This is a genomic window from Rhizobium sp. IBUN, from assembly GCF_000510625.1.
GTDB classification, from domain to species: Bacteria; Pseudomonadota; Alphaproteobacteria; order Rhizobiales; family Rhizobiaceae; genus Rhizobium; species Rhizobium altiplani.
On the sequence record NZ_AZNV01000017.1, the window covers coordinates 1 to 56,285 of the forward strand.

At 60.8% G+C, this 56,285-nt stretch carries 52 protein-coding genes and 1 pseudogene (1 of these 53 running past the window's edge); 26 read left to right on the forward strand and 27 right to left on the reverse strand.

Annotated features, from left to right (window positions below):
- Positions 1–109: 109 nt before the first annotated feature.
- Positions 110–688, reverse strand: coding sequence for a ubiquinol-cytochrome c reductase iron-sulfur subunit (gene petA / locus RHIBUN_RS0116645; protein ID WP_018857617.1), 579 nt, complete (start codon positions 686–688; stop codon positions 110–112).
- A gap of 323 nt (positions 689–1,011) precedes the next feature.
- Positions 1,012–2,931: an ABC transporter ATP-binding protein gene (locus RHIBUN_RS0116650; RefSeq protein WP_025660386.1), complete on the reverse strand. Its 1,920-nt coding sequence runs from the start codon at positions 2,929–2,931 to the stop codon at positions 1,012–1,014.
- 182 nt (positions 2,932–3,113) lie between these two features.
- On the opposite strand from RHIBUN_RS0116650, the gene RHIBUN_RS0116655 reads away from it, so the two are divergent.
- Positions 3,114–3,323, forward strand: coding sequence for a ribbon-helix-helix protein, CopG family (locus tag RHIBUN_RS0116655; protein ID WP_018857615.1), 210 nt, complete (start codon positions 3,114–3,116; stop codon positions 3,321–3,323).
- A gap of 58 nt (positions 3,324–3,381) precedes the next feature.
- On the opposite strand, the gene RHIBUN_RS0116660 is transcribed toward RHIBUN_RS0116655, so the two are convergent.
- The gene (locus RHIBUN_RS0116660; RefSeq protein ID WP_025660388.1) at positions 3,382–5,238 is read right to left on the reverse strand and encodes an ABC transporter ATP-binding protein; all 1,857 of its coding nucleotides are present in this window, start codon (positions 5,236–5,238) and stop codon (positions 3,382–3,384) included.
- Between the two features lie 388 nt (positions 5,239–5,626).
- Between RHIBUN_RS0116660 and RHIBUN_RS0116665 the strand changes: the two genes are divergently transcribed.
- Together RHIBUN_RS0116665 and RHIBUN_RS0116670 are read left to right on the forward strand one after the other, a co-directional pair.
- Positions 5,627–6,088 carry a tRNA (cytidine(34)-2'-O)-methyltransferase gene (locus tag RHIBUN_RS0116665; RefSeq protein WP_018857613.1) on the forward strand — a complete coding sequence of 154 codons (462 nt, stop codon included), beginning with the start codon at positions 5,627–5,629 and terminating at the stop codon, positions 6,086–6,088.
- 195 nt (positions 6,089–6,283) lie between these two features.
- On the forward strand, positions 6,284–7,930 hold the full coding sequence (locus tag RHIBUN_RS0116670; RefSeq protein WP_025660389.1) for a Na/Pi cotransporter family protein: 1,647 nt from the start codon (positions 6,284–6,286) through the stop codon (positions 7,928–7,930).
- A gap of 5 nt (positions 7,931–7,935) precedes the next feature.
- Here RHIBUN_RS0116670 and RHIBUN_RS0116675 read toward each other — a convergent pair whose 3' ends face one another.
- Positions 7,936–8,196: a hypothetical protein gene (locus tag RHIBUN_RS0116675; protein WP_025660390.1), complete on the reverse strand. Its 261-nt coding sequence runs from the start codon at positions 8,194–8,196 to the stop codon at positions 7,936–7,938.
- Between the two features lie 166 nt (positions 8,197–8,362).
- Here RHIBUN_RS0116675 and hemF point away from each other — a divergent pair, with 166 nt between their 5' ends.
- From hemF to RHIBUN_RS0116690, 3 genes are all read left to right on the forward strand, one after another.
- Positions 8,363–9,277 (forward strand): oxygen-dependent coproporphyrinogen oxidase, encoded by a 915-nt coding sequence (gene hemF / locus RHIBUN_RS0116680; RefSeq protein WP_025660391.1) that lies wholly within the window; start codon positions 8,363–8,365, stop codon positions 9,275–9,277.
- 90 nt (positions 9,278–9,367) lie between these two features.
- The gene (locus tag RHIBUN_RS0116685) at positions 9,368–9,628 is read left to right on the forward strand and encodes a hypothetical protein (RefSeq protein ID WP_025660392.1); all 261 of its coding nucleotides are present in this window, start codon (positions 9,368–9,370) and stop codon (positions 9,626–9,628) included.
- Between the two features lie 111 nt (positions 9,629–9,739).
- Positions 9,740–9,925 carry a DUF1059 domain-containing protein gene (locus RHIBUN_RS0116690; protein WP_018857608.1) on the forward strand — a complete coding sequence of 62 codons (186 nt, stop codon included), beginning with the start codon at positions 9,740–9,742 and terminating at the stop codon, positions 9,923–9,925.
- 1 nt (position 9,926) lies between these two features.
- On the opposite strand, the gene RHIBUN_RS0116695 is transcribed toward RHIBUN_RS0116690, so the two are convergent.
- The 3 genes from RHIBUN_RS0116695 to RHIBUN_RS0116705 are packed head-to-tail and all read right to left on the reverse strand — an operon-like array spanning position 9,927 to position 12,444.
- Entirely contained in the window at positions 9,927–11,177 is a 1,251-nt protein-coding gene (locus RHIBUN_RS0116695; RefSeq protein WP_025660393.1) for a CCA tRNA nucleotidyltransferase, read from the reverse strand.
- Positions 11,174–11,824 (reverse strand): CoA pyrophosphatase, encoded by a 651-nt coding sequence (locus RHIBUN_RS0116700; RefSeq protein WP_018857606.1) that lies wholly within the window; start codon positions 11,822–11,824, stop codon positions 11,174–11,176. Before RHIBUN_RS0116700 ends, RHIBUN_RS0116695 begins: the two co-directional genes overlap by 4 nt.
- On the reverse strand, positions 11,821–12,444 hold the full coding sequence (locus RHIBUN_RS0116705; protein ID WP_025660394.1) for a DUF1285 domain-containing protein: 624 nt from the start codon (positions 12,442–12,444) through the stop codon (positions 11,821–11,823). The genes RHIBUN_RS0116700 and RHIBUN_RS0116705 overlap by 4 nt, the downstream gene beginning before the upstream one ends.
- A 158-nt stretch (positions 12,445–12,602) precedes the next feature.
- Between RHIBUN_RS0116705 and RHIBUN_RS0116710 the strand changes: the two genes are divergently transcribed.
- From RHIBUN_RS0116710 to RHIBUN_RS0116730, 5 genes are read left to right on the forward strand one after another with little or no spacing between them, the layout of a single operon-like run.
- Positions 12,603–13,613 (forward strand): MoxR family ATPase, encoded by a 1,011-nt coding sequence (locus RHIBUN_RS0116710; RefSeq protein WP_025660395.1) that lies wholly within the window; start codon positions 12,603–12,605, stop codon positions 13,611–13,613.
- A 12-nt stretch (positions 13,614–13,625) separates the two neighbouring features.
- Positions 13,626–14,546 (forward strand): DUF58 domain-containing protein, encoded by a 921-nt coding sequence (locus tag RHIBUN_RS0116715; protein ID WP_018857603.1) that lies wholly within the window; start codon positions 13,626–13,628, stop codon positions 14,544–14,546.
- Positions 14,543–17,356 (forward strand): DUF4159 domain-containing protein, encoded by a 2,814-nt coding sequence (locus RHIBUN_RS0116720; RefSeq protein ID WP_025660396.1) that lies wholly within the window; start codon positions 14,543–14,545, stop codon positions 17,354–17,356. The genes RHIBUN_RS0116715 and RHIBUN_RS0116720 overlap by 4 nt, the downstream gene beginning before the upstream one ends.
- Position 17,357: 1 nt before the next feature.
- The gene (locus RHIBUN_RS0116725) at positions 17,358–19,427 is read left to right on the forward strand and encodes a membrane protein (protein WP_018857601.1); all 2,070 of its coding nucleotides are present in this window, start codon (positions 17,358–17,360) and stop codon (positions 19,425–19,427) included.
- Between the two features lie 4 nt (positions 19,428–19,431).
- On the forward strand, positions 19,432–19,848 hold the full coding sequence (locus RHIBUN_RS0116730; RefSeq protein ID WP_025660397.1) for a GNAT family N-acetyltransferase: 417 nt from the start codon (positions 19,432–19,434) through the stop codon (positions 19,846–19,848).
- Here RHIBUN_RS0116730 and RHIBUN_RS0116735 read toward each other — a convergent pair.
- Both RHIBUN_RS0116735 and RHIBUN_RS0116740 read right to left on the reverse strand, forming a co-directional pair.
- Positions 19,845–21,155, reverse strand: coding sequence for an MFS transporter (locus RHIBUN_RS0116735; RefSeq protein ID WP_025660398.1), 1,311 nt, complete (start codon positions 21,153–21,155; stop codon positions 19,845–19,847). The two genes, RHIBUN_RS0116730 and RHIBUN_RS0116735, sit on opposite strands and share 4 nt — an antisense overlap.
- Before the next feature lie 72 nt (positions 21,156–21,227).
- A complete protein-coding gene (locus RHIBUN_RS0116740) occupies positions 21,228–21,728 on the reverse strand; it encodes an N-acetyltransferase (protein WP_025660399.1) in 501 nt (166 codons plus the stop codon).
- A 270-nt stretch (positions 21,729–21,998) separates the two neighbouring features.
- Here RHIBUN_RS0116740 and RHIBUN_RS0116745 point away from each other — a divergent pair, with 270 nt between their 5' ends.
- Positions 21,999–22,985, forward strand: a complete 987-nt coding sequence (locus RHIBUN_RS0116745) for a glutathione S-transferase family protein (RefSeq protein WP_025660400.1) — start codon at positions 21,999–22,001, stop codon at positions 22,983–22,985.
- 9 nt (positions 22,986–22,994) lie between these two features.
- On the opposite strand, the gene RHIBUN_RS0116750 is transcribed toward RHIBUN_RS0116745, so the two are convergent.
- Complete coding sequence (locus tag RHIBUN_RS0116750; RefSeq protein WP_051420064.1) at positions 22,995–23,432, reverse strand: NUDIX domain-containing protein; 438 nt, start codon at positions 23,430–23,432, stop codon at positions 22,995–22,997.
- A gap of 83 nt (positions 23,433–23,515) precedes the next feature.
- On the opposite strand from RHIBUN_RS0116750, the gene RHIBUN_RS0116755 reads away from it, so the two are divergent.
- The 4 genes from RHIBUN_RS0116755 to RHIBUN_RS0116770 all read left to right on the forward strand — a co-directional run bounded on the left by RHIBUN_RS0116755 (position 23,516) and on the right by RHIBUN_RS0116770 (position 26,685).
- On the forward strand, positions 23,516–24,454 hold the full coding sequence (locus RHIBUN_RS0116755; RefSeq protein ID WP_100248171.1) for a metallophosphoesterase: 939 nt from the start codon (positions 23,516–23,518) through the stop codon (positions 24,452–24,454).
- A gap of 150 nt (positions 24,455–24,604) precedes the next feature.
- Positions 24,605–25,165: a hypothetical protein gene (locus RHIBUN_RS0116760; RefSeq protein WP_025660403.1), complete on the forward strand. Its 561-nt coding sequence runs from the start codon at positions 24,605–24,607 to the stop codon at positions 25,163–25,165.
- Between the two features lie 169 nt (positions 25,166–25,334).
- Positions 25,335–25,841, forward strand: coding sequence for an RNA polymerase sigma factor (locus RHIBUN_RS0116765; RefSeq protein WP_025660404.1), 507 nt, complete (start codon positions 25,335–25,337; stop codon positions 25,839–25,841).
- A 1-nt stretch (position 25,842) separates the two neighbouring features.
- Complete coding sequence (locus RHIBUN_RS0116770; RefSeq protein ID WP_018857592.1) at positions 25,843–26,685, forward strand: anti-sigma factor; 843 nt, start codon at positions 25,843–25,845, stop codon at positions 26,683–26,685.
- Positions 26,686–26,690: 5 nt separating this feature from the next.
- Here RHIBUN_RS0116770 and RHIBUN_RS33535 read toward each other — a convergent pair.
- Positions 26,691–27,667 (reverse strand): annotated as a pseudogene (locus tag RHIBUN_RS33535) (zinc-binding dehydrogenase).
- Between the two features lie 72 nt (positions 27,668–27,739).
- Between RHIBUN_RS33535 and RHIBUN_RS0116780 the strand changes: the two are divergent.
- A complete protein-coding gene (locus RHIBUN_RS0116780) occupies positions 27,740–28,129 on the forward strand; it encodes a helix-turn-helix domain-containing protein (protein WP_025660405.1) in 390 nt (129 codons plus the stop codon).
- A 44-nt stretch (positions 28,130–28,173) separates the two neighbouring features.
- Here the strand turns inward: RHIBUN_RS0116780 and leuA are convergent, their stop codons facing one another.
- The 3 genes from leuA to RHIBUN_RS0116795 all read right to left on the reverse strand — a co-directional run bounded on the left by leuA (position 28,174) and on the right by RHIBUN_RS0116795 (position 32,222).
- On the reverse strand, positions 28,174–29,889 hold the full coding sequence (leuA, locus tag RHIBUN_RS0116785) for a 2-isopropylmalate synthase (protein ID WP_025660406.1): 1,716 nt from the start codon (positions 29,887–29,889) through the stop codon (positions 28,174–28,176).
- Between the two features lie 331 nt (positions 29,890–30,220).
- On the reverse strand, positions 30,221–31,405 hold the full coding sequence (locus RHIBUN_RS0116790) for a benzoate/H(+) symporter BenE family transporter (protein WP_025660407.1): 1,185 nt from the start codon (positions 31,403–31,405) through the stop codon (positions 30,221–30,223).
- 229 nt (positions 31,406–31,634) lie between these two features.
- Complete coding sequence (locus tag RHIBUN_RS0116795; RefSeq protein WP_018857588.1) at positions 31,635–32,222, reverse strand: ATP-dependent Clp protease proteolytic subunit; 588 nt, start codon at positions 32,220–32,222, stop codon at positions 31,635–31,637.
- Between the two features lie 214 nt (positions 32,223–32,436).
- Between RHIBUN_RS0116795 and RHIBUN_RS0116800 the strand changes: the two genes are divergently transcribed.
- Both RHIBUN_RS0116800 and RHIBUN_RS0116805 read left to right on the forward strand, forming a co-directional pair.
- Positions 32,437–33,240 (forward strand): DUF2076 domain-containing protein, encoded by an 804-nt coding sequence (locus tag RHIBUN_RS0116800; protein WP_025660408.1) that lies wholly within the window; start codon positions 32,437–32,439, stop codon positions 33,238–33,240.
- Between the two features lie 126 nt (positions 33,241–33,366).
- The gene (locus RHIBUN_RS0116805) at positions 33,367–34,161 is read left to right on the forward strand and encodes a glycosyltransferase family 25 protein (RefSeq protein ID WP_025660409.1); all 795 of its coding nucleotides are present in this window, start codon (positions 33,367–33,369) and stop codon (positions 34,159–34,161) included.
- Between the two features lie 45 nt (positions 34,162–34,206).
- Here RHIBUN_RS0116805 and queF read toward each other — a convergent pair whose 3' ends face one another.
- From queF to RHIBUN_RS0116845, 8 genes are all read right to left on the reverse strand, one after another.
- Positions 34,207–34,671, reverse strand: a complete 465-nt coding sequence (gene queF, locus RHIBUN_RS0116810; RefSeq protein WP_025660410.1) for a preQ(1) synthase — start codon at positions 34,669–34,671, stop codon at positions 34,207–34,209.
- A complete protein-coding gene (gene emfA, locus RHIBUN_RS0116815; RefSeq protein ID WP_025660411.1) occupies positions 34,672–35,586 on the reverse strand; it encodes a CDF family cation efflux transporter EmfA in 915 nt (304 codons plus the stop codon).
- Between the two features lie 252 nt (positions 35,587–35,838).
- A complete protein-coding gene (locus tag RHIBUN_RS0116820) occupies positions 35,839–36,492 on the reverse strand; it encodes a hypothetical protein (RefSeq protein ID WP_025660412.1) in 654 nt (217 codons plus the stop codon).
- Positions 36,493–36,503: 11 nt separating this feature from the next.
- Entirely contained in the window at positions 36,504–38,663 is a 2,160-nt protein-coding gene (locus RHIBUN_RS0116825; protein ID WP_025660413.1) for a xanthine dehydrogenase family protein molybdopterin-binding subunit, read from the reverse strand.
- 3 nt (positions 38,664–38,666) lie between these two features.
- Complete coding sequence (locus tag RHIBUN_RS0116830) at positions 38,667–39,125, reverse strand: (2Fe-2S)-binding protein (protein WP_025660414.1); 459 nt, start codon at positions 39,123–39,125, stop codon at positions 38,667–38,669.
- Between the two features lie 254 nt (positions 39,126–39,379).
- Positions 39,380–40,087, reverse strand: a complete 708-nt coding sequence (locus tag RHIBUN_RS0116835; RefSeq protein WP_018857580.1) for a DUF2161 family putative PD-(D/E)XK-type phosphodiesterase — start codon at positions 40,085–40,087, stop codon at positions 39,380–39,382.
- A gap of 17 nt (positions 40,088–40,104) precedes the next feature.
- On the reverse strand, positions 40,105–42,294 hold the full coding sequence (locus RHIBUN_RS0116840) for an anthranilate synthase (protein ID WP_025660415.1): 2,190 nt from the start codon (positions 42,292–42,294) through the stop codon (positions 40,105–40,107).
- Positions 42,295–42,542: 248 nt separating this feature from the next.
- Positions 42,543–44,846: a TonB-dependent hemoglobin/transferrin/lactoferrin family receptor gene (locus RHIBUN_RS0116845; protein ID WP_018857578.1), complete on the reverse strand. Its 2,304-nt coding sequence runs from the start codon at positions 44,844–44,846 to the stop codon at positions 42,543–42,545.
- Positions 44,847–45,110: 264 nt separating this feature from the next.
- Here RHIBUN_RS0116845 and RHIBUN_RS0116850 point away from each other — a divergent pair, with 264 nt between their 5' ends.
- A complete protein-coding gene (locus tag RHIBUN_RS0116850; protein ID WP_018857577.1) occupies positions 45,111–45,962 on the forward strand; it encodes an extensin family protein in 852 nt (283 codons plus the stop codon).
- Positions 45,963–46,015: 53 nt separating this feature from the next.
- Here the strand turns inward: RHIBUN_RS0116850 and RHIBUN_RS0116855 are convergent, their stop codons facing one another.
- Together RHIBUN_RS0116855 and RHIBUN_RS0116860 are read right to left on the reverse strand one after the other, a co-directional pair.
- The gene (locus RHIBUN_RS0116855; RefSeq protein WP_025660416.1) at positions 46,016–46,270 is read right to left on the reverse strand and encodes a hypothetical protein; all 255 of its coding nucleotides are present in this window, start codon (positions 46,268–46,270) and stop codon (positions 46,016–46,018) included.
- 56 nt (positions 46,271–46,326) lie between these two features.
- Positions 46,327–48,006 carry a formate--tetrahydrofolate ligase gene (locus RHIBUN_RS0116860; protein WP_025660417.1) on the reverse strand — a complete coding sequence of 560 codons (1,680 nt, stop codon included), beginning with the start codon at positions 48,004–48,006 and terminating at the stop codon, positions 46,327–46,329.
- 155 nt (positions 48,007–48,161) lie between these two features.
- Here RHIBUN_RS0116860 and RHIBUN_RS0116865 point away from each other — a divergent pair, with 155 nt between their 5' ends.
- Positions 48,162–48,686 (forward strand): TIGR00645 family protein, encoded by a 525-nt coding sequence (locus tag RHIBUN_RS0116865; protein ID WP_018857574.1) that lies wholly within the window; start codon positions 48,162–48,164, stop codon positions 48,684–48,686.
- A 241-nt stretch (positions 48,687–48,927) separates the two neighbouring features.
- The gene (locus RHIBUN_RS0116870) at positions 48,928–49,653 is read left to right on the forward strand and encodes a LuxR family transcriptional regulator (RefSeq protein WP_025660418.1); all 726 of its coding nucleotides are present in this window, start codon (positions 48,928–48,930) and stop codon (positions 49,651–49,653) included.
- Between the two features lie 8 nt (positions 49,654–49,661).
- On the opposite strand, the gene RHIBUN_RS0116875 is transcribed toward RHIBUN_RS0116870, so the two are convergent.
- The 3 genes from RHIBUN_RS0116875 to RHIBUN_RS0116885 all read right to left on the reverse strand — a co-directional run bounded on the left by RHIBUN_RS0116875 (position 49,662) and on the right by RHIBUN_RS0116885 (position 52,629).
- A complete protein-coding gene (locus RHIBUN_RS0116875) occupies positions 49,662–50,783 on the reverse strand; it encodes a DUF2333 family protein (RefSeq protein ID WP_025660419.1) in 1,122 nt (373 codons plus the stop codon).
- A gap of 75 nt (positions 50,784–50,858) precedes the next feature.
- Positions 50,859–51,953 (reverse strand): hypothetical protein, encoded by a 1,095-nt coding sequence (locus tag RHIBUN_RS0116880; protein ID WP_025660420.1) that lies wholly within the window; start codon positions 51,951–51,953, stop codon positions 50,859–50,861.
- 73 nt (positions 51,954–52,026) lie between these two features.
- Entirely contained in the window at positions 52,027–52,629 is a 603-nt protein-coding gene (locus RHIBUN_RS0116885) for a thymidine kinase (protein WP_025660421.1), read from the reverse strand.
- 237 nt (positions 52,630–52,866) lie between these two features.
- On the opposite strand from RHIBUN_RS0116885, the gene RHIBUN_RS0116890 reads away from it, so the two are divergent.
- The 4 genes from RHIBUN_RS0116890 to RHIBUN_RS0116905 form a co-directional block, all read left to right on the forward strand.
- The gene (locus tag RHIBUN_RS0116890; protein ID WP_025660422.1) at positions 52,867–53,823 is read left to right on the forward strand and encodes a choline ABC transporter substrate-binding protein; all 957 of its coding nucleotides are present in this window, start codon (positions 52,867–52,869) and stop codon (positions 53,821–53,823) included.
- 81 nt (positions 53,824–53,904) lie between these two features.
- Positions 53,905–54,750: a choline ABC transporter permease subunit gene (gene choW / locus RHIBUN_RS0116895; RefSeq protein ID WP_018857568.1), complete on the forward strand. Its 846-nt coding sequence runs from the start codon at positions 53,905–53,907 to the stop codon at positions 54,748–54,750.
- The gene (gene choV / locus RHIBUN_RS0116900) at positions 54,747–55,799 is read left to right on the forward strand and encodes a choline ABC transporter ATP-binding protein (RefSeq protein WP_018857567.1); all 1,053 of its coding nucleotides are present in this window, start codon (positions 54,747–54,749) and stop codon (positions 55,797–55,799) included. Before choW ends, choV begins: the two co-directional genes overlap by 4 nt.
- Before the next feature lie 32 nt (positions 55,800–55,831).
- On the forward strand, positions 55,832–56,285 hold the 5' portion of the coding sequence (locus tag RHIBUN_RS0116905) for a pyridoxamine 5'-phosphate oxidase family protein (RefSeq protein WP_025660423.1). Its footprint extends 302 nt past the window's final position; the window shows 454 of its 756 coding nt (coding positions 1–454); it begins with the start codon at positions 55,832–55,834; the stop codon falls past the right edge of the window.

Sequence of the window (56,285 nt, forward strand, 5' to 3'; positions counted from 1 at the left end):
GACGAAACTGTCATAGACCATGCGCGGCAAAGGCAGGCGCGCATCGATCCACTTCTCAAGGCCGGTTGATGGCTCGTAGCTGGAATGGCCACTCATAAATCAGTCCCCCTCAACCGATCTTGATTACTTTATCGGAAACGAACGAATAGGTCGGGATCGCCAGGTTCTGCGGCGCCGGNCCTTTGCGGATGCGGCCGGCCGTGTCGTAGACCGAGCCATGGCAGGGACAGAACCAACCATTGTATTCGCCGGCCTGGCCGAGCGGGATGCAGCCGAGATGGGTGCACGAGCCGATCATGACGATCCAGTTTTCCTTGTCCTTGCCGGCCGAACGGTCGACGCCGGTCGCCTGCGCGTCGGACGGCAGGTTGGCGTTGCGCGCCACCGGGTCCTTCAGGTCGGAAAGCGGCACCTCATCGGCAGCCTTCACTTCCTCGGGCGTACGGTTGCGGATGAAGATCGGCTTGCCGCGCCACTTGGCCGTCAGCGACATTCCCGGCTCGAGGCTGGAAACGTCAACCTCGATCGAGGCCAGCGCCAACGTCGAAGCATCCGGACGCATCTGGTCGATAAACGGCCATGCAACCGCAACGGCCCCAACCGCCCCCGCCATGCCTGTGGTGAGATAAAGGAAATCACGGCGAGTCGGCTCGCCCGTGATCTCGCCTGTCGTTTCGTGTTCGCTCACGGCTTATAACCATCCTCTACGCAAATTTTGCGGAACTCCGCCCCTGCTCCTCGCGGCGGCGAATCTGTCGCGACACAATTCGACCATAGATTCCCCACCAATCCGGCGCGTTCTAAGCTTGATCGCAAATTATGTCCAGCCTTGGCAAGGCCATGTGGGCACAATGTCGCGGGAATTTTCAGATGATTTTCGAAGACAATCACATGCTTGCCACAGCTGCGCATTGCACCAACTCGAGCCTTCGGGACCAGCGTCGACGGCGTTCCCGCCGACCGGCCACTACGGCTGAAACCATTCCAGTGGACCGAAGGCAACACTGCATCTCAGACGACTTTGGCCTCGTCGCCGAGTTTACGGTGTGCCTTTGAACCGGGCGGTGGCGGCTCGACATCGGTTGCGATGAACCCACCGGATTGCCGTGCCCAGAGTTCGGCATAGAGACCACCCTGTTTCAGCAGAGCTTCGTGCGTCCCCTCTTCGATAATCCCACCCTCGTCGACGACGATCAATCGGTCGAGGGCGGCGATGGTCGAGAGCCGATGCGCGATGGCAAGCACCGTCTTGCCTTGCATGAGGCCGATCAGATTGGATTGGATCGCCTCTTCCACCTCGGAATCCAGCGCCGATGTTGCTTCGTCGAGAACGAGGATCGGCGCATCCTTCAGCATGACGCGCGCAATCGCGATACGCTGGCGCTGACCGCCGGAAAGCTTCACGCCACGCTCCCCGACGTGCGCGTCGAAACCCCTGCGGCCATTCTGGTCCTGCAGGCGTTCGATGAAGCCAAGCGCTTCCGCGCGCCGAGCCGCTTCGACCAACCGCGCCTCGCCCGCATCAGGGCGCCCAAACAAGATATTGTCCCGGACGGAACGATGCAGGAGCGACGTATCCTGGCTGACAACGCCTATCTGCATGCGCAGGGTTTCCTGCGTGACGGACGCAATGTCCTGGCCGTCGATCAAGATCCGTCCACCTTCGAGGTCGTAGAGCCGCAGCAGGAGGTTGACCAGTGTCGACTTGCCGGCGCCCGAGCGCCCGACGATGCCGACCTTCTCCCCCGGCTCGATCGTGAGCGAGAAGTTGTCGATAACGCCATCTGGTCTGCCGTAGTGGAAAGAGACGTTCTCGAAGCGGATGCCGGGCTGTCGAATAGTAAGGTCGCGGGCACCGGGGCGATCGACCAGTCCAAGCGGCTGCGAGATCAGCTCGGCAGCATTCTGGATCGTGCCGAGGTTGCGCATGATGCCGTTGAACTGGGTCATCAGCCGGCCGAGAAGGAAGTTGAGGCGCAGCACAAGCGCCAGCGAGAAGGCGACCGCGCCGGAACTGATGAGCCCCGCCAGCCAAAGATGAACGCTCAGTCCGGCCATCGTAACGATCATGATGCCCGAAAGCAGTGCCATCGAGGCGCGTACCCCGGTGATGAAGCGCGTGAACCGCAGGACAGTGTGCTGATAGAAGTCGAAGCCTTGCCGCATGTAGCGGTCGCTCTCTTCGTCACGCGCAAACAGCTTCAGTGTCTGGATGTTGCTGTAGGCGTCCACCATGCGCCCGTTGATCATCGACGCCGCTTCCGCCGTTTCCCGGGAATGCAATCGGATGCGGGGCACGAAATAACGCGCGAGAACGCCGAACACGCCGAGCCAGCAGAGCACGACCACGGCAAGCGAGAGATCCAGCCGCGCGACGAGCACCAGCGTTGTCGCCGCATAGATGCCGACGAACCAGACGCTCTCCATCAGCGACGTCACCAGATCGCCCGTGGCCTGGCCCGCCGACCAGACCTTGGTGACGACGCGGCCGGAGAAATCGCTTTGAAAGAACGAGAGCGATTGCCTCGAAACATGCAGGTAGGATTGCCAGCGCGCGAGGTTATAGAAGCCGGGCGTGATCACCTGCTGATCGACGAGCGCAATCAACAGCGCGACGACAAAGCGGACGATGCCGATAAGGACGAGCATACCGAAGAGTTCGGCGCCGTGCGCGGCAAGAAGGCCGCTCCAGCCTGCGGCCGGCGTGATCGTCGCGAGGATATCGACAAGCCGGCCGACGAACCAGAAGAGCGCCGCCTCGATTGCCGCCGACATCCCGCCGAGCACGAGCATCGCGACGAAGGGCGTCTTCGCCTGCCCGATATAGAACCAGATGAATCCAAGCGTGGAACGCGGGGGCTGAATGTTTTCCCGCGGCGCAAAGGGATTAATCCAATTTTCAAAGACACGAAGGAGTCGTTTTATCAGCATAAATGCGATATAGGCTTATTAGCCAGGGCGGGAAAGCAACGGCCCCAGGGCGCAACCTTATATTTTCGTAACAATCGGTAACAACAACGGCATCGTTGTTGAATGAGACTGACCTCGTCACAATCTCGAGGTACAATGGATTTTTACGGGAGACGGCCGCAATGCAAGCAAGGAAGACAGTATTGTCGAGTATTCCGCTGCCCCTTGCGGAACGACTTGATGCAATCGTTGAACAGTTGGAAATGTCCTACGACGAGGCAATCGCCGAGGCGATCTCTACGTGGGTCGATCGCGAGGAAGAGCGACGTCTGTTCGCATTGCGTACGCTTGTGTCGACCAATAGCATGCTTGTCGAAGGAAACCGGGTGAAAGACTGGGCAGACAGCCTCTGACACCACATCCATGGACACGAAAAGAGAAGCCCCCCGCATCCGCAGGGAGGGCTTCTTTCTATTCGGCCGCCTCTTCCGCCTCTTCCGAGTGATCGGCCAAGAAGCCGCCGGACTGACGGTTCCACAGGTCAGCGTAAATACCGCCCTGCTGGACCAGCTCTGCGTGTGCGCCGGCCTCGATGATCCTGCCCTTGTCGAGCACGATCAGACGGTCCATCTCGGTCAGGGTCGACAGGCGATGCGCGATCGCAATCACCGTCTTGCCTTCCATCAGCGCAAATAGGTTTTCCTGAATTGCCGCCTCGACCTCGGAGTCGAGCGCCGATGTCGCCTCGTCGAGCACCAGGATCGGCGCGTCCTTCAGGAAGACGCGGGCGATCGCGACGCGCTGACGCTGGCCGCCGGAGAGCTTCACGCCGCGTTCGCCTACCTGCGCGTCGAGCCCTGTGCGGCCCTGCATGTCGACAAGCCCTTCGATGAAGTCCCAGGCATTCGCACGCCTGGCGGCTTCGATCACCTGGGCGTCGGTCGCGTCCGGGCGGCCATAGGCGATGTTGTCGCGGATCGACCGGTGCAGCAGGGACGTATCCTGCGTCACGACGCCGATCAGTTCACGCAGGCTTTCCTGGGACACGCCCGAGATGTCCTGCCCATCGATCGTGATGCGGCCGGCCTCCAGATCGTAGAAGCGCAGCAACAGGTTCATCAGCGTCGTCTTGCCGGCACCGGAGCGACCGACCAGGCCGACCTTCTCACCCGCCTTGATGTCTAGGGAGAGATTGTCGATGACACCTTTGCCCTTGCCATAGTGGAAGCGGATGCGCTCGTAGTGGATTGCACCCTTCCTCGCTGACAACTGCGGCGCGTTCGGCTTGTCGACGATGTCATGCTTCTTCGTCATCATCTCCATGCCGTCATAGACCGTGCCGATGTTCTCGAACAGCGCCGAGACTTCCCACATGATCCACTGCGACATGCCGTTGACACGCATGGCAAGACCGATCGCAATAGCAATGGCACCGACCGAGATCTGTCCGTTCAGCCAGAACCAGATGGACAGGCCGGACACCACGAACAACGCCACGCAGTTGTTCATATAGACGGATATATGAAACAACGTGACGCGACGCATCTGCGCGTGGACAGTTTCGAGGAACTCCTCCATGCCGCTACGCGCATAGGTCTCTTCGCGGCCGGCATGCGAGAACAGCTTCACCGTCGCGATGTTCGTGTAGCTGTCGACCACCCGCCCCGTCATCATAGAGCGCGCATCCGCCTGCTGTGCCGCGATCTTGCGAAGCCGCGGCACGAAGTAGGACACGATTCCGATATAGACAGCGAGCCAAACGAGGATCGGTATCATCAGCCGCCAGTCGGCAGCAGCGATCACAATGATCATCGACAGGAAGTAGGTGACGACATAGACGAAGACATCGAGGATCTTCATCGTCGTTTCGCGAACCGCAAGCGACGTCTGCATCACCTTCGTCGCAACGCGTCCGGCGAATTCGTTGGCGAAAAAGGTCATGCTGTGACGCAGGAGGAAACGGTGCATCTGCCAGCGTGCGATCATCGGATAGTTGCCGAGTAGCACCTGATGCATGATGAGTGAATCCAGCCCCGCCGCCAGCGGCAGGCCGATGAGGATCAACGATCCCATCCATGCCAACCTCGGCCATTCCGACTCCAGAAATGTCGCCTTGTCGGCTTTAGTCAGCCAGTCCACGATATCACCGAGGAACTGGAAGAGCGCCACCTCGCCGACGGCGATCAGCGCCGTCAGCACTGCCATGATGGCGAGCCACGGTGCTGCCGGCTTCGTGTAGTGCCAGCAAAATGCAAAAAGACCCTTCGGAGGAGCAACCGGCTCCTCGGTCGGGAAAGGATTAAGTCGCTGCTCGAACCAGCCAAACATGAAAATGCTCCGAAACCTGATCGGTCCAGCCTCCCCGGCTCGCGCAAAACGGCGCTTGAGAGCTCATATGGGAACCGGACGTTCACGGGACGAGGCCATAACGGCCGCGCAAAGGTTAGAAATGGGAACTCAGGAGAGAAATGGCACTACGCGTGCCAGGTCGCCACTCGCGGGGTCACGCATCGAGAGCGCATACGCGGCAATATTTCCATCTTGGCGCTCCCTTCTGGCGATTAAAAGATGTGCACCCTTAACGCGAATCAAGCAGAATTTCCAGCCCCGACCGGCCGGAAATTGAACAATTATCGGCCAAAACGCGCCCTATTGCGCTGAAATCACAGTTGCAATAGGCGTCCTTCGACGAAAACCGAAGAATACGGCCTAAACCATGGCGATCCTCAGACTAGCGCTCTATCAGCCTGACATACCCGGCAATACGGGAACCATCCTGCGTCTCGCCGCCTGTCTTGGCTTCGCTGTCGACATTATCGAGCCTGCTGGTTTCGACATATCCGACCGCAACCTCAAACGGGCAGGCATGGACTATATCGCCGCAGCCGCCCTCACCCGCCATGTCAATTGGGATCGCTTCGAGGACTGGCGAAAGGCTACCGGTCGGCGTTTGGTGCTGGCGTCCACCAAGTCGTCCGACCGCTATACCGACTTCGCATTCCGTGACGACGACATCCTTCTTTTCGGCCGCGAGAGCGCCGGCGTCCCTGATCATGTCCACGCGGCAGCCGACGCCCGGATCCTCGTTCCCATGGTGGAAGGCCAACGCTCGATAAACGTCGCCGTCTCGGCTGCGATGATCGTCGGAGAAGCCATGCGGCAGACCGTCTGGCGCTGATTTCCGACCTTCGCGACCTCGACGACGATACCGCTTCAAAATATGTCGCGAACGACGTTGTGAATTTCCCCAAGCAGCGTATAGTTTTTAGCCGAGCAATAAAAATTGCGCGCGTAACGCCATATTTTCAAACACTTGAGAACCTATATTCGAATAGGAACACCCTTCCCGCATAAGAGGCAAAGAAACGGCAGCATGGAATCGACGATCGTCATGATCAACCTGTTCGGCGCGGTAGCGCTGCTGCTGTTCGGCCTGGCCCAGGTGAAAGACGGCGTGTCGCGTGCGTTTGGGGCGCGGTTGCGCACCGGCCTTGCCACCGGCACGCGCAGCGGCCTGTGCTCGTTCGTCTCGGGCTTCTTTGCGACGGTTGCGCTGCAGAGTTCGACGGCAACCGCGCTGATGGTCGCCTCCTTCGTCGAGCGCGAGCTGGTGAAGCCGCGCATGGCGCAGATCGTCCTGCTCGGCGCCAATGTCGGAACCGCGGTGACCGCCTGGATCGTCGCCACCGGCATCGCGTGGCTGTCACCACTGGTGATCCTTGCCGGCATGGTGCTGCATCGCAGCGGCTCGTCGTCGCGCCAGGGTGGCGGCACCGCACTGATCGGCATCGGCCTGATGCTGTTGTCGCTGCATCTTTTGAGCAGCGCCACCGAACCGATGCGGCAGTCGCCGGCGCTCGGCGCCTTCATTGCCCTGCTCGACAATGCCTGGCCGGTCGCACTCGCCTTTTCCGCAGTCATCGCCTTCATCTCGTCGTCGAGCCTTGCCGCCGTCGTCCTCATTCTCTCGCTGGCCTCGACGGGCATCCTGTCAGCAGGGCTGATCATCGTTCTGGTGCTCGGCGCCAATCTCGGCGGCGCCATTCCGCCGGTGATCGCCTCGCTTGCCGGTCCGGCAGCCGCCAGGCGCGTCACGCTCGGCAATCTGATCGTACGCGCCATCGGCTGCCTGATCGCATTGCCGCTCGCAGGCTACGGCGCCGACCTGCTTGGAACGCTGCCGCTGACGCCGGCAAAACTGCCGGTCGACGCCCATCTCGGCTTCAACCTGATGCTGGCTGCGCTCGCCTGGCCGTTCTCCCGCCCCCTGTCACGGCTGATGCTCAGGCTGGTGCCGGAAGAGGCCCAGGCGGAGGGCGGACCACGCTATCTCGACCAGCAGGAGCTGGCGACACCGGTCGTGGCGCTGGCCAGTGCGACAAGGGAGGTGCTCGGCGTCGGTGACCTGATCGAACGCATGCTGATGCGCGCCTCGGATGCCTTCGAGGCCAACAACCTGACGAAACTCAAGGAAATCCCGTCGCTGGAAAAGCGGGTCGACAGCCTGCAGCAGGAGGTGAAGATCTATCTCTCCAAGCTCGGCCATGCCGGGCTCAGCGAAGAGGACGGGCGTCGCTCGATCGTGATCATCGACTACGCCATCAATCTCGAACACATCGGCGACATCATCGAGAAGGGGCTGATGCCGCAGGTGACGAAGAAGGTTTCGCTCGGCTTGAAATTCTCGCAGGAAGGCTATGAGGAGCTGCGCAAGCTCTTCCACCTGACGATCGACAATCTGCGCATTGCCCAGACGATCCTCGTCACCGGCGACTTCAATCTCGCCAGGCAGTTGATGGAGGTGAAGGTCGAGGTTCGCCGGATGGAGAAGCAATCGTCGGAGCGGCATCTGGAGCGCCTGCGCGACGGTCGTGCCGACAGCCTGCAGACAAGCTCGCTGCACCTCGACATGCTGCGCGACCTAAAGCGCATCAACGCCCACATCGTCTCCGTCGCCCACCCCATCCTCGACGAAAGCGGCCTGCTCATCGAAAGCAGGTTGAAGGGTGCGGCCGAGTAGACCGATCAATCGGCGGACGGCAGCCGGCGCATGGTGAATTCGATCTGGTCGCCTTCCAACTGGCGCCAACTCTCGACTTCCGTCCAGTACGCGGCCTTGGGATACTCGTCGAACCATTCGCGCGCCTTGGCGCGCGCGTCGAGCAGATTGAGGCAATAGGTTTGTCGCACGAAACGATCGTTCTTCCGGGGTGTGCCTTCCGCCCGGTGGGAAGCAATCCGTCGCTTGAGACCGTCGAACGACGGAGGTCCAGGGATTTTCGTCATGAGCCTACCTCTGTGACAAAAAGGTAGTATCGAAAGCCGCCTTTTGCGAGTCGAATCTGAGGAGCCCTCAGGCATCGCCTCTGCTGGCAGGACCCTGCCCTACCTGCTATCAGAGCAGCAAAGACGAAAGCGCGAGTCGATAGCGACCCGCTCGGAGAGAGATGAAATGGAACGACCCGAACTTCCGATCGGCCTGCCGGACGATATCGAAGAGAAGAAGTCAGTCGCCCGCGCCTGGTTTGAAAGTCTTCGCGATACTATCTGCGCCTCATTCGAAGCGCTCGAAGACGAACTCTCGGGCCCACTCTCCGATAGAGAACCCGGCCTCTTCGTGGCGAAGGAATGGACGCGCGAAAATGGCGCCGGTGGCGGCGGCCGCATGTCGATGATGCATGGCCGCGTTTTCGAGAAGGTTGGCGTGCATACATCCACCGTCTATGGCGAATTCGCGCCTGATCTGCGCGCCCAGATGCCCGGCGCCAAGGAAGATCCGCGTTTCTGGGCCTCTGGCATCTCGCTGATCGCCCATCCGGTCAACCCCAACGTACCGGCCGTTCACATGAACACGCGCATGGTCGTAACCTCGAGCCGCTGGTTCGGCGGCGGCGCCGACCTGACGCCAGTGCTCGACCGCCGCCGTACGCAGGAAGATGAGGACAGCCAGCTGTTTCACAAGGCGATGGAAATCGCCTGCCGCAGCCACTCGGGCGTCGCCGATTACTCCGCCTACAAGAAATGGTGCGAGGAGTATTTCTTCCTCAAGCACCGCAACGAAGCGCGCGGCATCGGCGGCATCTTCTATGACTGGCTGCATTCCGGCGAGGAAGCCGGCGGATGGGACGCCGATTTCGCCTTCACCCGCGACGTCGGACGGGCTTTCGCCATGGTTTATCCACGCATTGTTCGCACCAACTTCAATAAGCCGTGGACAGACGCGGATCGTGACGAACAATTGATTCGCCGTGGGCGCTATGTTGAGTTCAATTTACTCTATGATCGAGGTACAATCTTTGGCCTCAAGACAGGAGGAAACGTCGAGTCCATTCTCTCATCGTTGCCCCCTCTTGTCCGTTGGCCGTGATCAGACAAAAAAGACGTCTGAAGGGCTTAAATTCGGAGACTGGACCACTAACTCTGTGCATGTACGCGTAACAATCGGAGGAGGATTGTCATGACGGTACAAAGTAGCTCTGCGGCATCGGCGGGTGCGCCAGAGCAACCCCCATCTATGGATGCACCCGAATTTTTGAGCCGGATTGCAGAACGGCTGCGGGCGAAAAGCGGCTCCGACCTTCCCCTTTCCTGCTTTGTGGAACAAGTGAAGCTCCAGCTGGCAGGCGGCAAGACACCGGAAGAACTGGACCGTCTGGCAAAGCGTCCGGACAACAAGGCGGCGACAGATTGCTTTAGATCCTGGGCGATGCCCGAATAACGAGAAAATGACGAACCGGCCGGTCCTTCGCGCCGGCCGGAACCTTCTTACCCCTCGAGCATTCAGCCATTGCAGCATCGCGCAATCGCGTGAAACCGAAGGAGGAAAAGAATGAGACTCTTCGAATGCGGAACGCTCGTTCCTGGATGCGACTGGCATACCCGCGCGAATGACGATGCCGAAATCGTCCGTCGCGTTGTCGAACATATGCGCAACGCCCACGGCGAGACCGTGATCCGCGAAAACATGGTAGAAAACATCAAGGCCCGCATCCGCAACGAGGCGACAGCGGCCTAAACTACCCCACCAGATCCTTCAGCCGGGCGAGCAACGCCGCCCGGTCCGGTATGAAGTTTTCCTCGATCCAGGCGTCTTCCAAGACCGACAGCGTCTCGCCGACCTGCTTCCCGGTCGGGACACCGGCAGCCATGACGTCGCCGCCATTGATCGGGAATTGCGGTTTCTTCCAGTTTTCCGCCAGTTCGAGCAGCTTGCCGAGCCTTGCCGAGCGAGCCATCTCCTGTGTGTCACCTTCCGCCTTGCCGCGTGCTGTTGCCAGCGCAAGTTTCAAGCGGGTATTGATGCCGTCGGCGCCGTGCCGATAAAGCAGTCGTGAAAGGGCGGCCGAGGACAATTCATCATTGATAACAGGCGCCTTGGCCCATGCCTTGAACCAGGCGGCCTCGGCATTGGCCAGCTTGAGGCGCGCCGCCATCTTCTCCAGCCGATCGGCATCGGGCGGAATGATGGCAGCAAGACGCAGAAGCGGATCTGGCTTCCAGGCAAGCGTTTTCTCCGTACCGATCAATGTCGGAATGGTGTCGATCCCCCATTTCTCAGTCTCTGGCAGGATTTCGCTGAGCACGCCGACCTGTCGCATCCACAGAAGTGCCCGTCCGGGATCTTCGGCGCTGAGTAGCTTGCGCAGTTCCGACCAGACCCTTTCGGCTGAAAGCGTCTTCAGCTTGGCGCGAGCCGATGCGCAGGCTCTCAACCCATCAGCATCCGGGCGACCGGAGCCATAGTAGGCGAAGAACCGGAAAAATCGCAGGACACGCAGATAGTCCTCGGCAACACGCGTCGCCGCGTCCCCAATGAAGCGGATATTGCGCTTCTCGATATCGGCGAGACCACCGACCAGGTCGATCACATCGCCTTTGGCGTCGACATAGAGCGCGTTGATCGTGAGGTCGCGGCGTTCCGCGTCTGTCCGCCAATCGGAGCTGAAGGCTACCTTTGCACGCCGCCCATCGGTTTCCACGTCTGCCCTCAGCGTCGTGACTTCGAACGGCTTGCCATCGATGACGAGGGTCACAGTGCCGTGCGCCACGCCGGTCGGCACAGCCTTGATCCCAGCGGCAACCGCCCGCTCGATGACCTGCTCCGGCGTAAGGGTCGTGGCGACATCAATGTCACTGACCGGAAGCCCCATGAGGCTGTTGCGGACCGCCCCACCGACGACGCGCCCTTCTCCATCAGAGTTGAGCAACGCAAAAACACGCGTCAGAGCCGGATCCTTGAACCATGCCTCGTTGCCAAGGTTGGTCATGCATAGAGCCTTTCATAGAGGGTGCGAACGATGCCGGCGGTAATGCCCCAGATCATCCGGCTTTCATAGGGCATCCGGTAGAATTGTCGTTCGAGACCGTCAAGCACGCGCCTGTCGCGGCTGTGGTTGGCCGGGTTCATGAGAAAGGACAGTGGTACTTCGAACACGTCATCCACCTCGGTGGGGTTGAGTTTCAATTCGAAGCCGCGCCGAACAACGGCGAGCACTGGCGTTATACGGAAGCCGGTCGACGCCAGATAGTTCGGAAGCCGCGCCACGGTCTCGACAAAGGAGCCGTCGATGCCGATCTCCTCTTCGGTTTCCCGGATTGCGGCCTTTTCGGCGGAGCCGTCGATGGCGTCAATCTTTCCACCCGGGAACGCGATCTGTCCGGAATGCTTGCGCAGCGTCGCCGTGCGCTGCGTGAAAATCACATGCGCATCGTCACCATCGTCGATAACAGGCACCAGCACCGCGGCATCGCGAAGTTTGAAGGTCTCCACCTGCGTGACGATATCGGGGTTGAGAATGTGATCGCCGTGATCACGCCAGGAGAGATCCACCGGACCACCGCTCTGGTGAAGAGCGCGACGGCGGAATTCAGCCGCTGAATAGAGCGAACGGTTTTCGGTCAAAACATTGTTCATCGGGAGAGTGCATCCAGTTCTTCCGCCGGCATGACAGGAAAGGTCACACCGCCGGAGCGCAGACAGAACATCGTCTTACCGTCGACTTCAAGGCGTTCGCCGAGCTCGACGAGTTCGTACATGATCGGTCGCGAAACCAGCGCCTCCAGCCGCCCGCGAACATGAAGATAGGGCTTCAGCTCGCTGTTTTCGCCATGAACTACAAAACGCAGCGGATGCTCCGGCCCAGCCTCGACCACGTCACCGACATTGGTCCGGAAAGTTAGCAGCGGCTCGCCATCCCTTTCTCCGGCATTCATTTCAACGGCGACGAACGGCGCATCGACAACCCGGATACCAACCCGTTCGACGGGGGTTACAAGGTAGGTCTTCTCATCTTCGTCCTTGCGCAGGACCGTGGAGAACAACCTGACGAGCGGCGCCCGGCCGATCGGCGTTCCCATGTAGAACCATGTTCCGTCCGTTCGGATTTCCATGTCGATATCGCCGCAGAACGGCGGATTCCACTTGTCGACGGGCGGAAGGCCTCGGGCTTTGGCCCCTGCATCGCCGGCGGCGCGCGAAATCATCGCAGCAAGACCGGCCGCGTCTGTTGTCGCCTTGATCTCTTCGGCTGCCATTCTTCTGTCCCGGTTTGTCTTTAACTCAAGAAGGTCACGAGATAGTCATTCGGAACGAACTTGTCAGCCCGCAACATCTCCATAACTCTATCTGGTATGACGCTTGCGTGTAAGTCTGCCGATTCGCGACGAATGAGATCACCCGCTGGAGATGCCTTATGGGTATGATGAAGACCGAAGCCCCCCTCGATGAAAAGGCGATCATCGCCGCGGCCGAGAAGGCCCTTGCAGATATTGCCGCCGTGCGGGGTGAAGTCTCGAAGGTGATCTTCGGCCAGGAAAGCGTCGTCGAGAACACTCTCCTCGCGGTTCTTTCGGGCGGCCATGCCCTGCTGGTCGGTGTGCCGGGCCTTGCCAAGACCAAACTCGTTACTACCCTCGGCGAAGTGCTTGGCCTCGCCTCCAACCGCATTCAGTTCACACCGGATCTGATGCCTTCCGATATCTTGGGCTCCGAAGTGATGGACCAAGATGACAGCGGCCGCCGTTCCTTCCGTTTCGTCAAGGGTCCGGTGTTCGCCCAACTCCTCATGGCCGACGAAATCAACCGCGCGTCGCCGCGCACGCAATCGGCCCTGCTGCAGTCCATGCAGGAATACCACATCACCGTTGCCGGCCACCGCTACGATCTGCCCGCGCCCTTCCACGTCCTGGCCACCCAGAACCCGCTGGAGCAGGAAGGCACCTATCCCTTGCCCGAGGCGCAGCTCGACCGCTTCCTTCTCCAGGTAGACGTCCACTATCCGGAGCTCGCCGCCGAGCGACAGATCCTGCTCGAGACGACCGGGATCAGCGAAACGACGCCGCAAGCGATCCTGAACGCGGAGCGCCTCGTCGAAATCCAAACGCTCATTCGCCAGATGCCGGTCAGCGACAAGGTTGTCGACGCCATCCTCGCGCTTGTTCGCTCGGCCCGTCCGGGTCAGGGAAATGCCGCGACCGACAAGAACGTCGCCTGGGGCCCTGGTCCGCGCGCCGGCCAAGCCATGATGCTTTGCGCCCGCGCCCGTGCCCTCTACGAAGGCCGCCTGGCGCCGTCTATTGACGACGTCCATGCCCTCGCGGAACCGGTGCTGCAGCACCGCATGGCGCTGACATTTGCGGCCCGCGCGGAAGGCATGTCGGTTCGCGATGTCATCGAAGGGCTGGTCAAGCAGGCCAAGGGATAAGGAAGCGTCTGCGTGGCACCCATCGGACAGATCGTCAATCCGACCTCGGGCAATGACGCCCTCGCTCGCGCAAGGCAGCGGGCGAGCCTTGTGCCGGATTGTCTGGTCGAGGCCAAGCGGATCGCCAACACGGTGATCGCCGGCTGGCACGGTCGCCGCAAGCGCGGCATCGGCGAGAATTTCTGGCAGTTCCGTCCCTATACCGAGGGCGAAAGTCTATCCCGCATCGATTGGCGCCGTTCGGCGCGCGACGACCATACCTACATCCGCGACCGCGAGTGGGAAGCAGCCCATACGATCTGGCTCTGGGCCGACATGTCTCCCTCGATGATGTACAAGTCGACCTTCGGAAACGCCTCCAAGGAAGGCCGCGCGCTCGTCATCATGCTGGCGCTTGCCGAAATCCTGGCGCGTTCCGGCGAACGCATCGGATGTCCCGGCGTCATGGAACCGATTGCCGCACGCAATGCCGCGGAACGGCTTGCGACGGCATTGATGCACGCGCCGCTAAGCGGAGGGCTGCCCGACACGGCGATGATCCGCGGCTGGAGCGAACTCGTCTTGATTGGCGATTTTCTCGATGACGCGCGAGCAGTGATGGCGCGCATCGCCCCCTTGGCGCGGCGCGGTCTGCGCGGCCACGTGATCGAGATCGCCGATCCGGCCGAGGAGCTCTTCCCGTATGATGGCCGCACCGAATTCACCGACCCCGAGACAGGGTCGAAGCTGACATCCGGCCGCGCCGAGCATGTTCGCGAAGCCTATACCCGCGCCTATCTCGACCGCCGGGACGATCTCGGCCAGGCGCTGCGCCACATGGGCTGGACCTTCGTCAGCCACCGCACAGACCACCTAGCCTCTGAAGCGCTGGTCGCCGTCCACATGTACCTATCGGGCATGCCCGCAAGGATGACGCAGGGAGAACGCGCGTGAACGCTCTCCCCTTTGCCTTTGCCTATCCCGCAATCCTCGGCGCCCTTGTGGCCTTGCCGATCATCTGGTGGCTTCTCAGACTGACGCCGCCGCGCCCGAAGACAGAAGTCTTCCCACCTCTGAAGATTCTCGCCACGGTCCTGAAGCGGGAAGAAACCCCTGCCCAGAGTCCCTGGTGGCTGACGCTGCTGCGCATGCTGCTTGCGACCGCAGTCATCCTGGCCATCGCCGATCCGGTCTTCAATCCGCGCACCAATTCAATCGCTTCCGGCGGTCCGCTCGTGCTCTTTGTTGACAACGGCTGGGCCACCTCGCCGGATTGGGATCGCCGCGTGAAGACCGCTGACACCCTGATCGACGACGCGGAATCCGCTGGTACTCCGGTGGCGATCGCCTTCACCGCCGACCCGACCAACGATGCCGTCCCCGGAACGGCAGCCGTCGCCCGCGACAAGCTGCGTGCCGCAGAACCGAAGCCGCTTGTGCCGGATCGCCAGCGTGCTTTCGAGGCTCTCCGCGCCGCGCTGAACGGCCTCCATCCCGGCACTCTCGCCTTCCTTACGGATGGCGCCGCCGCAAGAGAGAACGACACGACCGTCCGCCAGCTTTCCGACCTCTCGCCTGCCCAATTGCGATTGATCTCAGGGGACGCAAACGAAACGATTGCGATCACGTCCGCAAGCAATGCCGCCGACGCGATGACGGTCACCGCCACGCGCCTCGACAGTGGCGCTGCCGCCTCGCGCCCGATCACCGCGCAGGACACGCAGGGACGCGCGATCGCGACCGGCTCGATCGATTTCCAGCCGGGTCAGAGCGTCGCGACCGGATCAATCACCGCACCGTTTGAAATGCGCAACGATTTCGCGCGCGTCAGCATCGATAACCACGCGACGGCTGGCGCCGTGCATCTGCTCGACGACGGTTTCAAGCGTCGCCGCGTGGTTCTGCTATCAGGTGAGGTCGGTGACACGTTCCAACCGCTGCTTTCGCCGCTCTATTACATCCAGCGCGCTTTGCAGCCTTATGCCGATTTGATCGAGCCGAACACGCCTGATCTCGCGACCTCGATCCCGGATCTCCTGTCGCAGAATCCATCTGTCATCATCATGGCGGATATCGGTCGCCTACCCCAGGAAACCTACGAGCCGTTGCAGCGCTGGATCGCAAATGGCGGAACACTTGTCCGCTTCGCCGGGCCGCGCCTTGCCGCGGCACCCGCCGACGATCCGCTGGTGCCGGTGACGTTGCGCCAGGGCGAGCGTGCATTGGGTGGCGCGCTCTCATGGGCCGAACCGCAGCCCCTCGCCGAATTTCCAACCTTCGGCCCCTTCGCCGGCATGCCGAAGCCGACCGATGTTACGGTCAAGCGGCAGGTTCTCGCAGAGCCGACGCCGGATCTTGCCGAGCGCACCTGGGCGAGCCTCGCCGATGGCACGCCGCTGGTGACGACGAAGCCGATCAATGCAGGCAGGATCGTCCTGTTCCATGTCAGCGCAGAAGCGACGTGGTCTGACCTGCCGATCTCGGGCAATTTTGTCGAGATGCTGCGCCGCCTCGTCCAGTTGTCGCGTTCCGGTGGCGTTACCGCTGAAGCCGGCGGTGCATCGACCGCCGAGGCGCTGCCGCCTTTCCGATTGTTGACCGCCAAAGGCGCACTCACGACCGAAACCGGCACGGCGCGTCCGCTGATCCCGAACGCGAAGGTCACGCCGGTCGCAAGCTTCGACAACCCGCCCGGCCTTTACGGCTCCGAAGAAGGATTTACCGCGCTGAACATCCTGCCGAAGAATGCCGAACTGAAGCCGCTTGATACGTCGGGTCTCACAGTCGTGCGCGAAGGGCTGATCGGCGGCGAAACCTGGTCGGCAAAGCCCGCGCTGTTCCTGATCGCCTTCCTGTTGCTGCTGGCCGACAGCCTGATCGTAATGTTCATGAGCGGCGCTTTCTCGAGGCTGCGCCCGGCGGCGCGAACAGCGGCGCTTGTCGCTGTGGCGGTCAGTGCGGCCTTCTTCCTGCAGCCGGGGCAATCGCATGCCGACGACTCCAAGCCCGGCGACGATCAGATCTTCCAGCGGCTCGACAATACGCACCTCGCCTATGTCGTCACCGGCGAACAGGACGTCGACCACATATCCGAACGCGGGCTGGAGGGCCTGACGGAATTCCTGACATACCGCACCACGTTGGAGCCATCGCCGCCTGTCGGCGTGGATCTCACCAAGGATGAGCTCACCTTCTATCCGATCATCTATTGGCCGATCTCGGCCACCGCGCCGATGCCCTCGGCAGCTGCAATCAACAAGATCGATGCCTATATGCGCGCCGGCGGAACCGTGCTCTTCGATACGCGCGATCAGTTCAGCGCGCTCGACAACAATGGCGGCTCGGTCAGCGCCAACGGCGAGCGCTTGCAGCAAATCCTTGCCAATCTCGATATTCCGCCGCTGGAACCGGTGCCGTCGGACCACGTGCTGACGAAATCGTTCTACCTGCTCTCAAGCTTCCCCGGCCGCTACACGGGTAGCCCGCTCTGGATTGAAGCACGCCAGGAAAGTCGTCCCGAAAACGCCAAGTCGGCGGCCACGGCCGACGGCGTTTCCCCGATCCTCATCACCGGCAACGACTTTGCCGGTGCCTGGGCCGTCGATGACAATGGGGTACCGTTGTTGCCGACGGTCCCCCCGGACGAGACACAGCGCGAATACGCCTACCGCAGCGGCGTCAACATCATGATGTACATGCTAACCGGCAACTACAAGACCGATCAGGTCCACGTCCCCGCCCTGCTGGAACGGTTGGGACAGTGATATGACGGTTGATTTTTCACCCTTCATTCCTTGGTCGCTCCTGGCGGGTCTGGCGGTCATTGTTCTCGCAACCGCTGCCTTTGGCATCTGGCGCGGCGTGCGCGGCGCATGGATCCGTTCGATCGCGGCCCTTGCCTTGCTGGCTGCCCTCGCCAACCCTCTCTTGCTGCAGGAAGATCGCGACCCACTGTCGACCGTCGTGCCCGTCATTGTTGACCGCAGCCAGAGCCAGCAAACGCCTGATCGCATCAAGATGACCGACGATGCCCTGGCGCAGTTGAAGGATCGCCTCTCGCGCTTCCCCAATGTCGAGCCGCGCTACGTCGACGCGACGGAGCCGCAAGATTCCGATGCTCCCTCGACCCGGCTGTTCAATGCGCTTTCGGCGGCTGTCGCGGACGTGCCGCCCGCGCGCATCGGGGGCGCGATCATGCTGACGGACGGCGAAATCCACGACGTTCCAGGCGTCAATCAGGCGCTCGGCTTCGACGCGCCGATCCACGGCCTGATCACGGGCAAGGCCAACGAATTCGACCGCCGCATCGAGGTCGTGAAGGCACCGCGCTTCGGGATCGTCAATGAGGAGCAGCAATTGATGCTGCGCGTCTTCGACGACGGACCGAGCCCCGGCGGCACGGCAAGCGTCACGGTGAAACTCAACGGCAACGAGATCGCCACGCTCCAGGCAACGCCTGGCCGCGACACGCCGTTTTCGTTCAAGGTCGAGCGCGGCGGCAGCAACGTCCTCGAATTTTCGGTCGCCGATCTTCCGGGCGAAGTCACCGACGCCAACAACCGCGCGGTCCACCTGATCGACGGCATTCGCGAAAACCTGCGCGTTCTGCTCGTCTCCGGCGAGCCGCATGCCGGCGAGCGCGCCTGGCGCAATCTCTTGAAGTCGGATGCCTCGGTGGATCTCGTCCACTTTACCATTCTGCGCCCGCCCGAAAAGCAGGACGGCACACCGATCAACGAACTGTCGCTGATCGCCTTCCCAACCCGCGAGTTGTTCGTCGATAAGATCAAGGACTTCGACCTGATCATCTTCGACCGCTATCAGCATCGCGGCGTGCTGCCGATCCTCTACTACGACTATATCGCCCAGTACGTGGAAAATGGCGGCGCGCTGTTGATCGCTGCCGGCCCAGAGCATGCCGGCCAGGATTCGATTGCCCTGACGCCGCTATCGTCGGTGCTGCCGGCCGCGCCGACCGGGCAGATGATCGAAAAAGCCTTCTACCCCCGGCTTTCGGAGGAAGGCCGCAAGCACCCCGTTACCCGCGGCCTCGATGGATCCGCTGACGAACCGCCGCATTGGGGCCGCTGGTTCCGCAGCGTCGATGTGGAGCCGCCGCAGGGCCAGACGGTGATGGTCGGCGCTGACAACCATCCGCTGCTCGTTCTCAATCGCGCCGGACAGGGGCGTGTCGCCATGCTGCTCTCCGACCAGGGCTGGCTCTGGGCCCGCGGCTTCGAGGGCGGAGGCCCGCATGTGTCGCTCTATCGCCGCGTCGCCCACTGGCTGATGAAGGAGCCCGCCCTTGAGGAAGAGGCCCTGACGGCACGCGCATCCGGCCGCACGCTGGAGATCACGCGTCAGACCATTGGCGGCGACCCGGGCAATGCAACGGTCCGATATCCCTCGGGAAGGACGGAAACTCTCCCCCTGACGCAAGCCGAGCCGGGCCTCTTCAAGGCCGAGAAGAAGATGGACGAGATCGGCCTTTTCGAGATCAGAAACGGCGACATGACGACGCTGGCGCATGTCGGCGCAGTCGATGCTCCTGAATTCAAGGCCATGATCTCGACGACCGAGGCGTTGAAGCCGATTTCCGACAAGTCGAAGGGGCTCGTCACCCGCGTTTCCGATAGCAGCGGCGCGATCAGCATCCCGCCGATCCTGCCGGTTCGCGGCCAGATCCGCGTTGCCGACGACGATCGCATGCAGATCCACCTTACCAACGAAACGGTGCTGAAGGGCATCAACACCCTGCCGCTGTTTGCCGGTTTCGCCGGTGTCGGCATTCTGCTGCTTGCCTTTGGCGCCATGTGGTGGCGCGAAGGGCGTTAACGGCATGGCCGAGTTTGAAGTGACCGGCTCGCCCGCCGCCGATGATCTCAGCACGATCGGCGACGCGCTATCAGCCTTCAACGTCCATGACGTCGGCCCAGCCGAACGGCAACCGCTCGCGGTTCTCATTCGAGATACCGACGGGAACGTCACCGGTGGCCTGTCCGGCTATACCGCCTGGGGATGGCTCTTCACGCAGTTGCTGTACATTCCCGACGAGGAACGCGGCAAGGGCATGGCCGGCAAGATCCTTGCTTTGGCGGAAGAGGAAGCAGCGGCACGTGGCTGCCATGGGGCCTGGATCGACACCTTCAATCCGCTAGCCCTGCGATCGTATCAACGGCAAGGCTACGAGATATTCGGCGAACTACCAGAGTTTCCGAAAGGCCGTACCCGCACGTTTCTGCGCAAGATGCTCTAGCTGAGCGCCGCCTGGCGTGTTTCAGTATCGATCGCCGTTGCCGCAAAGGCCGCCACGACCAGCAGGCCCGCAAACAGGCCGATGGCCAGACCGAACCCACCCGTGACGATGAACGCCATCAGGGATGGAGCCAGCAGTCCGCCAAGGCGGGCCATCGCCCCCGCAGCGCCCATGCCTGTCGCCCGTGAGGCGGTGGGATAGAGTTCCGGGGTGTAGGCATAGAGCGCGCCCCACGTCCCGAGTAGCGCAAAACTCATGACCAGCAGCGACACGCCGATCAGCATGTCGTCAGGAGAAACCACGAAGAGCAGGCAACCAAGCGCAGACTGCAGGCAGAAACCGATCAAGGTCGGCCTGCGACCCCAAGTCTCGACCCCGTAGGCGGCAAGTACATAGCCCGGGATCTGAGCCAGGGCGACGAAGACCAGAAAGCCGTATCCGCGGACGAAGCCGAACCCATCGCTGGCCAGCTTCGCCGGCATCCAGGTGAAGACCCCGTAGTAGGAAACGGAAACCAGGAACCAGATCGTCAGGATCAGTACACTTCGGCGACGAAGCTCGTCGGAGAAGATGCCCTCAGCCACCTGCGGCGACGCGACGATTTGATCCTCGGGCAGCAGTGGTGCTTTCCGGTGCAGCGCGAGCATTCGGTTGACGATCACCTTGGCCTCGCCCGCCCGCCCGGTCCGCAGCAGGTAGAGTGGCGATTCAGGAACGAAGAAGCGCAGTGTCAGGCCCAGCAGCGCCGGAACTGCGGTGACGGCGAAAATGTAGCGCCAGGTATCGGCTACCCCGGCGACGCTCGCAGCCCAGGCAGCCAGTGCGACGATCAGCGTGCCGACCGCCCAGAAGCCTTCCAACGCCACCAGCCAGCGGCCGCGGCTCTTGGCGGGCAGGAACTCCGCCATCATCGCGTAGTCGACAGGCAACGTGCCACCGACCGCCACGCCTGTCAGGAAACGCAGCACGAGCAGGCTGGCAAAGCTGGGAGCGAAGATGGAAAGGGTGCCGAAAAGCGCATCGCAGGCAACAGTGGTGATCAGGACCCGACGCCGCCCGACCTTGTCGGCCAGGCGCCCAAAGGCGACAGCGCCGATGAGCATGCCGAGAAAGAACAGCGTACCTGTCTGCAGGGCTTGCGGAACAGTCAACCCGAAGGTGGCCGCGATCGAGGCTGCCGTAAAGCCGACGGCGAGGACCTGCATCGCGTCCGCTGTCCAGACAAGACCGAAGATGCCGATCAGGCGCCACTGGAAGGGCCCGGTGCCGGCGCGATCCAGCGCCTCGTCCATGGAAACGTTGCTCATGCTACCTCTCAAGCCCCTGAAAAATCACGCGAAGCGTGTCTCAGGCCTATGGCTCTCAATACCGCATGCAACCTATTTTCGCCAGCCGATAGTTCCCTTCAGCCTGCTATGCGCATCCTCGACAAGCGGCACGACCAGCACGCGAGACGGATCAACGGGACCGGGAAACGTGATCGCGTTGTGGGCCACCCGCTCGAAGCCGAGGGGGCAGTAGTAAGGCGGATCGCCGACGAGGATGACCGCTTCCGATCCCTTGCGACGCGCGGCGTCGATGGCAATCCGGACGAGTTCCCGGCCGATGCCGCGACCCTTGTGCGACGGCCGTACGGCAAGCGGCCCAAGCAGGTGCCCATTCACCGAGCCGGCCTGAACAGCCGTCATCCGCACCGATGCAATGGTCTCGCCATCATCGGCGCAAATGAAGGAGAGCGAGAGATCGTGCGGCCCCTGCTCGCGGATCCGGGCGGCCGCACGCGTATGCCGGCCAGGGCCGAATGCTTCTTCGTTGATGTGTTCGATAGCAGCGTCGTGCGACGCATCCTCAGTGAGGTAGACCAGATCGTGCTTGTGCATGATGAGACGGAAACCGGATAGACAGAGTTGATGGATCTCGAGCACGCCGTCAGGCGTTCGGGAGCATCAGCGTCGTCGCAGGTTTCTCGGTGCAAACATCAAATCGGTTTCCAGAAATGTGAAATCGCCGATAGCAGGAAAAATTTCAGTCGTCCAATGGAAATTTAGAAAGCGACGGCGCGGCGTGACGCAGTGTTCAATCTTTACCGCCCTGCAAATCGCCAGGACGTGGGATATGTTCGAGCCAAGGATAATTTGAAGGATCACAATATGGGCATGCTGGTTGATGGCGTCTGGCATGACGTCTGGTACGACACGAAGGAAACCAAGGGGCACTTCAAGCGCGCCGCCTCGCAGTTTCGGAACTGGATTACAGCGGACGGAGCGGCTGGCCCGTCCGGAACGGGTGGTTTCAAGGCAGAGGCAGACCGCTACCACCTTTATGTCTCGCTGGCGTGCCCGTGGGCGCATCGGACCCTGGTCTTCCGCAAGCTGAAGAAGCTCGAAAACCTCATCAGCGTTTCGGTCGTCGATCCGCTGATGCTTTCGAAGGGCTGGGAATTCAAGATCGGCGACGGCGCCACCGGCGACCATCTCTTCGACGCCAAGACGCTATACGAAATCTACTTGAAGGCCGACCCGCACTATTCCGGCCGGGTGACCGTTCCGGTCTTGTGGGACAAGAAGACCAACACGATCGTCAACAACGAGTCCTCCGAAATCATCCGGATGTTCAACAGCGCCTTCGATCATCTGACGGGCTCGACCGCCGATTTCTACCCGAACGACCTGCACGCCGATATCGATGAGCTCAACGCCGTCGTCTACGACACCGTCAACAACGGCGTCTACAAGGCCGGCTTTGCCACGACACAGGAAGCCTATGGCGAAAATGTCGTCAGGCTCTTCGAAACGCTGGACATGCTGGAAGACCGTCTCGGCAAGGGTCGTTATCTCTTCGGCGATCGACTGACCGAGGCCGATTGGCGGCTGTTCACGACTTTGGTGCGCTTCGATGCTGTCTATGTCGGCCACTTCAAGTGCAACATTCGCCGCATCGACGACTACCCCAATCTGTCGGCCTATCTGCGCGATCTCTATCAGACGCCGGGCGTCAAGGAGACGGTCAACTTCCGCCACATCAAGGACCACTATTACCGCAGCCACACGACGATCAATCCGACCGGCATCGTGCCTGTCGGCCCGGCACTGGATCTCGATCGCCCGCATGGCCGTGCCCTACTGGCAGCGGCCTAGCCCTGCGCTCTACCACACGTGGGCGGGCTCCCGCTCGCCCGCGAGTTCAGCCAGACGACGACGCGTCGCGTCCGTTGTGCCCACTGGCAGATCATCGATCGCGAAGAAGCCGCACTCGACGATTTCCCGGTCTGGCGGGCGCGGTGCCGTCTGCTCAACCTGCGTCTTATAGAAAAGGACATGATCGCGGCGGCTGGCCGCCGTATTGAAATAGATGTGGAAGAGCTCCGGCCGTCCGAGGATGCGCAAATTCCCTTCCTCGCGAAGCTCCTTGATCAAGGCTGCCTCGGCAGTCTCATTACGCTCCAGCCCGCCGCCAGGCATGTGCCAGCCCGGCAGGTAGCTGTGCCGCACGAGAAAGATACGACCCGCCGAATCGAAGCAGGCGGCCCGCACGCCCATCGTCATTCCGCGCGCAACCGCGAAATACATATGCACGATGCGCATCAGCACTCGCGACTGCCAGGGGCGTATGGTTCTGGTCACGCTTTTTCCAATTCCGCTAATCCGTTCAAGCAGATGTGTTTGAATTGCAGACTGACTGGGCTATGTGTCGTCGCATGTTCAAGCTCGCACACATCTCCGATATCCATCTCGGCCCTCTCCCTCGCCTTTCGGTCCGCGAGCTCTTTTCCAAACGCATTACCGGCTTTGTGAACTGGCATCGCAACAGGAGCAAGCACCTTTTCGGTAGCACGCTCGATCTGCTGCTCGATGACATACGCGCGAAGCAAGCCGATCATTTGGCGGTTACCGGCGATCTCGTGAACCTCGCAAGCGGACTGGAGATCCGAGCCGCAGCCGCTTGGCTGAAAGAACTCGGTGATCCCGAAGACAATTCAGTCGTGCCGGGAAACCACGATGCCTACGTGCCCGGCGCCTACGAAAAGTCAGTGCGCGCATGGTACGACAATGTGCGCGGTGACCTCGCTCCAGCCGAATGGCAGGAAAATCGCCACGTCTTTCCCTATCTTCGCGTTCGCGGCAAGGTCGCGATCGTCGGCTGTTCGACGGCGGTCGCGACGCCCCCTTTCGCGGCCAGCGGCTTCTTCGGCGAGCGCCAGGCCCGCGATACGGTGAACATGCTGCGTGCCGCTGGCGAGGCCGGCTTGTTTCGCGTCGTGATGATCCACCATCCGCCGATCCGCGGCGCGACCTCCTTCCACAAGCGGATGATCGGCATCCGCCGCTTCGGCGCCGTGATCTCCACCGGCGGTGCAGAACTGGTGCTCCACGGCCATACCCATTTGAACACGCTGCACTGGCTGCGCGGCCAGACTGGTCCGGTTCCCGTCGTCGGTATCGCCTCTGCATCGCAGGGGCCCGGCGGGCTGAAACCCCGTGCCGGCTACAACCTCTTCTCGATCGATGGCGCACCGGGTGCTTGGGAGCTGACCGGGGAACGGTTCAGCATCAACTCCATGGGCGATGGTGTGTGCAGCGAAAGCGTCGATATTTTCAAGGCTTAGCGCCGTTTTTGGATTCATCTTCTTCGCCAAGCTGTTTCAGGAACTAAAGATGACGATATCTTGAATTTGGCAAAGCATCCGAGGTCTTGGCAATTGGCGATTGCCACGTAAACTTGTCCCCTCGGCAGCACCAATTCACGGAGTTATTGCATGCCCATCGCGTCGATCAGTCTTCGCAGTCTGGCTTTGGCCGGCTCGCTTGCCCTCGCAGTCTCCTCATCCGCCTTGGCCATCGGCGACGAAAGCGACGAAACCAAGCCGCCGCCAAAGACCGAAACGACGACAAAATGTGCCGGCGGCAAGGTTTGGGATGCGAAGCGCAAGGAATGCGTGGTCCCGAAGAAGAATTCGTTCAACGACGATGAACTCTACAAGGCTGCCCGCGAATTTGCCTATGCCGGTCAATACGACAACGCCCTGACGGTGCTTCAGCTTGCCAGGAACCAGAACGATCCGCGCATCCTGAACTATCTCGGCTATGCCAACCGCAAGGCGGGCAGAATGGAGCTGGGGATGTCGTATTACCGCAAGGCGCTGCAGGCGGACGACAATTATATTCTGGCACGGTCATATATGGGACAAGCTTTGGTGGAACAGGGTGACGTGCAGGGAGCGCGCGTCCAGCTCGTCGAGATCCGGGATCGGGGCGGCGAGCAGACCTGGGCCTATCGCTCGCTGCTGCAGGCACTGAATGGTTATCGTACATACTGACGTTGATCCGAGCCGAGCCTAATGAAGAAAAGCTTTGAGAACCCGTGGGATAGGCCGCCGGATGCTTGCGAAGCATCCGGTACTTGTTTCATAAAGGACACAGAAGCAATATAAATCGATCTGCTGCTGGGCGCTCTCGCCGATCGCCCAAGCATTACCTGGAAAGACTATGCGTCAACCCGTGACGACCATCGATATCAGACGCGACCTGGTGGGCCTTCTGCCCCGACTGCGGCGTTTCGCGATGACCCTTGCAGGTGACGCAGCGAGTGCGGACGAACTCGCACAAGTGGCGTGTGAGCGCGCCATCGCCAAGAGCGGACAATGGAATGGCGAAGGCCGCCTGGAAAGCTGGGTCTACGCCCTCGCCCGCCAACATTGGACGGACGAGCATCGGCGTCGGAAGCCGCACCCCGCTCCCAAGGGCAATGTCACCGATATCCGGGAAGCGAACCGCGATCGCACCTCGCTTGTCGATCCCGATGTCATCCACCGCATGATCGCCGACATGCCGGAAGGCACATCCAGCGCCTTTTTGCTGGTTGTTGTCGAAGGGCACAGCTATCAGCAGGCCGCCGACATCATGGGTGTCACCATCAACATCGTCGTATCCCAGCTTGCCGCGGCGAGACTGCATTTCGCCAGTGTCGCGGACAACTATCCTCACAGGTACTGAATTGCTCGATTTCAAGAAACTGCCGCTCGATGCTCAGCTAGCCGCCCTGCTGGATGGCGAGACGACGCCCGAACAGAAGCATGAGCTTGAGCAGCGCCTGGCCACCGACGAGGGTGCCAAGCGGCTCTACGACAAGCTGCGACACGGCGCCGACTTCGGAAAGCACCGCCTCGACGACGTTCTCAGGGAGCCGGTTCCCCTCGCCCTCGTGCGGTCGATCAAGAGCGCGCAGCCACCAAAGGCTCCGGTTGCACCGCGCGTTTCGCGGCCCTCCTTCAAACTTGCGCCGATCGGCCCACAGGCTCTTGCGGCTGCAATCGTCCTCCTCATTGCCGGCTGTGGCATCGGCTTCTTCGCCGCCGGCAGCATGAGCACCATGCAATCGCCTGCCGCGACAACGATGGAAGCCATTCCTGACTCCAACGAGTGGCTGACCGACGTCATCGCCAACCAGCGGCTTATCGCCCGCCAGCCCCGTCATATTTTCGAGGTTCCGTCGACCCAGGCAGAGGAAATTTCTACCTGGCTGACCTCAACGGTCGGCGTTGCGTTCCGTGTCCCTGACCTGTCGGAACAGGGCTGGACCTTCCAGGGTGCCCGCGTCTTCATCGGCGACAGCAGGCCGGTCGGCCAACTCGTCTACACCAGCTCCGATGGCGACCTGGCTTCCATCTGTTTCCGCAAGGACAACCTGCCTTCCGAGGCAGACGATTTCAAGGAAACGATCAAGGACGAGATCGGCGTCGTTTCCTGGCACAATGCCGGCACATCCTATGTGCTCGTTGGCCCGTCGTCGGAAGCCTCGCTTGGCCAGCTCGCCATGCAGGTCGCCACATCGATCTGAGCCTTTCAGGGTTGAATTGAAAAGCTATAGGACACCAGACCCACCTTCCCCGTTGCCATGCGGCTTTCGATCGCCCGATACGCCTCCGCTGCGCCGTGAAGCGGAAACTTGGCGCCCGGGTAAGAGCCTCAGCTCCCCGGAAGCGGCCAGTTCGAAGAGCGACTGGAGATCGGGAACAAGACCTGCTCCCAGCAACGGCAGAAGCGCAAAGCCTCTCAGCGACTGGTTCTTGTCGAGCATGCGGGCAATGTCCTCGGCTGTGGCTGCGAACCGGCCGCAAAGACAAGTTCGCCGCCATCCGCGAGAACCGCGAGCGACGCACGCGTCGTGTCGCCACCAATCGTGTCGTAAACAACGTCCGGGCGGAGGCCAGCTAGAGACGTTTCCCAGCCGGGGGCGCTATAGTCTATAGCCAGATTAGCCCCCATCTCCAGCGCCAGCGATCGCTTCGCTGAGCTCACTGCCGTCGCGATCACGCGCCGAGTACCGCGACGCCTGGCAAGCTGGGTCAGCAAGGAACCCACGCCACCTGCCACGGCATGAACAAGGACCGTTTTGCCCATCAGCGAGCTTTGCTGGACCATATGCAATGCTGTCAGTCCCTGCACCACCAGGGCAGTTGCGCCGGAAAAGGGGAGCCTTTCGGGTATAGGCACGGCATATCCTGCGTCGACCGCCACATATTCGGCGTATCCGCCTCCGCCACCGAGGGCAAAGAGCGGCACGGCAACTCGCGTCCCAAGCCGAGTGCCATCGATGCCTTCACCCACTTTCTCGACCACTCCGGCAACTTCGACGCCCGGCAGCATCGGCAACAGAGGCGTCACCGCGTAGCGGTCAGCGCGCATCAAGACGTCAAAGAAATTGACGCCTACGGCGTGAACCCTGACGAGCACTTCGCCGGCCTGCAGTCGGGCACCGGCAGCTCGACACAGGTCAAGACCTCGGGCGAACCGAAATGGTCGTAGCGGATGGCTTTCATAGCAAACCTCACGTTTGAATTGGCGTGAGATGCGCCTTAGCAATTTGGTGCTATACCCACCAGGAGGTGACCATGACCGCTCCGATCAAGAAGCTGCCCAGATTGCCTGTCGAGCGGGCGCTCAAGGTGATAGCCGGACGCTGGAAGCCCATCATCCTTTATTATCTCTTCGATGGCCCGAAGCGCCTGTCGGAGCTCAAGCGGATGTTGCCACAGATCACCCAAAAGGTGCTGATCCAGCAGCTGCGCGAGATGGAGAAGCATAGTCTGGTGACCCGGCAGATCTTCGCAGAGGTACCTGCACGCGTCGAACATTCGGCAACTGAGGTGGGTTTGGAGTTGGAACCGGTTCTGTTGGCGCTCTGCAAATGGGGTCAGAAACATGCCGAAGCACAGGACGAGGCAAACGATATCGCGGACTGTATCGTGCGGCCACGCAACCGGGCACGGCTGGCTGCCTGAGCCGGATAAAGTGCGCAGCAGAATACTCCGCTGCGCTGATTTCGTCAGGCCTTTCCCGCCCGCACCTCAAGCACGCGGTTCGCAGCCGAGACGATCGCCTCCAGCGACGCCCCGACAATGTTCGTGCTGATGCCGGCGCCAAAGAGCTTGCCGCCAGGATAGGACGTCTCGACGTAGGAGATCGCGGCAGCGTTCGAACCGTGCTGCAGCGAATGCTCCGAATAATCCTCGACCGACATCTCGATGCCGAGATAGTGCGAGAGCGCGTTGATAAAGCCGTCGACCGGGCCGTTGCCCCTGCCCTCGATATGCTTCGTCTCGCCGTTATCAGTGATTTCGGCGGCAACGATGCGTTGCCCCTTGCGCTCGGGATCGGCATAGGTGTGGTGGTCAACAAACTTGATGCGGCCTTGCGGCTGCGTCACGTAGCGCTCGACGAAACGGTCGTAGATCCGCTTCGACGGCAATTCCTTGCCTTCTTCATCGGTGATCCGCTGAATGTCTTCGCGGAATTCGACCTGCAGGTTACGCGGCAGATTGAGCCCGTAATCCTGCTGCAAGATATAGGCGATGCCACCCTTGCCGGACTGCGAGTTGATGCGAATGATCGCCTCGTAGGAGCGACCGACGTCCTGCGGATCGATTGGCAGGTAAGGCACTTCCCACACTGGATGGTTGGCGACCTTGATCGCCTTCATGCCCTTGTTGATCGCATCCTGGTGCGAGCCGGAGAAGGCTGTATAGACCAGTTCGCCGACATAGGGGTGGCGCTCGCCGATCGGCATCTGGTTCGAATATTCGAAGACTTCCTTCATCCGTACGATATCAGAGCAGTCGATCTCGGGGTCGACACCCTGCGTGAACATGTTCAGCGCCATGGTGACGACGTCGACGTTGCCGGTGCGCTCGCCATTGCCGAAGAGCGTGCCTTCAACGCGGTCGGCGCCCGCCAGCAGGGCCAGTTCGGCGGCGGCGATGCCGGTGCCGCGGTCGTTGTGCGGATGCAGCGAAATGATCAGGTTTTCGCGGTTGTCGAGATTGCGGCACATCCACTCGATCTGGTCGGCATAGACGTTCGGCGTCGCCATTTCGACGGTCGACGGCAGGTTGATGATCAGCTTGTTATCGGGCGTCGGCTTCATCACCTCGATAACGGCGTTGCAGATGTCCAGCGCCACGTCGAGCTCGGTGCCGGTGAAGCTCTCCGGCGAATATTCGAAACGATAGCCGCCGCCGGCCTTCGCCGCCATGTCGGAGATCATCTTTGCCGCATCGACGGCGATTTGCTTGATGCCGTGGACGTCCTTGCCGAACACCACGCGACGCTGCAATTCGCTGGTCGAGTTGTAAAAGTGAACGATCGGGCGGTTCGCGCCTTCCAGCGCCTCGAAGGTGCGGGTGATCAGCTCCGGACGGCACTGCACCAGCACCTGCAGCGAGACGTCGTCGGGCACATTGCCCTGCTCGACGCACCAGCGCGCGAAATCGAAGTCGGTCTGCGACGCGGACGGGAAACCGATCTCGATTTCCTTGAAGCCCATGTCGAGCAGCAGCTGGAACATGCGGGCCTTGCGGTCGTGGCCCATCGGATCGACCAGCGCCTGATTGCCGTCGCGCAGATCGACCGAACACCAAATCGGCGCCTTGGTCAGCGTCTTCGATGGCCACGTACGGTCAGGGATATTTACCTGCGGATAGGCGCGATACTTGATCGCCGCCTCGGGCATGCCTTTGGTTTGGGAGCGGGTGTTCGTGTCCATGTCTTCTCTTCCTCTTCCCGTCATCTGGCCAGCCGCGTCATAGCGTATCGGGTCTGGCTTGGCGATGACGAATCCGATGCGAAAGCATCCGGCTGATCAGTTTTCGGGATTGGTCACGAGGAGCGATGGCCTGGGCGGGCTTTCGGCCGCCGGGCGCTCCTCAACGGACCCGGCAACCGCGCGTAAGGCCGAGGAGAAGAAGCGAGGTAAGGGCACGCGTGTTGTCACGGAGCGCGATGCGCCCGCGAGCAACCTGCTCAGAAATCGTGATGCCCGTGTTCTTCATGGTCGCGCTTATAGCCGGGGTACAAAAAACTGGCAATCCCTCCGTCTATTTTTTCGCCGCTTGCACGATACGTGACAGGGCCAGCATCAGCCCTCCGGCGAGCAATCCCCAGAATGCGCCCGAGATTCCTCCGAAGGAAACGCCCGATGCCGTCACCAGAAACGTGATGGCTGCCGCCTCCCGCGAGTCTTGTGCCTGGAAGGCCGACATGGCGGAACTGGAAAACGCCCCGACCAGTGCGAGACCGGCCACTGCCTGGATCAGGATCGGCGGCGCCAAGGCAACGAACGTCGTCACCGCGCCTGCCAGCAGGCCGAGAATAACGTAGGAGATGCCTGAGACGAGGACAGCCCAATAGCGTCGCGCGGGATCGGGGTGCGCGTCCTGGCCGGCGCACATCGCGGCGGTAATCGCCGCGAGATTCACCGCATGGCCGCCGAATGGCGCCGAGACTATCGAGAACAGTCCGGTCACGGAAAAAAGCGGCCCGGGCTTCGGCGTGTAGCCGCTCACCTTCAAGACGGCGATGCCGGGAATGTTCTGCGACGCCATGGTGACGATGAAAAGCGGCAGGGCGATGGAGATGAAAGCCGGCAAGTTGAAGACGGGCATAACGAACTCTCTGGGCGGCCGCAGCGCTTGTTCGATCGAGCCGAGCGCTCCATCGGGAATCTCCACGCCAAAGGCAACCACCAGCACAAAGGCTGCGAGCGCCGCAGGCACTGCCCAGAGCCGCTTGAACGCGCCGACGACAATCCACGCCAGCGCTATCGGCAAGCCTAGCAACGCATTGAAACTGATCGCCCTGACCGGGGCAAAACACAAGCCGATCAGAACGCCAGCGAGCATTGCATTGGCCAGAGGCGCCGGAATGGCGGCCACCGCCCGGCCGAGCGGCTTGAACAGGCCGGCGATGACGATCAGCACCGCGCAAATCAGAAACGCACCGACCGCCGCATTGAACCCACCCTCAACCACACCGGTACTTGCAAGAAGCGCCCCACCCGGCGTCGACCAAGCAATGCTGATGGGCAGCCGCGTCACGCTGCTGAGCAAGATCGCACAGAGCCCCAGCGCGATCGACAGCGCCATAAGACCCGACGCCGCCTGCGCATCCGTCGCGCCGACACTCTGCAGGCCGTGCAGGACAACGGCAAACGAACTGGCAAATCCCACGAAGGTGGTGAGGATGCCCATGAACAGGGCCTGGATGGAAAAATCTTTGAGCATCGCGGGACTCGAGCAGCGGAAAGTCCGCATGGAGCACGAGGGAACGCGGCGAGGCAAGGGCAGAAAGAGCCGATATGGTTCTGCTTCCTGCTAGCCCGCTGTCTGGCGGGCCCGATGGCCAACAGAGCTCGCTCAGACCAGCCACATCAAAGGGTCACGACGCATCAGACGACAAAAAAGCGCCCTCGCCCGCTGTCTGGCAGGCAAGGGCGCTTCTCATAGCTCAAAATCAGATCTCGGCCTGCGACGTGATGATGCGCGAGACGAGGCCGTAAGCCTTCGCTTCTTCAGCAGACAGCCAATAGTCGCGGTCGGTGTCGGCAGCGATCTTCTCGTAGGGTTGGCCGGTGGCTTCAGCCATGATCTTGTTCAGGCGCTCGTTCATCTTGATGATTTCACGAGCCTGGATCTCGATATCGGAAGCCATGCCGCGCGTGCCGCCGGACGGTTGGTGCAGCAGGAAGCGCGTGTTCGGCAGGCAAAGGCGCTGTTCCTTCGGAGCCGCGACATAGATCAGCGCGCCGGCGGATGCGACCCAGCCGGTTCCGATCATCCAGACTTTCGGCTTGATGAACTTGATCATGTCATGGATCGAATCGCCGGATTCGACATGACCGCCGGGCGAGTTGACGTAGATGCGAATATCGTCGTCATTGGCCGCGGCAAGCGCGACGAGCTGCGTGCAGACCTTCTGCGCGAGTTCCTGCGTAATCGGCCCGTAGATGAAGATCGAACGCGACTTAAAAAGGTTCGCCTCCGTTTCCTTGCCGAGCGGCAGTTCCTTCGTCTTGTCGTCCTGTTCTTCTTCTTCGTACATTCGAACCTCTCTTACGTCCAATTCGGTTCACCGCACATAGTGCGACTCCATGCGTAAAACAATGCGGGAAAAAGACAAGCCACGGAACGGGTGAAGATATGGTTAGGCAGCCGGGCCGGGTTACGGCGATGTAACTTAGCGCGGCTTTGAAAAGTCCGAATCGGTTCCTACGTCATCCCTAGGCGCAAATCGCCAGCAACAAAGGAGACCGGCCATGTCACCTGAAGAACGCCAATTGCTGACCGCCCTTTTCGAGCGCGTCCGCACCGCATCGGCAACGCCGCGTGACCATGACGCCGAAGCGCTGATCGATCAGGGAACGCGCGAGCAGCCTTATGCCACCTATTATCTTGCGCAAGCCGTGATCGTGCAAGAGAAGGGCCTCGAAGCGGCAGCCAACCACATCAAGCAGTTGGAGGAGCGCATTCGTCTGCTCGAGGCCGACCAAAGCGAATACCACAAGGCCGAACAGGGTGGCGGCTTCCTTAGCTCGATCTTCGGCAGCAGCCAGGCACCGCAGCAGCCGGCGGCGCCTCCGCCCTCCTCCGGTCCGTGGGGAAGCGCCCCGCGTCAGCAGATCCAGCAGGAGCGCGGCTTCGACACGTCACCTCGAGCCGTGCCGCAGCAGCCGACCGGTCCCTGGAGCTCACAGGCGGCGGCACCTTCCGCGGGCGGCAGCTTCCTGCAGGGCGCGCTCGGCACGGCGGCTGGCGTTGCGGGCGGCATGTTGCTTGCCAATTCGCTGAGCGGGATCTTCGGGAGCCACATGTCGTCGCTTGGCTGGGGTAGCCCGCTTGCCGGCAACAATCCCTTCGGCAACGCGCCGACTGAAGAGACTGTCATCAACAACTATTTCAACAGCGACGGCGACAAGCAGCAGGCATCGAATGATACCGGCAACGCACAACAGGTCGTCGACGATAATGACAACGATAACGACGATGCCAGTCTGCAGCAGGCCGCTTACGACGACAGCGACGACGATCAATCCGACAATGACGACAGCTTCGACGTCTGATCCGAGATCCGGCATCCGCCTAATCGGCCATTGGCCCCGAGTTTCCGTGGGCATGGCACCGCATCGATTGATAAGCCCCCGCCGGGCGGATAAGGTCCGCCGACATTGTCGAGCAGGCGGGCATCAGTGAAGATCCTTATCATCAGTCGGAAGGCCGAGGAGAAGAGACGACAGTTCCAGACGCAGCAGATGCGCAGACTTGGCCTCGATTTCAAGTTCCTGGATGCGTTCGAAGCCCGCGACCTTTCTGCAGAAGATTGCCAGAAGGCAGCAAACAGCTGGCCGAGCCCGACGCTGCGCGAAGACGTTGCCTGTTTCACCTCGCACAGGATCGCCTGGCAGATCATCATCGACCGCAACGAGCAGACGTTGATCCTCGAAGACGATGCGGTGCTTGCCGAAAGCTTTGCCGATGTACTCGCCAGCATTGAAGCGCGCGCCGAGGACGGCGACTGCGCCTACGATCTCGAATTCGCGCCGCGCCCGCATATCCTGGCAAGGACGCCCGTCTGGACCGACGGCATCTACAGGGCAACACGGGTGTTCCAGAACCGTGTCGGGACAGCAGGCTACGTCATCGGCCCGCGCGCGGCAAAACGGATGCTCGAGGATACCAAGATTTACGGCCTCCTCGATGCCTATATGTGGCATCGCGCTTGGCTGAAGGCCTACCAGATCGAACCGGCGCCGGTCATCCAGATGCAGTTCCTGGACGGCAGCGCCGACAAGACGGCTTTCGTACGCAGGTCGATCGACCGCGCCTTCACCCCCCGGAGCAAGCTGCGCAAGAACCTAATGCGGCTCTGCCTCGAGGGCATCAAGACGAGAAACCTGATCCGGGGCTGGCTCGGCGGCGTGAAGCGCCCGCTGCGGATGGATCGCGCAAGCTTCCCGCTCGATCCCACCAAATCAGGCGACTGATACGACGGCGATACGAGACGATCGCCACCGACTCTTTTCAAATCATCAGCCGCGGCCGCGATAGGTTGCGACACCCTGGTCGGGCAGCCACACGCCCTCCGGCGGCTTGCCGGTCTGCCAGAAGACGTCGATCGGAATACCACCGCGCGGATACCAGTAGGCGCCAATTCGAAGCCACTTCGGGTCGAGCAATTCGACAAGCCGCTTGGCGATATAGACCGAGCAATCCTCGTGGAATGCACCATGGTTGCGGAAAGCATGCAGGAAGAGCTTCAGCGACTTCGATTCCACCAGCCATTCGTTCGGGATGTAATCGATCACGATGTGGGCGAAATCGGGCTGGCCCGTCATCGGGCAGAGCGACGTGAATTCCGGTGCTGTGAAGCGGACGACATAGTCGGTGCTGGCATGACTCGACGGCACCTTCTCAAGAACGGCCTCTTCGGGTGATTTCGGAGATTCCGTCTGGCTACCCAGCATGGACAGGTTGGATACGTCTGTTGTGGGCATTCAAGCCTCCTTGATGACTTTGACGCGGATGCCATGAGCCTTTTCGCCCTCCGGCTCCACGTGAATGGCGATGCTGGAGCCCCGATGCGCTGCACGGATGGCATCTTCAAGGCGATCGCAGATATCGTGCGCCTGCCTTACAGACATGGCTGCCGGCACGACAAGATGAAAATCGACAAAGGTGACCGCGCCCGCGCGGCGCGTCTTCAGATCGTGCACGCCGATCGAGCCGGCGGCATGGGTGGCAATCGCCTGCTTGATCGCCTCCTCCTCCTCGGATGTGACAGCCTGATCCATCAGGCCACCGATCGAATTCGAGATCACCTTCCAGCCCTGATAAAGAATGTTGACGGCAACCAGAATGGCAAGCACAGGGTCGAAGATTGCATAGCCGGTGGCCAGCGCCAGAAGCAGGCCGATAAGAACGCCGACCGAAGTGAAGACGTCAGACATGATATGCTGGCCATCCGCCGTCAGCGCTGCCGAGCGATACTTGTGCCCGGTTCTGATCAGGATCTGCGCCCAGACGGCATTGATCACGCCGGCGACGAAGTTGATCGCAAGACCGAGCGCCGGCGCATCCAGCATCTGGGGATCGAAGAGATGCCCAATCGCCTCGTTGACGATCAAGAGCGCCGCCACGACGATCAACGCGCCCTCGGTTACGGCCGAAAGATATTCCGCTTTATGATGACCGAACGGATGATCGTGGTCGGCCGGTTTCTGCGCATAGCGGATGACGAAGAAGGCGATGAAGGCGGCAACGACGTTGACCGTCGATTCCAGCCCGTCCGACAGCAATGCCACCGAACCGGTTATCCACCATGCAAGCATCTTCAGGCCCATCACGCCGAACGACATCGGGATGCCCCAGAGCGCCAACCGCCGAACCGTAAGATTGCCCTTCTCGTCCATCTTCATCCCCTGCGCAGACATCGGTGCGGATGCGAATGAATTGCAGAAACCAACCTATCCAAACGCAAAACCGCCCGCGCGAAAATCGCACAGGCGGCCAATGGGGTTCATATGGGCGAAGCCGTACCGTTTGTCAAAGGTCAAGGTCACAAAACCAGGCCCTCTACAAGACGCTCGGCTTCGAAAAAGCGCCTGGAGCCGAACCTTAGGGTCGTCAAGCGTCGAGACTGACCGACGCTTGACGCCGTCTCATCATCCGGCCGGACAGGCGGCTCCCGTGTCGACCCAGGCCTTGATCAACTCACCGAACTCCGCCTGGGTGCCCGGCGCGGGCTCGCGGCCCTCCCCGGGGTTCCAGCCCCAGCCGACGAGGCTGTCATGGGACATGTGCTCGACGATCTTGCTCAGATCCCTGCCGCCGTTGCGGGCCGGGTCCTTGAGCTGCTGACAGATTTCGCCGAGCGACTTGCCCACCCACGCCATTTCGATCGGCGCCAGATGCCAGGCCGGATTGCCGGGAATGCTCTTCAACGTCGGCGATTGCCCCACGACAGTGGCATTGTCCGCGCCGTGACAGGTATTGCACATCATGCCGGGCACACCCATTCCGCCATCGCCGCGGGTCACCGGCGGCTGATGCGGATGCATCGCCATCGTCTGCAGCGGCCTGTCGCCCGCCGGATGGCAGTTCAGACATCGGGGATGCTCGATCACTTTGCTTGCCTCTTCGAAGAGAGCGACCGAGCGCGCCTTCTGATCGGCGATCGACGAAAAGGATGCCGCGGGCTTGAGTGTCGACATGTCGGACGCGGGCGCCGTCTGCGCCAGCGCCATGAACGAGGCGGGCAAAGCCGCAAGAAGAGAGAGGCCGCCTGCTGCGCAGGCGAGTGCTAGTCTGCTTTTCATCTCCGCCTCCCTCAGCTCGTCGCCACGGCAACGATCGGAAGGCTGCGAACCGGCGCACCGGTCAGTCGCCGCCAGGCATTCGCCGTCGCGGGTCCGACGGGCGGTACGCCTGGCTCCCCGACACCCGTAGGCGGCGCATCGGATTTGATAACGGCGACCTCGACATCCGGCATCTCATTGATCCGGATCGACCGATAGTCGTGGAAGTTCGACTGCATGATCGCGCCGCCCTCCCCAAGCGTCACGGCATCGAACAGCACCGCGCCGAGACCATAGCCGATGCCGCCTTCCATTTGTGCCTTGATGACGTTCGGGTTGATCGCCACGCCGCAATCGACCGCACACCAGACCTTGTGGACACGAGGCACGCCATCGGTCCCAGCCGAGACTTCGACCACCTGGCCGACATAGGTGTTGAAGCTCTTGACCACCGCCACGCCGCGCTCTCTGCCTTCGGGGACCTTCCCTCCCCAATCGGCAAGCTCGGCGGCCTTGTTCAACACGCCCGCGTAACGCGGGTCCTCCTTCAACTGCTGGAGCCGCCCCAGAACCGGATCCTTGCCAGCCATCTGGAACAGTTCGTCGAGGAAAGTCTCGACCGCAAATCCGGTATGCGTATGCCCGACCGACCGCCACCACAACGGCGGGATCGACAGGTTCACATTATGCGACACCACTCGCAGGTTCGGCACGTCGTAGGGCAGGTCCGAGGCCCCTTCGACCGAAGTGCTGTCGAGATCCGCCTTGGCCAAGATCGATTGGCCGACGATCGCCTGATCCCAGGCGACGATGCGGCCATCCGCATCGATGGCGCCGCGCATCTTGTGAAGATACATCGGGCGGTAATAGCCGCCGCGAATATCGTCCTCGCGCGTCCACATGTGCTTGACCGGACGCGACTGGTCGGTCGCCGCAAAGACTGCCGCCGCCTCCTGCATATAGGGCGAACCAAACTGCGCCTTGCGCCCGAAGCTGCCGCCGGTGATCTGGGTATTCAGCCGGACCTTCGACGGATCAAGCCCGACGATCTTCGCCGCCGTCGCCTTGTCCATTCCGGGAAACTGCGCACCATTATAGACGTCGAGACTTCCATCCGCCGCCTTGATGAAGACCGCGTCGAGAGGCTCCATCGGGGCATGGGCAAGGAACGGAAAGATGATCTGGGCCTCCAGTATCTTCAGATTTGCATCGCCGAAGGCTTTTTCGACGTCGCCTTTGTCAGATGCCACGATGCCCTTTTCGCTCAGCGCCTTGGCGTAGTCGGCAGAGAGTTGGTTGCTGGAGCGCGTTTCCGCCTTCGACAGATCCCACTCGACCTTCAGCGCTGACCGGCCCTTCAGTGCGGCAAAGGTATTGTCGGCATAGACGGCAACTCCCTGCGGCAGCTGCTTGACATCGACCACGCCTTTTACCTTGCGGGCTTCACTGTCGTCGAAGGATTTGACCGCAGCTCCGAAATGATCCGGGTGAGCCACCACCGCGACAAGAAGATTGTCGGGCACGATGTCCAGCGTATAGATCGCCTGGCCATTGGTCTTGGAGAACGTGTCGAGTTTCGGCAATTCCTGACCGATAAGCGTGAAGTTCGCGGGGTTCTTGAGATTGACGTTAGACGGCGGCTTGATGCCCGCGGCTTGCGTTGCCAGCGCACCGAAGCCGCTCTCCTTGCCCGAACCGGCATGCTTGACGCGGCCCTTTTCGACCGTGATTTCGCTAGCCGGCACGTTCCATTCATTGGCGGCTGCCGCAACCAGCATGGCCCGTGCCGTTGCGCCCGCCTTGCGGAACTGCTCGTAGGAATTGGCGATGGATGACGAACCCCCGGTGCCCTGCAAGCCAAAGGCGAGGTTGGCATAGACCTTGTCGTCGGCGGGCGAATGCACGGCGCGCATCTGCCCCCAATCGGCATCCAACTCTTCGGCCACCAGCGTCGCGAGGCCAGTGAACGGCCCCTGCCCGAACTCGATATGCTTGGAAAGGATCGTCACCATATCGTCGGTGCCGATCCTGACGAAGGTGTTCAGCGTCACCAGCGAATCCGGGCCACCGGCCTGCACACCGCTTTCGGCGGCGAAGGCGGATACCTTCGGCATCAGCGCAAAGCCGATCACCAATCCACCCGTGCCCGCAAGAAAGGCGCGGCGCGTTGTTGAAATTTCCTGGATCGTCATGGCTCAACCCTCCATCGAAGCAGCGGCGTTGTGAATGGCCGCGCGTATCCGGTGGTAGGTGGCGCATCGACAGATATTCCCGGCCATGGCACCGTCGATATCCTCGTCGGTCGGCTTGGGAATGTTCTGCAGCAACGAGACGGCCGACATGATCTGGCCCGACTGACAGTAGCCGCATTGCGGCACGTCGATCGCGATCCAGGCGGTTTTCACAGCCTCCGCTTCCTTGCCTTCGACCCCTTCGATCGTAATGATCTCGGAGCCCTCAGCTGTCGAAATCGGGGTAATGCAGGAGCGACGCGTAAAGCCGTCCATGTGCACAGTGCAGGCGCCGCATTGGGCGACGCCGCAACCGTATTTCGTGCCTGTCAACCTTTCAAAATCGCGGATAACCCATAGCAGCGGCGTATCCGGATCGCCGTCAAAAGTTCTTTTCTGTCCATTGAGCGTGAACGTAATCATGGTCGAGCCTCGGGATTGGCTGGACCCATTGCGGCCCCAGCGAGCGTCGCAGCATTTTTCACAACGGGTAAGCTAGGGCGATTGGAACGCCGCGACCACGGGCCTCCGATAAAGGTTGCGTTACTGGAGGTCCGGCCTATCGACCGCCGCACGTAGCTAAGCCGGCGTTCAATTGCGCGGTCCTGTAGCCAACAATCTTGGGGCTGCGTGCGCACAAGTGCTATGCCGGCGACCACTGCTCATTCCGGATGGCGTCAGAAATTCTCCGCCGGGTCAACGATACCTGTACTACCGCCTTCAGCAGCGATGCTGACGGATTGCGGCCAGCGGAGGAGCGCCGCTTCGCCCACTGCCGTCAGGGCATAGACGCCCTTGTCTCGCCGTTCGAACCAACCGTAGACATTGCCGAGCAGGATCTTCCCCGCGTCCGGCGCCAGCGTCTTCATGTCGCGCGGTCGCACCAAACCCTGCTGGAGTGCTGCAGCGCAGATCAGCGCACGCTGGCGATAGGCCGTCATGACAGGCGCACGCGTACTGCCGCCGACGGCGGGATCGCCGCGCCGGCGCTGATGTTCCCTGACCAGCCGCGACCGGCGTTTCGGATTTGTGCGCGGCATCGGCGAAACCGAGCTGACGATGACACTGACGTCGCCGCCGTCGGACACGCCGAGCATGCCGATCCCGAGGCGGCGGCAAAGATCGCGGTAGCGCTTGTCAGCCTCGCGCCCGCGTCCCTTGGCGGACACGCGGGCAGCGATCCACACCTCGTCGCTCATGGCGGCGCGATCGACCGCCTGCAGGACGAGCTCGAGGTTGAAGCTGAGCTTCAACTCGCACACCACCACGACAGGCGGCTCGCCCTCGGTCAAGCCGACGAGATCGCATCCGCCGATCTCGCCTTTGACGACATAGCCTGCCGCCTCCAGAAAGCCTTTGACCGGCAGATAGAGCGAGGTTTCCATCGAGAGCCGCGCCGCCGTCAGGCCGCCTTGGTCTTTGCCTTGCGTGAGAGATGGGCGACGACGTTCTCGATCATCCGCATGCCGGCATCGCCGCCAAGCGTCATGATCGATTCCGGGTGGAACTGCACCGCCGCGATCGGCTCCTTGGTGTGCTCGATACCCATGATCGTGCCGTCTTCGCTTTCCGCCGTGATCATGAATTCACGCGGCAGAGTCGATGGATCGGCGAAAATCGAGTGATAGCGGCCCACCGTCACTTCCTTGCCAAGGCCGGAGAAAACCAAACCAGGTTCAAGAATGCGGATACGCGACGGCTTGCCATGCATCGGCACTGCCAGATGGCGAAGCTCGCCGCCATAGGCTTCCGCCAATGCCTGCAGGCCGAGGCAGACGCCGAAGATCGGCAGGTTGCGCGCCCGCGCCTTCTTGATCGTCGCCTTGCAATCGAAGTCCTTCGGATTGCCGGGCCCCGGCGACAGCACGACGAGATCAGGATCCAGCCGGTCGAAGATTTCCTCCGGCACCGGTGTGCGCACGGTGGAGACCGTCGCCCCTGTCTGGCGGAAATAATTCGCCAACGTGTGCACGAAACTGTCTTCGTGGTCGACGAGCAGGATCTTGACGCCCTTGCCGACGACGGCAACGTCGCGGCTGACCTTGCCGGAGTTGCCGGCCTTGGCATCGCGGATGGCGGAAAGCATGGCGGAGGCCTTCAGTTCGGTTTCGGCTTCTTCTTCGTGCGGATCGGAATCGTTGAGCAAGGTCGCCCCTGCCCGGACTTCGGCGATGCCGTCCTTGATGCGCACGGTGCGCAGCGTCAGGCCAGTGTTCATGTCGCCGTTGAAGCCAACCATGCCGATCGCGCCGCCATACCAGGCGCGCGGGCTCTTCTCATGGCTTTCGATGAAGCGCATGGCCCAGAGTTTCGGCGCGCCGGTCACCGTCACGGCCCAGGCGTGGCTGAGGAAGCCGTCGAAGGCATCCATGTCGTCGCGAAGTCGGCCCTCGATGTGGTCGACGGTGTGGATGAGACGCGAATACATCTCGATCTGGCGGCGACCGATGACCTTGACCGAACCTGGCTCGCAGACGCGTGACTTGTCGTTGCGGTCGACGTCCGAGCACATCGTCAACTCGGACTCGTCCTTCTTGGAATTCAAGAGCTTCAGGATCTGCTCGCTGTCGGCGATCGGATCATCCCCGCGTTTGATCGTGCCCGAGATCGGGCAGGTTTCGATGCGGCGGCCCGACACTCGCACGAACATCTCAGGCGAAGCACCGACGAGATATTCCTGGTTGCCGAGATTGATGAAGAAGGAATAGGGCGACGGGTTGATCGCCTTCAGCCGCTTGGAAATGTCGGACGGCTTGCTGTCGCAGCGTTCCATGAATTTCTGGCCGGGAACCACTTCGAAGAGGTCGCCCTTGCGGAAGCTTTCCTTCGCCTTGACGACAAGATCGGCGTATTCGCCGGGGCGATGATCGCTCTTCGGTGGGATGGCATCCGTGCGCTGGAAGGGTTCGGCAGGAATGTCGCCCGCCTTGCCCTCGGTGGAAAGCCCGCCCTTTTCGAAATCGTAGCGGTCGATCCAGGCTTTGGCCGAGTAGTTGTCGACGACGAGGATCTCATCCGGCAGGTAGAGCACCATGTCGCGCTGGCCGGCCGGGCGCGTCAGCTTCAGATTGATCGCATCGAACTGGAAGGCAAGATCGTAGCCGAAGGCGCCATAGAGGCCGAGGCTCGCATCCGCCTTCGAATAGAAGAGATCGGTGACGGCGCGCAGCACCGTAAAGACGGTGGGGATCTTCGAGCGTTCTTCCTCGGTAAACGCGCGCTCCGGCGTCTTCACCGTTAGGTCGAGACGGCGTGCCGAGGTCGCACCGAGCACGAGGTCGGAAATTGTCTTCAAGCGCTCGGCGACAAAGGCGAGGATTACCGCACCACGCTCGTTGTAGGCTTCGATCCAAACCTGGCGGCCATTGCAGGAAATACCGAGCGGCGGATCGACGACGGCGGTGTCCCAACGTGTGTAACGGCCCGGATATTCGTAATTCGACGAGAAGACGGCACCGCGGCGCTCGTCGAGCTTGTCGATATAGGAGGAGACCGCATCGGCGTAAGGAATCGCGCGCCGCTGCCGGGTAACGGTGATACCGCCCCGGGTCTCGTAAATTTCCGCTCCGTCATCACGAAGGATCGTTACCATTGTTCCACTCCGTTATCGGGCCCGGATGACAGGCAGCCTTAAAAACAAAAAAGCCGCCTGGCGTTTTCCGGGCGGCTCATCGTCGTCTTTGGACACGATTGGTCGAGGCCGCCTCAGCGAGCCCACCACCAAACTGCAATATTCAAGGACGTGTTCATGGGCGAAATTGTTAGCGTGAGATCGGACCAAGCGCAAGAGCCGAAATCCGGGAATAAAAAGGGCGGCACAACGGCCGCCCTTCCCTCGCGTTAGAACCGCTGTACGAGCGAGATCTTGAACACCCGGCCAGGCTCCGAATAGAAGTCCAGCGGTTGCGCCGTATTGCTATTGCTTGGGACCGTCGTGTTGTTGAGGTCCTTAAGCGCAACGGCGTTGTAGTAGGTCTTATCGAACAGGTTGTAGATGCCGCCCTGGATACGCAGCCCCTTGGTCTGTTCCGGCTCCCACCAGGCCGTCAGATCGACAACGCCATAGCCAGGTGCGTCGAAGGTCCTGGTGTTGCCGTCACTGCGCATGCCGGCGGAGGTGACAAGCGACAGGTCCGTGCCCCAGGTTTCGCGCTGATAGCCGGCGCCGACAATTGCCTTGAGCGGCGCGACCGAGCGCAGATACTCGTTCGTGTCGGTGTCCTTGCCGTAGGCATAAGCAAGCGAGCCGTGGAGGTTGATGCCGTTGTCGAAGAGCTTATGTGCCTCCAATTCGACGCCCGATATCTGGACGCGATTTCGATTGAAATAGCTGGTCAGGCCCGCCGGATAGAGCGGATTGGCGAAGCTGGTCTCACTGTCGATGAAGTTCCGGTAGAGATTGTGGAACGCCGTGACGCGACCGCCCGTATCGCTATCACCGAAGTTCGCGCCGATCTCGAAACCGTTCGCCGTTTCCGGCTTCAGGTCGGGATTGCCGACGGTAGCGTAACCGAAGGCAGGGTTGGAGAAATCAAGATAGAGTTCATTGATGGTCGGCGCGCGGAAGGCCATTGACCATTGCGCAAAGAGTTCGACTGCGGGCGCGACCTGATAAGTTGCAAGCAGCTTCGGCGAGAAGCGCGAACCGTCGCTTCCATCAGGCAGGCCGTTGGCCGCAAAGCCCGGATTGTCTTCAAAGGCGGCCGTCTGCTTCGGGTCGTAGTCGTACCAGTCAAAGCGCAAACCGGGCGTGAGGGCAAAGCCGCTATTGCCGAAGGAGATCTTGTCATCGACGAAGAGGCCAAGGCGTGCTCCATCGACATCAGGAATATCAGCCTGGTCGGCATGAAGATTCGGGCATGAAAAGGCCTTCGCGGTAGCGCTGGCAGTTCCGAGAATGCAAGCGTCGAGGCCGTCGATGAAGGATGTCGCGTTGAAGAGCGAGACATCCCCGCCAATATTGACCTCGTGCTCAAATGTGCCCGTCGCAAAGCGGGACGTGAGGTTACCCGTCAAACCATAGTCGTTTTCCTGAATCTGGTTGTTGCGCAGCCAGGGGCCGGCGACGGTGCCGACGCGGGTACCCTCGGCACCTGCCTCACGGGTCAGACGCTGCCAGTAAAGGCTCATCCGTGCCGCATCAAAGGTCGAGTCAGCACTGGGCGCCTCGAACTGGTAATCCAACGAAACGCGTTCACGCCGATTGTCTTCCGTACCGTCATAGTCGCCGATCTTGTAGACTCGGGAAGAGCCGGTTGTTGCGCCCTGAAGGGTTTTCAGATCGGTCGTCGTATCGCGGCTGAAGCGTTCGGCGGTGATCCCAACCATGTGGCCGCCTTCCAGCTGCTGCCGCAGCTTGAAGAGCAGGTTGTTCTGGTCGTAGTCGGCCGGATTGGCCTCCGTGCGGGTCGGTCCGATGGTATCGACCTTGCCGTTGTTCTCGATCTCATGCCCCTTTCGATACGAGCCCTGGAACAGGACAGAGGTGTTGTTGATCTTCTTTGCAACAGCCAGAGAACCGCCAGCGCTGCGGTCGGTACCGTCATAGTCGAACTTGGTAACGCCGCCCCAATCACGGCCGGGCTCGATCAGATCCTCCGGCTCCAATGTGCGCAGGACAAATGCACCGGCGAGCGCGCCCGAACCGGCGCGGCTGGAGTCCGCACCGCGTACGACATCCAGCGTCGAAAGCGATTGGAAGTCGAAGGTATTCATGCCGCCGTCGGCGTTGGTGGTGTCCGTGATCGGGTTGGCGGCACGCGCAGCGTTCGACAGGAACGGGATCGGAACGCCATCCACCATCGTCGTAATGCGGGGACCACCAAGGCCGCGCAGGAAGGCACCGCCCTGCTTCGGCACATAGGTTACGCCCGGATCCACCGTGCGGCCAAAATCCGCAAGGTTGTTGACGTTCTTCTTGAGGATCGTTTCCTGCGTCGTCTGCGAGGCGAGCGGCGTGTCGGCAACGCTGCCGGGCTTAGCTGCAACGCGCTTGCCCTTGACCACGATCGGCTGCAGCACCGTGCTGTCGCCGGCAGACGCGGCGGGCTTCTCCGTCGTCTGTGCTAGTGAAATGGATGTAAGGCCGAGCGTGACGAATGCCGTGCAAGCCAAAAGAACCGAGCGCGAGTGCCGGACGATCATGAAAACAACCCCTTGAGAGAAATGTCACCGGGCTGGCTGGTCGTGGCGCGGTTGCGCTTTCGATGGGCTGGCTAGGCTTTCAGGCAAGATTTCTCGCCTTCTTTTCGCCGCATAAAAAACATGACTATAATTGTCAATATATCAGACCCGCGATATCTTGATTTAATAAGTCATATTTATACCGTAGCAATCAACGTTGCGAAATTGCAACGAAAACCGCATCCGCACGTTCTCTCCCCGGGGCGAACGTACAAGGGTGGATGTGTGAAGAAGATCATCGTGATACTGGCGGCGCTGAGCTGCATTGGCCTCCTGACCAACGCAGGCCTGCCGGAGAAAGGCCCTCGACCTGAAATCCGTCCGGGTAAATCAATTACAGCAGAACCCACGCCAGGACTTCCCCCTAAGCCCGAACCAAAACCGGAAAGGCCCGATACCGAAACGCCGCCGGTCACTCAGCCGCCTTCCGGCTCTTCTCCTCCGTTGGAAAAGCAGGGGCCGAAGCTCCCCTCCCAGCAGACGCTCGAGGAGCAACACCTGACAATCGCCCCCGAGAGCGATGCGGAACATTCTGAATGTGTGAAGGAGCTTCAGGCCCTTGGCGTCGTCTTCAAGGACATCTCGCGCATCGATGATGGCAACGGTTGCGGCATCGACAAGCCCATCAAGGTCACCGAGGTCCTTCCGGGCATCAAGATAAAACCGGATGCCGTCTTCCGATGCCCCGTGGCTCTCGGCCTCGCCCGCTGGATGAAGGAAAGTGTCATCCCGGCCGCCCGCGTTGCCGCGCCGGATCAGGGGAGCATAGTCGGCATCAACCAGGCATCATCCTACATCTGTCGCCTGCGCAATGGTGCCGAGACCGGCAAGGTGTCCGAGCATGCCCGCGGCAACGCGATCGACATCGCAAGTTTCAGCTTCGAAAAAGGGAAGGATATCGCCGTGCAGCCTCGCCGCGAGGATTCGACTCTGATCGGTGCCTTCCAGCGCACAGTCAGTTCCGCAGGCTGCCTCTTCTTCACGACAGTGCTGGATCCGGAAAGCGATGCAGCACACGAAACCCACTTCCACCTCGATGTCTTGGAACGCAAGGGCGGATATCGCTACTGTCATTAGCAAGCTTCGCCAATGTCCCTTATCGCGGCTCTCGGCCATCCGTCGACGTCAACTCACTTGTCCGAACGCCGCGTACAGACATAAGGCTTCTTGATGCAGGCTATCTTAGGCGTGGAGCAATTGGCCTTGGCGTCGACCACGGTACAGATCGAACATTGATCGTTGAACTCCACGCAGTCGGGATTGCCCTTCATGAAGTCGGCCATGCTTTGTTCGGTAGCAACCGACTCACCGGTCGCAGCGCTGCTTGCCATCACAGAAACAACTGCAGCCACGGCAAAAACGCAGCTTCGCCAATAGGCCGACATTATCGGTTCCAAATTGATAGGCTGGGACAATAAGCTCTCCCGTCCTTAATCGAAGATTAGAACAACCCTTCGATATACCCTTGATCGTTCAAGTAAATCCGCTCCGCCGACGGCGATCTCGGCAGGCCGGGCATGGTCATGATCTCGCCTGTGATGGCAACAACGAAGCCCGCGCCCGCCGATAGGCGAACTTCACGGACCGGCACGATATGCCCTTCCGGCGCACCCCGCAGGTTCGGATCGGTTGAGAAGGAGTACTGCGTCTTGGCCATGCAGACCGGCAGGTGTCCATAACCCTGCTCTTCCCAGGCAAGCAATTGGTCCCTCACCGCCTTGTCAGCGGTCACCTCTCCTGCGTGATAAATCTTCGAAGCGACGATCTCGATCTTCTCGAACAGGGAGACATCGTCGGGATAAAGCGGCTCGAATCTCGACTGTCCCGATTCCGCGAGCTCGACCACCTTGTAAGCAAGCTCCTCGATACCGGCAGAGCCCTCGGCCCAGTGCCGGCAGAGGATCGCTTCTGCCCCGAGGCGCGAGACATACTCCTTCACCGCAGCGATTTCCGCATCGGTGTCCGAGATAAAATGATTAATGGCAACGACAACCGGAACGCCGAACTTGCGAACGTTGGCGACATGGCGCCCGAGATTGGAGCAGCCCTTTCTCAGCGCAGCGACATTCTCCGTTCCGAGATCTTCCTTCTTTACACCGCCGTTCATCTTGAGCGCACGCACCGTCGCAACGATGACGGCGGCATCCGGCTTCAGTCCCGCCTTGCGGCACTTGATATCGAAGAATTTCTCGGCTCCGAGATCCGCGCCGAAGCCCGCCTCGGTCACGACATAGTCGCCAAGCTTCAACGCCGTTTTCGTCGCAATCACCGAGTTGCAGCCGTGGGCAATGTTGGCGAAGGGGCCGCCATGGACGAAGGCCGGATTGTTTTCCAGCGTCTGGACGAGGTTCGGCTGCATGGCGTCCTTCAGAAGAACCGCCATAGCCCCATCGGCCTTCAGGTCGCGGGCATAGACGGCCGACTTGTCGCGACGGTAGCCGATGATGATGTTGCCGAGGCGTTCTTCCAGATCCTCGAGGTCCTTGGCGAGGCAAAGAATGGCCATCACCTCGGAAGCGACCGTGATGTCGAAGCCGTTCTGCCGGGGAAAGCCGTTGGCCACACCACCCAGCGAAGAGACCATCTCGCGCAGCGCCCGATCGTTCATATCCATGACGCGCCGCCACGTGACGCGCCTGAGGTCAATATCCTGTTCGTTGCCCCAATAGATGTGATTGTCGACCATCGCTGCGAGCAAATTGTGGGCCGACGTGATCGCATGGAAATCACCGGTGAAATGCAGGTTGATGTCTTCCATCGGAATGACCTGGGCATAGCCGCCGCCCGCCGCCCCGCCCTTCACTCCGAAGCATGGCCCAAGCGAGGCCTCGCGGATGCAGACGATCGCCTTCTTGCCGATCCGGTTCAGCCCGTCGCCGAGACCGACGGTCGTTGTCGTCTTGCCCTCGCCTGCCGGGGTCGGATTGATTGCCGTGACGAGGATCAGCTTGCCGTCGGGCCTGTCTGCCTGCGCGGCAATGAATTGCGCGCTGAGCTTAGCCTTGTCATGCCCATAAGGCGCCAATTGCTCGGCCGGAATACCGAGCTTTGCACCGATCTCGAAGATCGGTCTCTTGTTCGCCGCGCGCGCGATCTCGATGTCGGACTTGTGTGCTGCCATCCCCGTTCCCCGGTTTTCTGCGCTCGATAGGCGCGGCCATATTGTTTCAACGGGATAGCGAAATATGCCGAGACTGTGAATAGCGCGCTGGTTGCCCAACGCTCATCCAAGCCGCTATCTGTCAGGCATTGATTCTAACATTGCGAGGACCGGACATGAAATCACTCGAACTGATTGTCGAGCGCATCATCCTTTCGAGCCGTTGGATACTCGTCGCCTTCTATCTCGGTCTCGCTCTTGCGCTCGCCGTGTACGCCGTGTCCTTCGGTTACAAATTCCTTAAGGTGGCCGGCGGCGTGTTTGTCCTCAACGAGGGGGAAATGATCCTGGCCATGCTCGGCCTGATTGACGCAGCGCTGGTCGCGAGCCTCATCGTTATGGTGATGATCTCCGGGTACGAGAACTTCGTCAGCCGCTTTGACGAGAGCGAAGAGGACGTCTCGTTCATTGGCAAGCTCGACGCCGGCAGCCTCAAGGTCAAGGTGGCCTCGTCGATTGTGGCAATTTCATCGATTCACCTCCTCCAGGTCTTCCTGAATGCCGAGCAATACACCGACAGCAAAATCATGTGGCTGACGGCAATGCATCTTGCGTTCGTCGTCTCCGCGGTGATGCTCGGTTTCCTCGAGCAGCTGACAAAAAAGGCCAAGGGTGAAGGACAAGATCTGATCGCCAAGTGATTCGAAGACGCTTTGCGCTATTCTCCGGCGAACCCGTGTGCTTTCCTGCGGCGTAGAAGAGGAACTCGATTGTGCCTGAAGTTGCGTTTTTGGAAAACAAAAACGCAACCATGGGACGATCCGCTGTGGTTAAAGTAATACATTTGAAATTAATCGCTGCGCGCCTTCCTGTTTCGCACTAGCAAATATATCAGTTTGCATATTCTATGGCGCTGATATGAAGGTAAGCAGGGACGCATCGATGTCTTACATGACTACCTTGGAAAGACAGTTGTCCCTGGCCACAGAGATTTCAGCTGTCAATACCAGGGCCGAATTCGCGCAAGTTCTTGTAAAGGTAGCCCGCGCCTACGGCTTCCGGCATATCACGCTGTTGCTCGCGCCCGCTCCTGAAAGCGTCCTCCTCAAGGCCCTGGTCATCGAAACGACGCTTCCGTCCGCATACTTCAATCAGTTCGACCGCGCCCGCATCATGCGTTTTCCAATGCTGGCAATGGGCATGAGCGAGTCGGCCCTGCCGCGCTCATGGAGCCTTCTGGACAGTTCCTCCGCCGAAATTTTCCCCAATGAGTTGAGCAAACTTCTGCATCACTTCGGCATACCGACAGGCGTTGCGGTGCCCGCCTACACTCGCGACGGCGAGCGCATCCTGTTTTGGCTGGCCGGCGACCGCCCACTGCTCGCGCAGACCGAGCTCAACGAACTCACCATTGCGATCCTCCATCTGCTCGACGCGTATCATCGCACGCAGCATTCGAAGCTTCCGGAACACACGCCCCTTTCCGCTCGCGAACGCGAGGTCGTCCGGTGGACGGCGCAGGGAAAAACGTCGATCGAGATCGGCCAGATCCTCTCGCTATCCGACCACACAGTGAATGCCTACATGACGAGCGCCATCAAGAAGCTCGACTGTGTGAACCGGACGCAGCTTGTCGCCAAGGCGATCCGTATGAAGCTGATCAACTAAGCAAGCGCTCAGCGATCGAGCACGGAGCGGACCTCGACGAGGTTCGACCGGACGCGGAGAATATAGAAGCCCATCGTTGCCAGATGGCTCGGCATAAGCCAGCCGTCTTCCCGGCCGTTAGAAATGATTGCCGGCTGGATCTTCAGTGCCGCCTGGAACTGTCTCATTGTTGCGCCAAAGATGGCGCCCAGATTGCGCTCCGCGATAACTTGAGAAAAGTCTGACTGTGCAGCCGCCAGGATGGCGTAATAAGCGTAAAGCTGACCATAGGCGAACCAGAAGCGATCGTCTGCACGTGTATCGAACCAGCCCCGATGATGGTTCTGCGAGCGGTCCGCGAGCACGTCGGAGGTACTGCCGAGATCGTTGGCGATGCGGTCGATGAACTGGATCAGGTTATCCGCCCGCCCATCGAAGACGGCGTTGCAGGCGGCGAGGTCGGTATTGAACTTGCGCAGGCTGTCGAGCGCCGAGCGATAATAGCTCGGCGTCGGTGTCTTCGGTCCGAACGGATCAAGGCCGAAGTACCAGCTGTACTCGTCGAATTGCAGGTTGCCGCGCGCCTTCTGCAGATCGTTATTGATCCCTGACGTCCCGCGGACGCGCCCGAGCGTATCGACGAGTTCGACCGAGGTGCGGCGAACCGCCTGGTTTACGCCCCGCTGGAACGACGCCTTGTTGTCGAGAAACGGCGTGTGATCCCAGTCGATGCCGAAGAAGCCGAGACGGTAGAGAAGCATGGAGGAGATCCACGCATTCTGGTTGACGTTGAAATCGGTCAGGTCGGCTGCGACATCGACGATCGCCGACCGCTGGCAAGTCTTGGCTGCCGCTCCGTCTGTTGACGGCAGCTCCTGGCCGGCAGGAACCTTGCGCTCGGAAAGTCTGTACTCATTTACGAAGGAGGGATTGAAGTTAGACCAGACCTGCGTCTGCCAAATGAAATAGCAATAGAGGACAGCAAGAAGCGCGATCAGACCAAGGATCGGCAAGCGGATCATCCAAGTCCGCTGAACGTACCAGCCGCGGGCAGCGATGAATGGCCAGAAAGCCCAGGCAAAGAAAACCCGCGCCCAGCGTCCGATTGTTCGGCCGATCAGCCTGAAAAAACCGGCGATCCGGTCGAGCATCGTCTTCTCCTTGATAAGCTTGGTCTACGCACTGACATATGCGCTCGCTCCAGGAAGAACAATATCGTGCTGATATTATTGTTTCTTCGGCCAGAAGCCAGGACGCAGAAAACGGAAGCGCAGTCGCCTGGAGATTTCCGTCGTATCGATGATCGGCACTGCGAAGCCCTCCTCCGGCTCCTGCCGGAAGGCTTCGAACTTGCTCGCGAAGACGGCGTCGGCGGCCCGCTTGCGCTGCTCCAATTCCTGTGGCGCCAGCATGTTGCGCTCAAACAATTCAATCGGACCGGCGATGGCGGGAAAGAGCTCCGCTGAAATCTGAACCTTCGATCCCGGGATGTCGGTGTCGACTTGCGCCTGATAGATCAGCAGCCGCTCTTCGGTGTCTATCAACATCTTGCGCCTGAGGGCGTTGCACTGGCCCACCTGGCTATTCAGCGCATCGACGAAGACCTGGAAGAGATTGATGAAGCGTTCGCGGCGCTGGCTCTCCTCGCGCATTCCGTGTTCCTCATCGGCAACGCGGTCGGCCTCCGCTTTCAGCGAGCGCCGCTCTTGTTCCATAAGCTCCCATTCGGCTCTGCTTCCGTATAGGCCGATCCTGCCCTGCGTCGTCAGTGCCTTAGCGTTCAATTCCCGGATGCGAAGGCGGGCGATGTCGATCTTTTCGACAAGCCGACGGCGCTGCTCGACGATGCCGATCAGCCCATGCTCACCCAGCTTGTGAAAGTCGATCGCAATCGTGCGGTAGATCGCGATGACACCTGCCGTGGCTTCGGACTTCACCAGCAGGTCGCGCAGCCGCTCCACGACAGGGGCTGCGCGCACGCGCGCGCTGTGGCGACGCCACATCCGCTGGCGCGAAAAACGACCGATCAATCTTTCGCCGGCGGTCAGGCCACGGAAACCATCGAGATCCGCCGAAATCTTGACCGTCAGCGTGTCGAGGACGAAGACGAGCTCCGCAAGGAGATTGGTCAAGCTCGCGCCGTTTGCGACAAACGCCTGGAAGCGGCCATTCTCGACCAGAAAGCGTTCGTCATCGACGGCAGCCGCCTGTCGTGCGAACTCGTTGATGAATTCGACGCAGACCTTGGCTTCAAGACGCAATTGCTCCACGAGTGCTCGCGCGGCTTCGAGCTGGGTATCGAAGGAGAAGGGCTTGCGCACCGGGCGGCTCCATGAATCGGTTATCGCGAACCTAGCGCATAAGCTGCCAAACCGGAATCACTTTGAGGACCGGTCACACCGCCGTGGCGAGCCATTCCCCGTTCACTGCATCATCCCAGTGACGCCGGCAGAGCGAGACGTATTTTTCGTTGCCGCCGACATCGATCTGTGCGCCTTCGCGCAGCACCTTTCCATTTGCGTCGAGACGCACCACCATCGTCGCCTTGCGTCCGCAATGGCAGATGGTCCGCACCTCACGCATCTCGTCGGCAATCGCCAGAAGCTCCTGGGATGCCGGGAAGAGTTGGCCCTGGAAATCAGTCCTCAGGCCATAAACCATGACGGGTATGTTCATGCGATCGACGACCCGGGCGAGTTGCCAGACCTGCTCGCGCGTCATGAAGTGAGCTTCATCGACAAAGACGCAGGCGATCGGCTCTCCCTCCTTGCCGAGTTCGCCGATCAAGGCCTGGAGGTCAGCTTCCGGTTCGAAGGCGACGGCGCTTGCCTGCAGGCCGATCCGAGACCCGATAATCCCCTTTCCAGCGCGCTCGTCGAAGGCCGCAATCAGCAGAACGACACGCATGCCGCGCTCCTCGTAGTTGTAGGCGGCTTGCAGCAGCATCGTCGACTTGCCGGCGTTCATGGTCGAGTAGTTGAAATAGAGTTTTGCCATCGTTTTCTCCGTCTTTCGCTTCTTGGAAGCTCGAAACCTCGAAGAAAAGTCCCTCATTCTGATAGTCACAGGAAATTCAGGACCAAAAATCGCCAAAAACCTTTGAAATCTCAGCGCTGGCGGAAAAATGACCCACGTCGCAATCGAGTACTGCAATGCGGCGCAAACGCGCTGAGGTCGCTTGTAAAACTCGGCTATTGGTGCTTGGCTTGGGAACGTAAGACTGGGAGTCTATAAATGAAAACGACAAGCGCATTCAGACTGATCACCGCCACCGCAGTTGCCGCTCTCTCTGTCGCAACCGCTGCATTCGCCGCAGATCCGGACAGTTGTTCCACCGTTCATTTTTCGGACGTCGGCTGGACTGACATCACGTCCACAACGGCGACTGCAGCAGTCGTGCTGAAGGGACTAGGCTATACCCCTGACGTCAAAGTTCTTTCCGTGCCGGTAACCTACCAATCGCTAAAGAACAAGGACATCGACATCTTCCTCGGCAACTGGATGCCGACACAGGAAAAAGACGTTCGCCCCTTCCTTGATGATAAATCGGTCGAATCCTTCGGACCGAATCTCGTCGGCGCAAAATACACATTGGCGACCAACGCCAAGGGCGCTGAGCTCGGCATCAAGGATTTCAAGGATATTGCAGCTCACAAGGATGACCTTGACGGCAAGATCTACGGCATCGAGCCCGGAAACGACGGTAACCGCCTCGTCATGGATCTGATCGAAAAGAACACCTTCGGCCTCAAGGGCATGGAAGTGGTCGAGTCTTCCGAACAGGGCATGCTGGCGCAGGTGGCTCGCTCCGAGAAGGAAGGCAAGCCCGTTGTCTTCCTCGGCTGGGAGCCGCATCCGATGAACGACAACTTCAAGCTGACCTATCTGACCGGTGGTGACGATGTCTTCGGGCCGGACTTCGGCGGCGCGAAGGTTTTCACCAACGTGCGCGCGGGCTATCTCAATGAGTGCCCGAACGTCGGTGCATTGCTCAAGAACATGGTTTTCTCCCTCGAGATGGAAAACCAGATCATGGGCAAGATCCTGAACGACGGCGATGAGCCGGAAAAGGCAGCGACAGAGTGGCTGAAGGCCAATCCTTCCGCGCTTGACCCCTGGCTTGCCGGCGTCAAGGCGCGCGATGACAGCGGCGATGGCCTCGCGGTCGTCAAGAAGAGCCTCGGCCTCTGATAACGACGAGCGGGGCGGCTCGCGCCGCCCCATCTCGCTATCGTCGCGAAATGTTGTTGTTCCCAATGGATAGGCGCTCCCTTGACCTGGCTCACCGACACTAAAATTCCCATCGGCTCCTGGGCGAAAGCCTTCGTGGACTGGCTGACCTCCAACGCCGATTGGTTTTTCAATCAGCTCGCCTTCATTCTGTCCCACGTCATCGACGGGCTGCTTTTCATTCTGCAGAAACCTCACCCACTAATCGTCATCCTCGGGATCGGGGCGATTGCCTACTGGCTCCGTCGCTCGATCGTCGTGGCGGTCTTCACCTGTCTTGGCCTCCTCTTCATCGTGAACCAGGGGTACTGGAAGGAGACGACGGAGACGCTGGCGCTGGTACTCGCCTCAACCTTTGTCAGCATGATCGTCGGCATTCCTCTTGGCATCGCCGCCGCGCGCCGCGCCTGGGTCTATTCCGCCCTGCGCCCGATCCTCGACTTGATGCAGACCATTCCGACATTCGTCTATCTCATTCCTGCACTTATCCTTTTCGGACTCGGCATGGTGCCGGGCTTGATCGCAACCGTGATCTTCGCAATCCCCGCCCCCATCCGCCTCACGCGCCTCGGTATCATCTCGACCCCTTCCTCCCTGGTGGAAGCGGCAGAATCTTTCGGCGCTACGCCGATGCAGGTGCTGCGCAAGGTCGAGCTGCCCTTTGCCATGCCACAGATCATGGCAGGCCTGACGCAGACGATCATGCTATCGTTGTCGATGGTGGTCATCGCCGCGCTTGTCGGCGCCGACGGCCTCGGCGTGCCGGTGGTTCGTGCACTCAATACGGTCAACGTCGCCAAGGGCTTCGAAGCGGGTCTCTGCATCGTCATCCTGGCCATCATTCTCGACCGAATGTTCCGCACTGCGGGTGAAGGAGAAGGCGTATGACTGCGGTCCGTTTCGACAACGTCAGCATCGTCTTCGGCGACAAGCCGGAAAACGCCTTGGTTTTGGCCGATCAGGGCAAGAACCGCGACGAGATCGGTGCTGCGACTGGTCTTGTTCTCGGCGTGGCGGATGCCTCGCTCTCCGTGCAGGAAGGCGAGATCCTCGTCCTCATGGGACTTTCTGGGTCCGGCAAGTCCACCCTTTTGCGGGCCGTAAACGGGCTGGCGCCCGTCGTGCGCGGCGAGGTTTCGGTCGCAACGCCAAACGGCCCCTGCAATCCCTACAAGACCACCGCCAAGGGCCTGCGCGACCTGCGCATGCACACCGTTTCCATGGTGTTTCAGCAGTTTGCCTTGCTGCCGTGGCGAACGGTCGCGGAAAATGTCGGCTTCGGCCTTGAGCTTGCGGGCATGCCCGAGGCCGAGCGCAAGAAGCGCGTGGGCGAACAGCTCGAACTGGTCAACCTGACCAAATGGGCGGACCGCAAGGTCAATGAATTGTCCGGCGGCATGCAGCAACGCGTTGGCCTCGCTCGTGCCTTCGCGACCGGTGCGCCGATCCTGCTGATGGACGAGCCGTTCTCGGCGCTCGATCCGCTTATCCGCACGCGCCTGCAGGACGAGCTTCTCGAGTTCCAGCGGCGGCTGAAGAAGACGATCCTCTTCGTCAGCCACGACCTGGATGAGGCCTTCCGCATCGGCAACCGCATCGCCATCATGGAGGGCGGGCGCATCATCCAATGCGGCACGCCGCAGGAGATCGTCAAAAACCCCGCCGACCAGTACGTCGCCGATTTCGTCCAGCACATGAATCCGATCAGCATGCTGACGGCCCAGGACGTAATGCAGCCAGGCCTCGGCCACGCCGCCGCTGGCGCAAGCGTCAGCGGCACTGCGCGCGCCGAGACGCCATTGATCGACATTCTCGATGCACTGTCGCGCCAGCCCGGCAGTATCGGGGTGGTGGAAAACGGCGCGATCATCGGTACCATTTCGGCCCAGGATATCGTTGAGGGTCTGACGCAGCATCGCCGCAAAGAAGAAGCTTGATCCGACCGTCCGCTTCGGTCAGAAAAGTGGACATGAAAGATCAAGCTTCCGTTCTCAGGGAAACGGACGGAGAAGCCCGCAAGCTCGCGCGCACGCTTCTCCGCTCCGCCCGTTATGCTGCAATCGCCGTCCTCGATCCCGAGACCGGCTTCCCATTTGCCAGCCGGGTACTTCTCGGCACCGACATCGATGGCGTTCCCGTCATTCTCGTGTCGGGCCTGTCGACGCATACCCGCGCGCTCGACGCCGATCGCCGTGCGTCGCTTCTGACGGGCGAGCCCGGCAAGGGCGATCCGCTGGCCTATCCGCGCTTGACGACCCAATGCCTTGCCGAACCGGTCGAGCGCGACAGCGTCATCCATGCCCGGATTCGCAGCCGCTTCCTCAACCGCCATGCCAAGGCAAAGCTCTATATCGATTTCCCGGATTTCCGCTTCCTCCGGCTGGTGCCGCAATCCGCGAGCCTGAATGGTGGGTTTGGTCGCG

Bases quoted from the DNA above. Each gene is read 5' to 3' on its own strand.
- choV (WP_018857567.1), top strand. From the start codon at position 54,747: ATGACTGCGGTCCGTTTCGACAACGTCAGCATCGTCTTCGGCGACAAG.
- RHIBUN_RS0116735 (WP_025660398.1), bottom strand. From the start codon at position 21,155: ATGAGCAACGTTTCCATGGACGAGGCGCTGGATCGCGCCGGCACCGGG.
- RHIBUN_RS0116870 (WP_025660418.1), top strand. From the start codon at position 48,928: ATGTCTTACATGACTACCTTGGAAAGACAGTTGTCCCTGGCCACAGAG.
- RHIBUN_RS0116730 (WP_025660397.1), top strand. From the start codon at position 19,432: ATGGCCGAGTTTGAAGTGACCGGCTCGCCCGCCGCCGATGATCTCAGC.
- RHIBUN_RS0116670 (WP_025660389.1), top strand. From the start codon at position 6,284: ATGGAATCGACGATCGTCATGATCAACCTGTTCGGCGCGGTAGCGCTG.
- RHIBUN_RS0116855 (WP_025660416.1), bottom strand. From the start codon at position 46,270: ATGTCGGCCTATTGGCGAAGCTGCGTTTTTGCCGTGGCTGCAGTTGTT.
- RHIBUN_RS0116765 (WP_025660404.1), top strand. From the start codon at position 25,335: ATGCGTCAACCCGTGACGACCATCGATATCAGACGCGACCTGGTGGGC.
- RHIBUN_RS0116690 (WP_018857608.1), top strand. From the start codon at position 9,740: ATGAGACTCTTCGAATGCGGAACGCTCGTTCCTGGATGCGACTGGCAT.
- RHIBUN_RS0116650 (WP_025660386.1), bottom strand. From the start codon at position 2,931: ATGCTGATAAAACGACTCCTTCGTGTCTTTGAAAATTGGATTAATCCC.
- RHIBUN_RS0116860 (WP_025660417.1), bottom strand. From the start codon at position 48,006: ATGGCAGCACACAAGTCCGACATCGAGATCGCGCGCGCGGCGAACAAG.
- RHIBUN_RS0116750 (WP_051420064.1), bottom strand. From the start codon at position 23,432: ATGCGCATCGTGCATATGTATTTCGCGGTTGCGCGCGGAATGACGATG.
- RHIBUN_RS0116790 (WP_025660407.1), bottom strand. From the start codon at position 31,405: ATGCTCAAAGATTTTTCCATCCAGGCCCTGTTCATGGGCATCCTCACC.
- RHIBUN_RS0116795 (WP_018857588.1), bottom strand. From the start codon at position 32,222: ATGTACGAAGAAGAAGAACAGGACGACAAGACGAAGGAACTGCCGCTC.
- RHIBUN_RS0116760 (WP_025660403.1), top strand. From the start codon at position 24,605: ATGCCCATCGCGTCGATCAGTCTTCGCAGTCTGGCTTTGGCCGGCTCG.
- RHIBUN_RS0116825 (WP_025660413.1), bottom strand. From the start codon at position 38,663: ATGACGATCCAGGAAATTTCAACAACGCGCCGCGCCTTTCTTGCGGGC.
- RHIBUN_RS0116660 (WP_025660388.1), bottom strand. From the start codon at position 5,238: ATGTTTGGCTGGTTCGAGCAGCGACTTAATCCTTTCCCGACCGAGGAG.
- RHIBUN_RS0116840 (WP_025660415.1), bottom strand. From the start codon at position 42,294: ATGGTAACGATCCTTCGTGATGACGGAGCGGAAATTTACGAGACCCGG.
- RHIBUN_RS0116695 (WP_025660393.1), bottom strand. From the start codon at position 11,177: ATGACCAACCTTGGCAACGAGGCATGGTTCAAGGATCCGGCTCTGACG.
- queF (WP_025660410.1), bottom strand. From the start codon at position 34,671: ATGCCCACAACAGACGTATCCAACCTGTCCATGCTGGGTAGCCAGACG.
- RHIBUN_RS0116800 (WP_025660408.1), top strand. From the start codon at position 32,437: ATGTCACCTGAAGAACGCCAATTGCTGACCGCCCTTTTCGAGCGCGTC.
- RHIBUN_RS0116675 (WP_025660390.1), bottom strand. From the start codon at position 8,196: ATGACGAAAATCCCTGGACCTCCGTCGTTCGACGGTCTCAAGCGACGG.
- RHIBUN_RS0116665 (WP_018857613.1), top strand. From the start codon at position 5,627: ATGGCGATCCTCAGACTAGCGCTCTATCAGCCTGACATACCCGGCAAT.
- RHIBUN_RS0116745 (WP_025660400.1), top strand. From the start codon at position 21,999: ATGGGCATGCTGGTTGATGGCGTCTGGCATGACGTCTGGTACGACACG.
- RHIBUN_RS0116710 (WP_025660395.1), top strand. From the start codon at position 12,603: ATGGGTATGATGAAGACCGAAGCCCCCCTCGATGAAAAGGCGATCATC.
- RHIBUN_RS0116845 (WP_018857578.1), bottom strand. From the start codon at position 44,846: ATGATCGTCCGGCACTCGCGCTCGGTTCTTTTGGCTTGCACGGCATTC.
- RHIBUN_RS0116835 (WP_018857580.1), bottom strand. From the start codon at position 40,087: ATGGAAACCTCGCTCTATCTGCCGGTCAAAGGCTTTCTGGAGGCGGCA.
- RHIBUN_RS0116865 (WP_018857574.1), top strand. From the start codon at position 48,162: ATGAAATCACTCGAACTGATTGTCGAGCGCATCATCCTTTCGAGCCGT.
- RHIBUN_RS0116830 (WP_025660414.1), bottom strand. From the start codon at position 39,125: ATGATTACGTTCACGCTCAATGGACAGAAAAGAACTTTTGACGGCGAT.
- RHIBUN_RS0116820 (WP_025660412.1), bottom strand. From the start codon at position 36,492: ATGAAAAGCAGACTAGCACTCGCCTGCGCAGCAGGCGGCCTCTCTCTT.
- RHIBUN_RS0116890 (WP_025660422.1), top strand. From the start codon at position 52,867: ATGAAAACGACAAGCGCATTCAGACTGATCACCGCCACCGCAGTTGCC.
- RHIBUN_RS0116700 (WP_018857606.1), bottom strand. From the start codon at position 11,824: ATGAACAATGTTTTGACCGAAAACCGTTCGCTCTATTCAGCGGCTGAA.
- RHIBUN_RS0116725 (WP_018857601.1), top strand. From the start codon at position 17,358: ATGACGGTTGATTTTTCACCCTTCATTCCTTGGTCGCTCCTGGCGGGT.
- RHIBUN_RS0116705 (WP_025660394.1), bottom strand. From the start codon at position 12,444: ATGGCAGCCGAAGAGATCAAGGCGACAACAGACGCGGCCGGTCTTGCT.
- RHIBUN_RS0116875 (WP_025660419.1), bottom strand. From the start codon at position 50,783: ATGCTCGACCGGATCGCCGGTTTTTTCAGGCTGATCGGCCGAACAATC.
- RHIBUN_RS0116685 (WP_025660392.1), top strand. From the start codon at position 9,368: ATGACGGTACAAAGTAGCTCTGCGGCATCGGCGGGTGCGCCAGAGCAA.
- hemF (WP_025660391.1), top strand. From the start codon at position 8,363: ATGGAACGACCCGAACTTCCGATCGGCCTGCCGGACGATATCGAAGAG.
- RHIBUN_RS0116780 (WP_025660405.1), top strand. From the start codon at position 27,740: ATGACCGCTCCGATCAAGAAGCTGCCCAGATTGCCTGTCGAGCGGGCG.
- RHIBUN_RS0116740 (WP_025660399.1), bottom strand. From the start codon at position 21,728: ATGCACAAGCACGATCTGGTCTACCTCACTGAGGATGCGTCGCACGAC.
- RHIBUN_RS0116885 (WP_025660421.1), bottom strand. From the start codon at position 52,629: ATGGCAAAACTCTATTTCAACTACTCGACCATGAACGCCGGCAAGTCG.
- emfA (WP_025660411.1), bottom strand. From the start codon at position 35,586: ATGGACGAGAAGGGCAATCTTACGGTTCGGCGGTTGGCGCTCTGGGGC.
- leuA (WP_025660406.1), bottom strand. From the start codon at position 29,889: ATGGACACGAACACCCGCTCCCAAACCAAAGGCATGCCCGAGGCGGCG.